The organism is Shewanella sp. W3-18-1 (assembly GCF_000015185.1).
GTDB classification, from domain to species: Bacteria; Pseudomonadota; Gammaproteobacteria; order Enterobacterales; family Shewanellaceae; genus Shewanella; species Shewanella putrefaciens.
The window spans coordinates 4550251-4607921 of sequence record NC_008750.1 but is presented as its reverse complement, the minus strand read 5'-3'; the positions used below and the strand labels follow the sequence as shown (position 1 = coordinate 4607921).

General features: G+C 43.6%; 50 protein-coding genes. 26 read left to right on the top strand and 24 right to left on the bottom strand.

All coding sequences use genetic code 11. From position 1 onward, the window contains the following. Nucleotides 1-161 precede the first annotated feature (161 nt). The gene (locus SPUTW3181_RS20835; RefSeq protein ID WP_011791238.1) at nt 162-425 is read right to left on the bottom strand and encodes a GNAT family N-acetyltransferase; all 264 of its coding nucleotides are present in this window, start codon (nt 423-425) and stop codon (nt 162-164) included. A 69-nt stretch (nt 426-494) separates the two neighbouring features. Next, a complete protein-coding gene (locus tag SPUTW3181_RS20830; RefSeq protein ID WP_014611823.1) occupies nt 495-923 on the bottom strand; it encodes an acyl-CoA thioesterase in 429 nt (142 codons plus the stop codon). Nucleotides 924-1056: 133 nt separating this feature from the next. Between SPUTW3181_RS20830 and SPUTW3181_RS20825 the strand changes: the two genes are divergently transcribed. Continuing rightward, complete coding sequence (locus tag SPUTW3181_RS20825) at nt 1057-1452, top strand: GFA family protein (protein WP_011791236.1); 396 nt, start codon at nt 1057-1059, stop codon at nt 1450-1452. 353 nt (nt 1453-1805) lie between these two features. Continuing rightward, nucleotides 1806-2912, top strand: coding sequence for a hypothetical protein (locus SPUTW3181_RS20820; RefSeq protein ID WP_041408277.1), 1107 nt, complete (start codon nt 1806-1808; stop codon nt 2910-2912). An 84-nt stretch (nt 2913-2996) separates the two neighbouring features. Here the strand turns inward: SPUTW3181_RS20820 and mtnC are convergent, their stop codons facing one another. After that, complete coding sequence (gene mtnC / locus SPUTW3181_RS20815) at nt 2997-3677, bottom strand: acireductone synthase (protein WP_011791234.1); 681 nt, start codon at nt 3675-3677, stop codon at nt 2997-2999. Between the two features lie 380 nt (nt 3678-4057). On the opposite strand from mtnC, the gene SPUTW3181_RS20810 reads away from it, so the two are divergent. After that, nucleotides 4058-4486: a hypothetical protein gene (locus SPUTW3181_RS20810; protein WP_011791233.1), complete on the top strand. Its 429-nt coding sequence runs from the start codon at nt 4058-4060 to the stop codon at nt 4484-4486. A 1-nt stretch (nt 4487) separates the two neighbouring features. Here the strand turns inward: SPUTW3181_RS20810 and SPUTW3181_RS20805 are convergent, their stop codons facing one another. Then, entirely contained in the window at nt 4488-6311 is a 1824-nt protein-coding gene (locus tag SPUTW3181_RS20805; protein ID WP_011791232.1) for a glycerophosphodiester phosphodiesterase, read from the bottom strand. Nucleotides 6312-6536: 225 nt separating this feature from the next. Here SPUTW3181_RS20805 and SPUTW3181_RS20800 point away from each other — a divergent pair, with 225 nt between their 5' ends. The 5 genes from SPUTW3181_RS20800 (at nt 6537) to SPUTW3181_RS20780 (ending at nt 9477) form a co-directional block, all read left to right on the top strand. Beyond that, nucleotides 6537-6815 carry a hypothetical protein gene (locus SPUTW3181_RS20800; RefSeq protein WP_227498127.1) on the top strand — a complete coding sequence of 93 codons (279 nt, stop codon included), beginning with the start codon at nt 6537-6539 and terminating at the stop codon, nt 6813-6815. A gap of 222 nt (nt 6816-7037) precedes the next feature. Continuing rightward, a complete protein-coding gene (locus tag SPUTW3181_RS20795; protein WP_011791230.1) occupies nt 7038-7574 on the top strand; it encodes a protein tyrosine phosphatase family protein in 537 nt (178 codons plus the stop codon). A 114-nt stretch (nt 7575-7688) separates the two neighbouring features. Continuing rightward, nucleotides 7689-8045: a hypothetical protein gene (locus tag SPUTW3181_RS20790; protein WP_011791229.1), complete on the top strand. Its 357-nt coding sequence runs from the start codon at nt 7689-7691 to the stop codon at nt 8043-8045. A gap of 166 nt (nt 8046-8211) precedes the next feature. Then, nucleotides 8212-8643 (top strand): MarR family winged helix-turn-helix transcriptional regulator, encoded by a 432-nt coding sequence (locus tag SPUTW3181_RS20785; RefSeq protein WP_011791228.1) that lies wholly within the window; start codon nt 8212-8214, stop codon nt 8641-8643. Between the two features lie 81 nt (nt 8644-8724). Further along, entirely contained in the window at nt 8725-9477 is a 753-nt protein-coding gene (locus tag SPUTW3181_RS20780; RefSeq protein WP_025007947.1) for a siderophore-interacting protein, read from the top strand. 97 nt (nt 9478-9574) lie between these two features. On the opposite strand, the gene hutI is transcribed toward SPUTW3181_RS20780, so the two are convergent. Further along, a complete protein-coding gene (gene hutI, locus SPUTW3181_RS20775) occupies nt 9575-10801 on the bottom strand; it encodes an imidazolonepropionase (protein ID WP_011791226.1) in 1227 nt (408 codons plus the stop codon). A 234-nt stretch (nt 10802-11035) separates the two neighbouring features. On the opposite strand from hutI, the gene hutC reads away from it, so the two are divergent. The 3 genes from hutC to hutH all read left to right on the top strand — a co-directional run bounded on the left by hutC (nt 11036) and on the right by hutH (nt 15149). Continuing rightward, nucleotides 11036-11743 (top strand): histidine utilization repressor, encoded by a 708-nt coding sequence (hutC, locus tag SPUTW3181_RS20770; RefSeq protein ID WP_011791225.1) that lies wholly within the window; start codon nt 11036-11038, stop codon nt 11741-11743. Between the two features lie 144 nt (nt 11744-11887). Beyond that, nucleotides 11888-13555, top strand: a complete 1668-nt coding sequence (gene hutU, locus SPUTW3181_RS20765) for a urocanate hydratase (protein ID WP_011791224.1) — start codon at nt 11888-11890, stop codon at nt 13553-13555. Nucleotides 13556-13607: 52 nt separating this feature from the next. Then, nucleotides 13608-15149, top strand: coding sequence for a histidine ammonia-lyase (gene hutH / locus SPUTW3181_RS20760; protein WP_011791223.1), 1542 nt, complete (start codon nt 13608-13610; stop codon nt 15147-15149). A 125-nt stretch (nt 15150-15274) separates the two neighbouring features. Here the strand turns inward: hutH and SPUTW3181_RS20755 are convergent, their stop codons facing one another. From SPUTW3181_RS20755 to SPUTW3181_RS22030, 4 genes are read right to left on the bottom strand one after another with little or no spacing between them, the layout of a single operon-like run. Next, entirely contained in the window at nt 15275-16522 is a 1248-nt protein-coding gene (locus SPUTW3181_RS20755) for a glutamate-5-semialdehyde dehydrogenase (RefSeq protein ID WP_011791222.1), read from the bottom strand. Between the two features lie 32 nt (nt 16523-16554). Further along, complete coding sequence (proB, locus tag SPUTW3181_RS20750; protein WP_011791221.1) at nt 16555-17655, bottom strand: glutamate 5-kinase; 1101 nt, start codon at nt 17653-17655, stop codon at nt 16555-16557. Between the two features lie 8 nt (nt 17656-17663). After that, on the bottom strand, nt 17664-19160 hold the full coding sequence (gene putP, locus SPUTW3181_RS20745; RefSeq protein WP_011791220.1) for a sodium/proline symporter PutP: 1497 nt from the start codon (nt 19158-19160) through the stop codon (nt 17664-17666). Between the two features lie 3 nt (nt 19161-19163). Then, nucleotides 19164-19340 (bottom strand): hypothetical protein, encoded by a 177-nt coding sequence (locus SPUTW3181_RS22030; protein WP_198133642.1) that lies wholly within the window; start codon nt 19338-19340, stop codon nt 19164-19166. 827 nt (nt 19341-20167) lie between these two features. Between SPUTW3181_RS22030 and SPUTW3181_RS20740 the strand changes: the two genes are divergently transcribed. The 6 genes from SPUTW3181_RS20740 (at nt 20168) to SPUTW3181_RS22025 (ending at nt 24144) form a co-directional block, all read left to right on the top strand. Continuing rightward, nucleotides 20168-21253, top strand: a complete 1086-nt coding sequence (locus tag SPUTW3181_RS20740) for a hypothetical protein (RefSeq protein WP_011791219.1) — start codon at nt 20168-20170, stop codon at nt 21251-21253. A 42-nt stretch (nt 21254-21295) separates the two neighbouring features. Then, the gene (locus SPUTW3181_RS20735; RefSeq protein WP_011791218.1) at nt 21296-21838 is read left to right on the top strand and encodes a helix-turn-helix transcriptional regulator; all 543 of its coding nucleotides are present in this window, start codon (nt 21296-21298) and stop codon (nt 21836-21838) included. 101 nt (nt 21839-21939) lie between these two features. Then, nucleotides 21940-22152: a hypothetical protein gene (locus tag SPUTW3181_RS20730; protein WP_041408274.1), complete on the top strand. Its 213-nt coding sequence runs from the start codon at nt 21940-21942 to the stop codon at nt 22150-22152. A gap of 120 nt (nt 22153-22272) precedes the next feature. Continuing rightward, entirely contained in the window at nt 22273-22539 is a 267-nt protein-coding gene (locus tag SPUTW3181_RS20725) for a multiubiquitin domain-containing protein (RefSeq protein WP_041408273.1), read from the top strand. Continuing rightward, nucleotides 22514-23710, top strand: coding sequence for a ThiF family adenylyltransferase (locus tag SPUTW3181_RS20720; RefSeq protein WP_011791217.1), 1197 nt, complete (start codon nt 22514-22516; stop codon nt 23708-23710). Before SPUTW3181_RS20725 ends, SPUTW3181_RS20720 begins: the two co-directional genes overlap by 26 nt. After that, on the top strand, nt 23710-24144 hold the full coding sequence (locus tag SPUTW3181_RS22025; protein ID WP_011791216.1) for a DUF6527 family protein: 435 nt from the start codon (nt 23710-23712) through the stop codon (nt 24142-24144). The genes SPUTW3181_RS20720 and SPUTW3181_RS22025 overlap by 1 nt, the downstream gene beginning before the upstream one ends. A 191-nt stretch (nt 24145-24335) precedes the next feature. Here SPUTW3181_RS22025 and SPUTW3181_RS20710 read toward each other — a convergent pair whose 3' ends face one another. The 11 genes from SPUTW3181_RS20710 to SPUTW3181_RS20660 form a co-directional block, all read right to left on the bottom strand. Further along, on the bottom strand, nt 24336-24596 hold the full coding sequence (locus tag SPUTW3181_RS20710; protein WP_011791215.1) for a hypothetical protein: 261 nt from the start codon (nt 24594-24596) through the stop codon (nt 24336-24338). A gap of 114 nt (nt 24597-24710) precedes the next feature. Then, nucleotides 24711-25151: a hypothetical protein gene (locus tag SPUTW3181_RS20705; protein ID WP_011791214.1), complete on the bottom strand. Its 441-nt coding sequence runs from the start codon at nt 25149-25151 to the stop codon at nt 24711-24713. Further along, nucleotides 25148-27271, bottom strand: coding sequence for a hypothetical protein (locus SPUTW3181_RS20700; protein WP_011791213.1), 2124 nt, complete (start codon nt 27269-27271; stop codon nt 25148-25150). The genes SPUTW3181_RS20705 and SPUTW3181_RS20700 overlap by 4 nt, the downstream gene beginning before the upstream one ends. Nucleotides 27272-27278: 7 nt before the next feature. After that, the gene (locus SPUTW3181_RS20695; RefSeq protein WP_011791212.1) at nt 27279-29021 is read right to left on the bottom strand and encodes a hypothetical protein; all 1743 of its coding nucleotides are present in this window, start codon (nt 29019-29021) and stop codon (nt 27279-27281) included. Beyond that, complete coding sequence (xerC, locus tag SPUTW3181_RS20690) at nt 29014-30351, bottom strand: tyrosine recombinase XerC (RefSeq protein WP_011791211.1); 1338 nt, start codon at nt 30349-30351, stop codon at nt 29014-29016. Before xerC ends, SPUTW3181_RS20695 begins: the two co-directional genes overlap by 8 nt. A 269-nt stretch (nt 30352-30620) precedes the next feature. Further along, nucleotides 30621-31544, bottom strand: coding sequence for an IS5-like element ISSpu11 family transposase (locus SPUTW3181_RS20685; RefSeq protein ID WP_011791210.1), 924 nt, complete (start codon nt 31542-31544; stop codon nt 30621-30623). A gap of 213 nt (nt 31545-31757) precedes the next feature. Beyond that, the gene (locus SPUTW3181_RS20680) at nt 31758-32567 is read right to left on the bottom strand and encodes a hypothetical protein (protein ID WP_011791209.1); all 810 of its coding nucleotides are present in this window, start codon (nt 32565-32567) and stop codon (nt 31758-31760) included. Nucleotides 32568-33130: 563 nt separating this feature from the next. Continuing rightward, on the bottom strand, nt 33131-36175 hold the full coding sequence (locus SPUTW3181_RS20675) for an ATP-binding protein (protein WP_011791208.1): 3045 nt from the start codon (nt 36173-36175) through the stop codon (nt 33131-33133). 381 nt (nt 36176-36556) lie between these two features. Beyond that, complete coding sequence (gorA, locus tag SPUTW3181_RS20670; RefSeq protein ID WP_011791207.1) at nt 36557-37915, bottom strand: glutathione-disulfide reductase; 1359 nt, start codon at nt 37913-37915, stop codon at nt 36557-36559. Between the two features lie 130 nt (nt 37916-38045). Beyond that, nucleotides 38046-38600: a hypothetical protein gene (locus SPUTW3181_RS20665; protein WP_011791206.1), complete on the bottom strand. Its 555-nt coding sequence runs from the start codon at nt 38598-38600 to the stop codon at nt 38046-38048. Nucleotides 38601-38726: 126 nt separating this feature from the next. Further along, entirely contained in the window at nt 38727-39515 is a 789-nt protein-coding gene (locus SPUTW3181_RS20660) for a hypothetical protein (protein ID WP_011791205.1), read from the bottom strand. Nucleotides 39516-39824: 309 nt separating this feature from the next. Between SPUTW3181_RS20660 and prlC the strand changes: the two genes are divergently transcribed. Together prlC and SPUTW3181_RS20650 are read left to right on the top strand one after the other, a co-directional pair. Continuing rightward, nucleotides 39825-41864, top strand: a complete 2040-nt coding sequence (gene prlC, locus SPUTW3181_RS20655) for an oligopeptidase A (protein WP_011791204.1) — start codon at nt 39825-39827, stop codon at nt 41862-41864. 175 nt (nt 41865-42039) lie between these two features. Then, on the top strand, nt 42040-42570 hold the full coding sequence (locus tag SPUTW3181_RS20650) for a thioesterase family protein (protein WP_011791203.1): 531 nt from the start codon (nt 42040-42042) through the stop codon (nt 42568-42570). A 25-nt stretch (nt 42571-42595) separates the two neighbouring features. On the opposite strand, the gene SPUTW3181_RS20645 is transcribed toward SPUTW3181_RS20650, so the two are convergent. Continuing rightward, nucleotides 42596-43243, bottom strand: coding sequence for a glutathione S-transferase family protein (locus tag SPUTW3181_RS20645; RefSeq protein WP_011791202.1), 648 nt, complete (start codon nt 43241-43243; stop codon nt 42596-42598). 770 nt (nt 43244-44013) lie between these two features. Here SPUTW3181_RS20645 and SPUTW3181_RS20640 point away from each other — a divergent pair. From SPUTW3181_RS20640 to SPUTW3181_RS20625, 4 genes are all read left to right on the top strand, one after another. Then, on the top strand, nt 44014-45159 hold the full coding sequence (locus tag SPUTW3181_RS20640; RefSeq protein ID WP_011791201.1) for an efflux RND transporter periplasmic adaptor subunit: 1146 nt from the start codon (nt 44014-44016) through the stop codon (nt 45157-45159). 9 nt (nt 45160-45168) lie between these two features. Beyond that, nucleotides 45169-48303 (top strand): efflux RND transporter permease subunit, encoded by a 3135-nt coding sequence (locus SPUTW3181_RS20635; protein WP_011791200.1) that lies wholly within the window; start codon nt 45169-45171, stop codon nt 48301-48303. A 131-nt stretch (nt 48304-48434) separates the two neighbouring features. Next, nucleotides 48435-48719 carry a hypothetical protein gene (locus SPUTW3181_RS20630; protein ID WP_167313638.1) on the top strand — a complete coding sequence of 95 codons (285 nt, stop codon included), beginning with the start codon at nt 48435-48437 and terminating at the stop codon, nt 48717-48719. A gap of 32 nt (nt 48720-48751) precedes the next feature. After that, nucleotides 48752-49072, top strand: a complete 321-nt coding sequence (locus tag SPUTW3181_RS20625) for a hypothetical protein (protein WP_011791198.1) — start codon at nt 48752-48754, stop codon at nt 49070-49072. An 80-nt stretch (nt 49073-49152) separates the two neighbouring features. On the opposite strand, the gene SPUTW3181_RS20620 is transcribed toward SPUTW3181_RS20625, so the two are convergent. Beyond that, nucleotides 49153-50709, bottom strand: coding sequence for an AbgT family transporter (locus SPUTW3181_RS20620; protein ID WP_049766863.1), 1557 nt, complete (start codon nt 50707-50709; stop codon nt 49153-49155). A 542-nt stretch (nt 50710-51251) separates the two neighbouring features. On the opposite strand from SPUTW3181_RS20620, the gene SPUTW3181_RS20615 reads away from it, so the two are divergent. Next, nucleotides 51252-51815 carry a LemA family protein gene (locus SPUTW3181_RS20615; protein WP_011791196.1) on the top strand — a complete coding sequence of 188 codons (564 nt, stop codon included), beginning with the start codon at nt 51252-51254 and terminating at the stop codon, nt 51813-51815. Between the two features lie 106 nt (nt 51816-51921). Further along, a complete protein-coding gene (locus SPUTW3181_RS20610; protein WP_011791195.1) occupies nt 51922-52671 on the top strand; it encodes a lytic transglycosylase domain-containing protein in 750 nt (249 codons plus the stop codon). A 324-nt stretch (nt 52672-52995) separates the two neighbouring features. On the opposite strand, the gene SPUTW3181_RS20605 is transcribed toward SPUTW3181_RS20610, so the two are convergent. Then, nucleotides 52996-53841 carry a 23S rRNA (adenine(2030)-N(6))-methyltransferase RlmJ gene (locus SPUTW3181_RS20605; protein ID WP_011791194.1) on the bottom strand — a complete coding sequence of 282 codons (846 nt, stop codon included), beginning with the start codon at nt 53839-53841 and terminating at the stop codon, nt 52996-52998. 136 nt (nt 53842-53977) lie between these two features. Next, complete coding sequence (locus SPUTW3181_RS20600; protein ID WP_011791193.1) at nt 53978-56242, bottom strand: bifunctional diguanylate cyclase/phosphodiesterase; 2265 nt, start codon at nt 56240-56242, stop codon at nt 53978-53980. Between the two features lie 220 nt (nt 56243-56462). Between SPUTW3181_RS20600 and SPUTW3181_RS20595 the strand changes: the two genes are divergently transcribed. Continuing rightward, nucleotides 56463-57242, top strand: coding sequence for a class I SAM-dependent methyltransferase (locus tag SPUTW3181_RS20595; RefSeq protein WP_011791192.1), 780 nt, complete (start codon nt 56463-56465; stop codon nt 57240-57242). The last annotated feature ends 429 nt before the right edge of the window (nt 57243-57671 follow it).

Below are 57671 nucleotides of genomic sequence, written 5' to 3'. Positions count from 1 at the left end.
CATTATTTTGCTTGGAAAATTTTTATCCGAATGGATATATCCATGACACCCCATACATGGCAATCATATCCGCGAAATACTCGCTAATCTGAGTGGACCAAGTGAGTCAAGTTAAGCACCATGAACCTGTGCTTGGCGTGCTTAATGTGTTGTGATGTTAGCTATTTCAAAAACTTCTGCACATACCAGCAGCTGGCTTTGATAGTAAAGTCTTGGCCTTTAGCCCACTTTAAGCCGTGGCGCACTAAGCGTTCGGCAAGGCCTTTGCCGCGCAGTTCGTTGGGGACAAAGGTGCGGCTAAAATCGATATCCTGGCCTGATAATTGGTATTCCAACACGGCTTCATAGCCGTCGACAGGGATAATAAAACGCTGTTTATCCTGTTGATGTTCAATGGCTATCTCGATATTTTCGTTATCTGACATACATGCTTCCCTCAAGGTATGGCCTAAAGTGTGCTGGCAATTTATCTATGGGCTCGGATAGCTTAAAGCTTAAGCGACTTCGTGCTGTTTGAGAATCGCCAGCAGTTCTGCCGGTAACTCGGCCTTTTTGCCCGTTTTAAAGTTAAACATTACGGCGACTGAAGTGCCTAACGTCGTTACTGCCTGCTGCTGTTTACTAAAAGCCTGATAATGCATGGTAAATCTATCGCTGTGAATATCGCTAATGCTGACACTCACCAATAAAGTATCGGGGAAAGTCACTGGGCGTTTATAGCGAGCCTGATTTTCGCTGATCACTGGACCAATGCCTGATTTATAAAGGCTATCTAGTGGGAAGAGGCGATTAAAAAAGTCGATACGCGCCGTTTCAAAATAGCGGAAATACACCACATTATTCACGTGTTGCAGGGCATCCATTTCGCCCCAAGCGACGGGGATTTCGGTGACTATAGGATGCTGTGCGAGAAACTTTTCCATTGCATTATCCATTGTAAAAACATTAGTTGAAACGCTCGTTTAAGAAGGCCAGACTAGCAGTATAAGGAGCGAGCGACAAGCCTAAAACTGTGGACATTCGAGCTATAACATTAAGCGAAACAAGGAGTCTGGTGTGATTAAACAAGTCGGAAATACCCTTATTCAGCCAAAACATAAAGCCTCCTGCCATTGTGGTGCAGTGGTATTGGAGCTTTCATTACCCAATGGCATCGAAAATCCACGGCGCTGCGATTGTTCTATCTGCCGCCGTAAAGGTGCAATTGTTGGCTCTGTGCCGCTAGCGGGGATTAAGATCCTCAAAGGTGGGGATGCGCTGAAGCTCTATGAATTCAATACCAAAACCGCTAAGCATTACTTCTGCTCCAACTGCGGTATTTACACCCATCACCAACGGCGTTCTAATCCCCATGAATATGGCTATAACATAGGTTGCCTAGAAGGAGTAAACCCATTTGAATTGGAAAATGTGCCCACTAATGATGGTGTTAACCATCCTGCGGATCGTTAGATTATGAACATAGGTCGGTTTATGCTGGCCTTTCTGCTGCACTTAATGGCATGTTTGTCGCTAAAGCCGTATTTTCCGAGCAGAAGTTAAGTGTCGTATAGTTAATCCTGAGTCAGGTTTATCGATTTGCAAAAGAGACCATAAGGCCGCTTTGATTTCCTCTCTCAAGTTCATTTTAATTGGATTTAAACTGGCGTTTGGGTGTTGCAGGGCTTTCATTCGACTCTAAACAGAACCTTCAACTTTGGCTAGAGATAGCCAAAGTTATCAATGTACCGAGATTGAGTGGTGCCGTTGCCATCACAGTGGCAAATGTTGTCCGTCTTACTATTTCAATGGAATGTAAAATAATAATGAATTTAATTGGTTACATTGGGTCTGCTCGCCAATACTTGCGAAAGCTCAGCTTACCATCACTGAGTGAAATCCGTTTAGGTTTGGGAAAGCTATGGCGTCATTTATCCCAAGGGTTGTCTAGGTTATCTTTTGCGCAAAAGTTGTATCTTATTGCTTTGATACTGGCTTTTAGTAGTGATGCAATGGGACTGGTCGCTGTGATTGCCGTAATCGCTATGGCTATCGAGTTCTGGCCAGTGTTTGAGCGAGTTTGGCACAGCCTAGCGGGTAAGGCGGTTTTGTTGCTGTTTTATGCCATTATTGCCAACTTTGCTTTGGGCTGGTCTGGCGCGATAGTCAACGAAGTGGTCGGGGTATCGGCAAGCGACTTAGATTACACCCATAACTTAGCGATTTTACTCTATATGCCCGCTTGGTTTTTGATGGTGAGCGCTATTGTGCTGTTGGCATTGCAGTTAATTATACCTATCTACCTAGTCTTAATCTTTTTGCTTAAACCTTTAGGTGTCAAATCGTTACAGCTCACCTCGCATACCTCATTCCGTAAAACGACTTTTTTGATCCGTATCGTGTTGGCGTCTGTGGTGCTGTACCACTTGAGTCTGTTAATTGATTTAGAAACCCGTATTCAAACCTCATTTGGTGATTTGGTCACGACAACCCAACAGGCTTCTGAGCATGCACCCTCCGAGCCAAAATCGGTGAGGATTCCGGATGCGACCGATGTGCTGACAGTGCCGATTGCAGAGTTGACTCAAGCGGCCCTTGATACCCAAGACGATAAACAGACCAGCGAACAGATGGCAAGTAACGCCGAAGACCTTAAAGAAGAGGAGGAACGTAAGAAAGCCTATGCGTCGGTGCGCACTCAATATCAGCATTTAGTACGGCAATGGCTAGCGACATTCGCTTTTACACTTGAAGCCAATAGTCGCTCACGTTGTGAAAAGCCTGCCGAGTCGAATGTGATCGAATTAAATGATTACGAAATTTTGCAGATCACACCCGATAAAAGCGCCGACTATGGCTATCGTTTTGAAGTGAAACGGTGTATCTCAGCGGCGTTTCCGCTGGCAGGGAAGGATATTGGTTTAGGCGAATAAAAAGCGACCACAAGGTCGCTTTCATTTTATAGGCTAAATCAGCTTTGGTTGAGTTAGTCGATTATCGTGTTATTAAAAATCGTGTTATTCAATCAGTAGTTCGTCGAAACTACTGATTTTATGGAACTCACCGGTGCGTTGTTTGCTGTCGCGAACCATTTGGCAGGTCATCATTCCCGCAGCGTCGGCAGCTTTTAATTCTTCAATCACATCAGAGACAAACAGTACTTGTTTAGGGCTTAAGCTGATGGTGTTGAGAATATTGCAGTAAGCTTGCTTATCTAGCTTATTGCCTGTACGGGTATCAAAATGACCGTTAAACATCTCGGTTAAATCACCGCCGTCACTGTGGCTAAATAACAACTTTTGGGCGTCGACAGAGCCGGATGAAAAGCTGTAAATACGCAGATTTTGTGCGCTAAAACGCTTCACCGCTTCAATAAAGTCAGGGAAGATATGGCCCTTAAATTCACCGTGGGCATAGCCTTGCTTCCAAATTAACCCTTGTAGGGTTTTAAGCGGTGTGGCTTTACGGTCTTCATTAACCCATTGTTGCAGGATTTCAGTTACACGCGCTAGGTCAGCCTCTGGCTCTAGGGCGATATCTTTAGTGTCACAAATACAGTTTTCAACCAATACATTGTGTTGGTTCTGTTCTAAAAAGTCTGGCAAGGCTTTGACAGAATAGGGGAATAGTACATCTTGGATAAAGTTTAGGTCTGTCGTGGTGCCTGCTGTGTCTACGACTATGGCTCTGATACCCATAATGTTTTGATACTCCACAATATGTTGGCTTGAAAATGCAACCCTGATCCTAAGCGTTATTGGTTAAGTTGGCTAGTCTATTTCGCCCAAATGGGTGGCTAGATTGTGGGTAGTATCACTAATTGATGTGTTGAGAATTTGATTAATCTAGTAATTTTAATTGCTTACTGGTTTACTTCGCTGAAAACACTAGCTTAATGCAGAGTTTGATCTTGTTTTTTCAAGCAAAGTTTGTTGTCAGCATAAGACTATGGTCTTAATAGCTAAGGGAAATTTAGACTGTTATTGTAGCTAGAGTCAGTTTTATCCCCATATCTTCTATGTTGTGATTTTTAGGGGATGTGAGAAGTGTATTTCCCTTGTAAGTAGAGAGATGTTAAATGAAATATTTACCCGCACTTGGCTTTGGCGCGCTATTGGCAGTATTGAGTTTTACGAGTTTTGCTTTAGTGGCCAGTGCTGGTTATATGCTCGATCTTCTTAAGGCGATACCCAATATTACTGATAATAATTTTGCCTACCTTTGGCTTGCGGCGCACGATGCTAGCTTATTGATTTTATTATCAGGTCTTGTGCTTTATTGTTATCATCGGTTTTTTCCTCGACTGCCTTACGATTGGTTTGCTGCCGTATTTATCCAAATGCCACTCGGCTTAGCTGTTTTAGTTTTGGATGGCATTTCCTTAAATCTACTTTCCTTTAAAGGGTTTGCGCTAACGCTGACCACCTTTACTGCCTCCTTTGGAGTATTGATCATTTTTTGGTTGCTTCAGCGTAGTGTTAAGCGCAAGCATACGAATAATGCTTAATTTAGAGAATATAGCGTAGGCGTAGTGCCGTTTGTTCTACAGGAGTGAGTGCTAACCACTGTTCCCGAATGTCCACCGCCTCCTTTGGATAATCGGTGATGAGTACATCCGCTCCCAACGCTAACATACGTAGCATTTGCCGTGGATTATTCACCGTCCAGACATGGATTTGCTTGCCGCCTTTATGTGCACGTGCAATAAATTTTTCATTAGCCATTGCCTGATTTACGGCTAAAAATTGTGTATTTGCCCTGCTAGGATCGCCGATTGATTGGGTGACAATAAGGCCCGTACGGATAGAGGGATCGAGCCGTTGCACTTCTTCTATTGCTCTCGCTTCGAGCGAAGTAATGACCACTTGCTGTGTCATTTGCTCTTGTTGTAACAGGCTAACCACAGCCTGAGCCAAGCTGGGATCCGCTTGGTTATATTTAAGCTCAATATTTAAACCAATTTTATTGCGTGCTTCATTAAGCATCTGCGCCAGTGTCGGAACGAATTCCCCCGCAAAGGCAACACTGTGCCAGCGACCGACATCTAACCTTTGCATCTCTGTTACCGTGAGGTTGGCTACTCGCCGAGGATCGCCCGCTATACGCATTAAATCAGCATCATGCAGTACCACTAATGTACCATCAGCCGCAGTTTGCACATCGATTTCAGCATAATCGGCCTTTTCTGCAATGGCTAAACGTAAAGCCGCGAGAGTATTTTCTGGCGCCCTAGCTGCGCCAGCACGGTGGGCCGTAATCAGGATTTCATCCCGTTGTGGCTCAGTGTTGAGAGCATATATCCCCAAGCCAAACATGATTAAAAAAGTGCCGACCAACACTCCGCTTATCGTATAAACCGACAGTTCGGACGTTCTTTTTACCGTTTGTCGCCCAAGGCGTTCTAACCCTGCGGGTTTTTCCCCTAGCTGGCGGTACAGCAGTAAAATGATAAAGGCTTCCCCAAACATGCCGAGTAAGGACCATGCCGCACTGAGCATTAGGATTAATGCGGAAACAAAGGCCAAAATGGCTAATTCAGCCGAAAGTGTTAATGAAACCTTGTCGAGTAAGATGTCGGCTCCCCATGAAATAAGCAATATTAAGGGATAAACTAAAGCGCCAATCCTTAGCCACCAACCCGCCGCATGCCACATAATTCTACGTTCATTTCCGGCACTTAATTGCCAACTACGCTTAAGTGCGTTGAGCACGCTAATCGTCTCACTCACAATAATGGTCAGCGAAAAAGCAGTTCTTGCCCATAAATACAGCGCAATAAGGGCATAAATTAATGCCAATACAAGGATACTTGTTAGCGCGAAATACCATTCTATCGGTTTGTAATAAAGGTAGTAGTTGATGTCATGCCCTTGTAAAAATAGGCTAAAAGCCAAATAACCACACCCGATAAAAGGTACACTCAGTAGCAGTAAACAAGCGGCGTAGATACTCCCGAGACGGATAAAAATAGGTAAACGCCCAGCCGCAAAAATAAGCGCCCGCACAGGGCCGATGGGAATGTCGTATAAGCCTGATGCAGCAAGTATCGTGACGCCCGCCCGTTGAGTGAAAAATACCGAAAAGCTGCTAAAGAGCGTGATGACCATAAATAACAGGCCATAGGGCGACATGGCAAAAGCCATAAGGTCGTAATTGGTGATCGTAACATTGCCTGTTTGGGCGATAAGATGGCGCAATAACCAGCTAAAAGCAGGTACGATAAGCCCCGCCGAAACCAAGGTAAATAGCAGTTCAAATTCAATCAGTTTTCTACCGCGGAGCCGAATCACCGCAAGGGTGTCACGCCAGTAATTGTGCTCGGGATAAAGCATGCAGCTTCCTTATTTGCGCCAGAGAGGAGGGTAATTTAGCAGCGTTTCAGGTTTAAGGTTAGTCATCGAATTTATTACCTTGGGTAAGATGATGATTTATGCCTGTCTGTTGCTTTCGGTGGCGTGTTTTGTAAAACAGATAATTACACTCAATAGTGTATGCCATATAGGGGGGCGAACCTTTATAATCCTGATGGATGTATGGATAACAGGTTGATAGGGACAATGAGTAAGTTTTTTGGGGTACTGATGGCATTTTCATTACTGGCAGTGTTGATTGTGCTAAATTCTACGGGAGTGATAATCCATATCCCAACATCTCGAGTTTTGAATAATATTGCACATATTGTCTCCCCTTTGCTGCTGGTGATTTCTATTGTTGTTGCCAATATTGTGGGTATCGGGATCTTTATCTATTTCAAACATTGGGTATATGTGGTTGTGAGCACGCTGATGGTAATACCTTCTATTTTGTTTTTATGGTTGATTTTTAATATGTTTTAGCTAGTTGCTTTTAAAAATGTTGATAGGTAAGTCATCGATATTTGTAACCGATTGCTAAATCTCCCAAGATGAAACTGTTAATTCGGCGCGAAAAATGAGTGCTAGCTCAAAGGTTTGTGCATTCGTGGTGGATTGGGATGATATTTGCTGAACTTCGGTGGTACAGGATTATCAGAGGATTAAGCAAGCCTCTGATTTTTTATGTTAGCCAAGGAGTTATTGATGAGAAATGCCGTACTTTCAAGCCTTGTTCTTGCCCTGTTTTTGGGGGCTCCACTGGCGAATGCCAATATAGAATCGATCGAAAATCTTCAGGGTATTCGTGCATTACAACAGCAAGCGCCGCAGTTATTAAGTTCAGGTTTACCAAATGAGCAGCAATTTTCACTGCTTAAACAAGCGGGTGTGGATGTGGTGATCAACTTGATGCCGGATAGCAGTAAAGATGCCCACCCTGATGAAGGTAAACTCGTGACTCAGGCCGGAATGGACTATGTGTATATTCCCGTGGATTGGCAAAATCCAAAGGTCGAAGATGTCGAAGCCTTCTTTGCCGCTATGGATCAGCATAAGGGGAAAGATGTGTTAGTGCATTGTCTCGCTAATTATCGAGCCTCTGCGTTTGCTTATTTATATCAGTTAAAACAAGGCCAAAATCCCAACATGGCACAGACCATGACGCCATGGAATGATGAGTTAGCGATTTACCCTAAATGGCAAGCGTTACTTACGGAAGTGAGTGCTAAATACGGGCATTGATCCTTGGCGACACGCCCTATAATGTGATGGCGCTAATTCGAGGAAGAATGGAATAGCGCCAAAACATAATTTTTTGTCATTTAACAAGCATTGACATTTAAAGGAAAAATATCAGTGGATATAACACCATTTCTTGGTAGGCCTGAATCAGTAAAGGGCTGGATAGATAAATGTATTTCTAATCGAGGTCTCGGATATTGGCTTGTTTATGAGGACACTCCACAGAATGATGATATTCAACTCACGACAACTTTATTACCGATAGTGGGTAATACCAATAACTTTTCGGATCAAGAATTTGATGAGTTTGAAAATAGCCTGTTTAAAAGTGGCTATTGTTACTTCTTGAATATGGATCAAATCGAAGATGTCATTGACAACTACACAATGCAAAAAGCGCAATGGACGGATAGCGAATTACTTGAAGCTATTCTTTTTTATTTTGAGCGAGACGCGTTTATTTGCCTCTAAAGCGTTAATGAGTGATAGGTAAGGTGACGCATGAGTATTACGGAACGGAATAAAGCTCCGATTTATAATGTTGCATCGTCATAATCGTTTAACGCTAGCCGATATAGTTGACACAGTCAACCAATCTCGGTATTGTTGACACTGTCAACTATGTCGAGAGTTCAATATGTCCTTATCACTCGGTGAAACTTTGCACAGGTTGGTGCATGCCTACAAAAAGCAATTACGGGCGGATATTAATGCACAAGAGATTAATTTACCTGTCACCCATATCCGTGCCTTAAAGGGCATTTGCCGTAATCCTGAATCGACGGCTCAATCTATTGCCCTACGTATGCAGCGGGATAAAGCACAAATTACCCGTGTTCTTAATGAGCTACAGCAGAGTGGGCTGATCACTAAAATCGATAATCCCAAGGATGGTCGTAGCCAGTTGCTTAGGCCAACGACAGAAGGGGAAAAGTTGATGACTCAAATAAATGCTGCAGAACGGCAAACTGTCGCACATATCACTCAAGCACTCAGCCCCGATGACATCAACACATTTATTCGGCTTGCCAACATCATTAGCGATAGTGTTGATAACCCTGAGTGTTGACCGTGCCTATGGTAGTACACAAAGCCAGAGCTACAGGGCTGAATAACAGGCGCTAGATTGGAAACTCAATTGGATAAAATGATGAATAAACCTGCACCACGTGAGCTAGAAGTGATCCGCTCGACTTATATCACTCCGCATATGTTACGCATCACCTTAGGCGGTGCGGGATTGGCTGGATTTCCTGCCGATCAAGAGAGTGCCTATATCAAGTTGTTATTCCCACAAGCGGGTGAGCGTCCATTAATGCGAACTTACACTATCCGTCAGCAACGCGATGATGAAATCGATGTGGATTTTGTGCTGCACGATACTGACGGTCCCGCATCGAGTTGGGCGAAAACGGCGCAGGTGGGCGAACTCATTCAAATTGGCGGACCCGGACTTAAAAAACTGATCAACTTTGAGGCGGATTGGTTTTTACTCGCAGGTGATATGACAGCCTTACCCGCCATTAGCGTGAATCTGGCAAAATTACCAAACAATGCCGTGGGTTACGCTGTGATAGAAGTGCTAAGTGAAGCAGATATTCAACCTTTAGTGCATCCTGAACACGTCGAGCTGCATTGGGTGATCAATCCTGAAGCCGATCCCGAAGGCCGTCCTTTGGTCGAGCGAATTGCCCAATTACCTTGGCTTGCTGGCGAGCCAGCCGTATGGATTGCCTGTGAATTTAATAGCATGCGCGCGTTAAGAAGGCACTTTAAGCAAGCGCATTCATTGCCTAAGAGTCATTTTTATACCTCGAGCTATTGGAAAATAGGCTGTAATGAGAGCGAGCATAAGCTAGTAAAACAAGAAGATGAACAGTTAGAAAATGGGGCCAGTGCTTAAATCTAGATAAGATCGCCAAGTTTGATTTAGCGACCTTATCTAACCTTTCGCTTATGCCGTTTTTGCTGCTGATGCACCTATTATTGATGCACTTATGCTACTGGTGAACTAGCTTGCCATTCTTCACTACATCTTTGCAGGGATTGACGCCATAGCTGTAGGCCAACTGCGCAGGCGTGGCGATATCCCACAGACAAAAATCGGCTTGTTTGCCAACGACTAAACTGCCGACGTTATCTTCAATTCCGAGTGCTTTGGCGGCATTTAAGGTGAGTCCTGTTAGGGCTTCTTCTGGCGTTAAACGGAACAAGGTGCAGCCCATATTCAGCATCAACAGGGTTGAGCAAATGGGGGATGAACCTGGGTTGAAATCGCTGGCGAGCACCATAGGTACGCCGTATTGGCGCAGTAAATCAATAGGCGGTTTTTGGGTTTCCCGCAAAAAGTAAAAGGCGCCCGGCAGCAGTACGGCGCAGGTGCCGCTTTCACTTAAGGCTTTTACGCCTGCCTCATCTAAATATTCGATATGATCCACAGACTTAGCACCAAGACGTGCGGCCAGTGCGCTGCCGCCCATATTGGTTAACTGCTCGGCATGGAGCTTAATCTCTAATCCCGCCGCTTTGGCTGCGCTGAGTACCCGTTCGGTTTGCTCAAGGTTAAAGGCGATATTCTCGCAGAACACATCCACTGCATCGGCAAGATTTTCGGCGATCACTGCGGGTAGCATCTTATTGATAATTAAGTCGACATAGCCGTCGCTATTGTCTTTATATTCTGGCGGAATTGCATGGGCGCCGAGGAATGTGGTCTTTACATCTACATGGTGATGCTTGCCGAGCTCGCGGGCGACACGGAGGATTTTCAATTCAGTTTCAGTATCTAAGCCGTAACCCGATTTGATCTCAACCGTAGTCACCCCTTCTTTGGCCAGCGCGTTTAAACGCTGACGGCCCAGTTCAAATAACTCTGCTTCATCCGCTTCGCGGCAAGCTTTAACGGTTGAAATAATGCCGCCATCTGCACGAGCAATGTCTTCGTAACTGGCGCCCTGTAGGCGTAACTCAAATTCATTGGCGCGATTACCGGCAAAGATTAAGTGAGTGTGGGCGTCAATTAATCCTGGGGTGATCCAACCGCCTTTGCCCCTGTAAACAGGAATTGACAAAACATCGAAGGCGGGCAGTTCGCTGCGGGGGCCAAGCCAAGCAATTTTGCCATCTTTTACTGCGATGGCCGCGTTGGTGATCGCACCATAAGGTGCTGATACGGAAGGGTCCATTGTGGCTAAGTTAACGTCTATCCAAACCTGATCCCAAGACATGTATTCCCCTCGTTGTGCTGGCAGATGTTAACCAAGTGATTAACGGTTTATTAAATTTATGTGAGCTGGCTTGTATTTACTTGTATATACAAGCTAGGATTGTAGCCGCAATTTTGACCGTTTGAAAGTGGCATGACAGGCCAGTGCTTAGGTTGCCTTAGCAAGAGTCACTTTAACAATAGTCGCTTTCACAATGGCCACTGTAACAAGAAGCTGAATTTAAGAGGAAATGTTTTGGCTACACCTAAGTTTGCAGAAATTAAGCAATACATTATCTCCTCTATCGAGTCGGGTGAGTGGGAAGAGCATGCTCGCGTGCCTTCTGAGAATCAGCTTGCCGATTTGTTTACCTGCAGCCGAATGACGGCGCGACGTGCGCTAACCGAGCTGACGGATAGCGGTGTGCTTGAGCGTTCTCAAGGGTTAGGCACCTTTGTCGCTGGGTGTAAATCCCAGTCGTCTATGTTGGCGATCCGCAATATTGCCGATGAGATAAAAGACCGCGGTCATGGCTATAGCGTGCAGCAATGGGTGTTAGAGCAAGTTGTGGCGAGTACGAGTATCGCTATTTCCCTTGGACTTGAGCACGGTGCGACGGTATTCCATTCGATCTTAGTGCATTGCGAGCAGGGCTTACCGTTGCAAGTCGAAGAGCGTTATGTGAATCCCGAGTTAGTGCCCGATTATTTATTGCAGGATTTTACCCAGCAGACACCCCACGAATATTTGTCCCAAGTGGCACCGCTGACCGAGGCGCATCACACGATTGAAGCGATTATCGCCAGTGAAGAATTACAGCAAAGGCTCGAAATCCCCGCCACTGAGCCCTGTTTACAGATTTTACGCCGCACTTGGTCACGCCAAGGCGTCGTGAGTTTCGCAAAATTAGTTCATCCAGGTAGCCGTTTTAAACTCGGCGGCCACTTAACCTTTAGCAAGTAACGCCAGTGGCGTTATTAACAGATGTAAATCAGTAATTTTAATAGCTGTACCCTTATAAGTTAAAAGATAAAAACGATAGTGCTAACCCATATTAGCGGCTTAGCGAATACGAGTTAGCACCACAGGTTGAAAGAGGAAAATTCAATGGATAAGCGCCACGACCCAAGCCGCCGTATTATTGCACCGCATGGCACACAATTAAGCTGTAAGAGTTGGCTCACAGAAGCGCCAATGCGCATGTTAATGAACAACTTACATCCCGATGTGGCCGAGCGCCCAGAAGACTTAGTCGTCTACGGCGGTATTGGCCGCGCCGCCCGCGATTGGGACTGTTACGACAAAATCATCGAAGTCCTACAGCGCCTCGAAGACGACGAAACCTTATTAGTGCAATCGGGCAAACCTGTGGGCGTATTTCGCACCCATGCGGATGCACCGCGCGTATTGATTGCTAACTCAAACCTAGTGCCACATTGGGCGAACTGGGAGCATTTCAACGAGTTAGATAAGCTCGGTTTGGCTATGTACGGCCAGATGACGGCCGGTTCTTGGATCTATATCGGCACTCAAGGCATAGTCCAAGGCACTTACGAGACCTTTGTGTCGGTCGCAAAACAGCACTTTGAAGGTATCTCTAAAGGCAAGTGGATCCTCACCGGCGGGTTAGGCGGCATGGGCGGCGCACAAACGCTGGCGGGGACTATGGCTGGCTTCTCGGTGTTAGCCTGTGAAGTCGACGAAACCCGCATCGATTTCCGTTTGCGTACTCGCTATGTCGACAAAAAAGCCACTTCGCTCGATGAAGCATTAGCCATGATTGAAGCAGCGAACCAAGCTGGCAAGCCAGTATCCGTTGGCTTACTGGCGAACGCCGCCGATGTGTTTGCCGAATTAGTTAAACGCGGCGTTACTCCTGATGTGGTGACCGACCAAACCTCTGCCCATGATCCATTAAACGGTTATCTGCCGCAGGGTTGGACTATGGCTGAGGCTGCGGCCATGCGTAAAACCGACGAAGCGGGCGTAGTGAAAGCGGCAAAAGCCTCGATGGCAGTGCAAGTACAAGCCATGCTCAATTTGCAAACTGCCGGCGCAGCTACCCTCGATTACGGAAACAACATTCGCCAAATGGCGTTTGAAATGGGCGTTGAAAATGCCTTCGATTTCCCAGGTTTTGTACCTGCTTATATTCGCCCACTGTTCTGTGAAGGCATTGGCCCGTTCCGCTGGGTGGCGTTATCTGGCGATCCCGAAGATATCTACAAAACCGACGCTAAAGTCAAAGAACTGATCCCAGATAATCCACACCTGCACAATTGGTTAGACATGGCGCGCGAGCGTATTGCCTTCCAAGGTCTGCCAGCGCGTATTTGCTGGATTGGCTTAAAAGATCGCGCTCGCTTGGCGTTAGCTTTCAACGAAATGGTTAAAAACGGTGAGTTGTCGGCGCCCGTGGTAATTGGCCGTGATCACTTAGATTCTGGCTCAGTGGCCAGCCCGAACCGCGAAACCGAATCTATGCTGGACGGCTCAGATGCGGTATCCGATTGGCCATTATTGAATGCACTACTCAACACCGCTAGCGGTGCAACTTGGGTGTCTTTGCACCACGGCGGCGGCGTTGGCATGGGCTTTAGCCAACATTCTGGTGTGGTGATTGTGTGTGACGGCACAGATGCGGCGGCAAAACGGGTTGGCCGCGTGTTGTGGAATGACCCTGCGACAGGCGTGATGCGTCATGCCGATGCGGGCTACGAGATTGCGAAAAACTGTGCCAAGGAGCAGGGCCTCGATTTACCTATGCAAGACTAGCCGATGCTAACGACTCAATAACAATAATAACTAAAAGCTTGGAGCTAAAAATATGAAATCTGTGAATCACTTAGTGTTAACGCCGGGCAGCTTGAGCCTAGCGCAATTGCGCGAAATCAGCCGTCATAAGTTGACACTGGAACTCGCACCAGAGGCTATTACCGATATCAACACCAGTGCGCAAATCGTGCAAAAAGTGTTGGATGAAGGTCGCACCGTTTACGGCATCAACACGGGCTTTGGCTTGTTGGCCAATACCAAGATAGCGCCCGAAGACTTGCAATTGCTGCAACGCTCAATCGTGTTGTCGCACGCCGCTGGCACGGGGCAATATATGCAAGATGCCACAGTGCGCTTGATGATGGTGTTAAAAATCAATTCATTAAGTCGTGGTTTTTCAGGCATTCGTTTAGAAGTGATTAACTTCTTAATCAATTTAGTGAACGCCGAAGTGTATCCCTGCGTGCCAGAAAAAGGTTCAGTCGGCGCCTCGGGTGACTTAGCGCCACTGGCGCACATGTGTTTGCCTATGCTGGGCGAAGGCGAGATGAGCTATCGAGGAGAGTTAATTTCCGCTGCCGAAGGTTTAGAAATCGCCGGCCTTAAGCCAATCGATTTAGCGGCCAAAGAAGGGCTAGCTTTGCTTAACGGCACTCAAGCGTCGACTGCGCTGGCGCTGGAAGGGTTATTCCACGCCGAAGACTTGTTCGCAGCGAGTTCTGTGATCGGTGCCATGAGCGTCGAAGCGGCGATGGGCAGCCGTAGCCCGTTTGATCCTCGCATCCATGCGGCGCGTGGTCAGAAAGGTCAAATCGATTCGGCCATGGTCTTCCGTCATCTACTGGGTGAAGAGTCTGAGATAAGCTTAAGTCACGCTAACTGTGAAAAGGTGCAAGATCCTTACTCACTGCGCTGTCAGCCACAGGTGCTCGGTGCTTGCTTGACGCAAATTCGCCACGCGGCCGAGGTGTTAGGCACAGAGGCCAATGGCGTAACCGATAATCCACTGGTGTTCCAAGACACTGGCGATATCATTTCGGGCGGTAACTTCCACGCCGAACCCGTGGCTATGGCGGCGGATAATTTGGCGATTGCAATTGCCGAAATGGGCTCTATCGCCGAGCGTCGTATCGCGCTATTGATCGATTCTAGCCTGTCAAAATTGCCCCCTTTCCTGGTGAAAAACGGTGGCGTTAACTCGGGCTTTATGATTGCCCAAGTGACAGCGGCAGCTTTGGCGTCTGAGAACAAAACCTACGCTCATCCGGCATCGGTAGACAGCTTGCCAACATCGGCTAACCAAGAAGACCATGTTTCTATGGCGACCTTTGCGGCCCGCCGCTTGCGCGATATGAGCGAAAATACCCGTGGTGTACTGGCAATTGAATTGTTAGCAGCGGCTCAGGGTTTAGATTTCCGCGCTCCTTTAGCTCCAAGTGCTGCCGTGGCTAAGGCTAAAGCCGAATTACGTGAAGTTGTCGCTTATTACGATAAAGACAGATACTTCGCGCCAGATATCGAAGCCGCAACGGACTTGTTATATACCGCCAGCTTTAATGGCTATTTACCGGCTGGCACCTTACCGAGTTTATAGGATCTCAGAGAACGAGAACGAAAAGGCACAGGTTTATGACCTGTGCCTTTTTGCTGAACGCTGTATATAAAAATCAACAATAACAGCGCAATCGCGGTTGTTCGCTGAGTTTCTAAACTTGCAATTTAAGCTCTTATTTGACCCGTTCCAGAAACTAAGTATTTTTCAGCAGTTAAGGACTCGAGCCCCATAGGGCCATAGGCATGTAATTTAGTGGTAGCTATGCCGATTTCTGCGCCGAGGCCAAGTTCGCTTCCATCTGAGAAGCGGGATGAGGCATTTACCATCACCACTGATGCGTCGATTGAGCGTTGAAATTTGGCAGCGGTGACCTCATTGTTGGTACAAATCACTTCCGTATGGTGGCTACCAAATCGAGCGATATGCTTGGCGGCGGCATCAAAGTCTTCAACCTGCCTAATCGCAATTTCTAAATCCAAATACTCTTGACCAAAATCTTCCTCCGCCATAGCAGTGCATGCCTCAAAATAAGCTGCAGCTTTGGAGCAAGCATTGATTTTTACTTGATGCTCAGCCAGTGCCTTGGCTACTTTGGGTAGAAATTGTGGCGCAATATCTTGATGTACCAGCAAGGCTTCGAGTGCATTGCAAACACCAGTGCGCTGGGTTTTGCCATTGAGTAGCAAATCCAACGCCATAGTTTGATCGGCATCCTTATCGATATATAAGTGACACACGCCTTTAAAGTGTTGAATAACCGGAATACTGCTGTTTTCTGTCACATAGTTAATAAGGCCTTCACCACCGCGGGGGATGATCACATCAATAAATTCGCGCTGCTGCATCAGTTCTAGCATAAGTGCGCGATCGGGATCTGGCACCATGCTAATCAAGGCCTTGGGTAAACCGTATTGGGCTAACACATTTTGCAAAATCGTTGCGATAACCTTGCTAGTGTGCAGGGCTTCCTTTCCGCCACGCAGGATCACGGCATTGCCGGATTTAAAGCAAAGGGCACCCGCATCGGCGGTGACATTAGGGCGTGCCTCGTAAATCATGCAAACTACCCCTAATGGAACGCGCATTTTGCTGATGGATAAGCCATTGGGGCGTTGGCCTATATAACGTTCATTACCGATAGGGTCAGGCAATGCGGCAATGGTTTCAATACCTTGCGCCATAGCCTCGACTCGTGCTGGGTTGAGTGTTAAACGGTCTAGCATGGCAGGGCTGATATTGTCAGTCGAGGCTCTCTGTAGATCGATTAAATTAGCGCTTTGGATTTCATAGGATTTCTCTCTAATCGAGCGTGCCATATCCAGTAATACAGTATTTTTGAGGTGTTCATCGAGCAAGGCGAGTGTAAGTGCTGCTTTGGCGGCATCTTCAGATAAGTTTTTGATTAAAGTCATATTTACTCCAATTATGTTTACTCGGCTTATGTTTATTCGAGAATAGCGATGTTTTTCTCGGAAATGATCGGTCCAGTCTTTTGCTGAAATTCATTGGCAAACTGTCGATCTTCTTGCTCTGTAATAAAATTGAGTAGGCAACTGCTGTAATTGGATTTAGCTTTAGCCAGTTTAGTGCCATCGTCTTTGCGCACTAGAATGGTGTCACCTACTGAGAAATCCCCTTTTACTTCAACCACATCATCACTAGTAAACTGTTCGCTGTGCACATCGAGTGCGACATTAAAATGGTTTTCGACTATGACTTCACCTTGGGCTTGTGAAGTGTGTTTCATCCAATGCAAATGTTCTTGCATGGGTTTTTCGTCAGGGATGAACAAGGTGCCAGGGTTTTGGCCTTTAAGCAGTTGGCTGAAGGAATCCGCAACAAAGCCATTGATAATAAAGGTCTCAATTCCATGGGAAATGGCTTTTTCTGCCGCTTGGATTTTCGTTCGCATGCCACCAGTACCCACGTTACTGCTCGCACCACCCGCCATGGCATAGATGTCGGCATTAATCTCAGTGACCTGTTTAATCAACTCGGCATTGGGATTTTCATGGGGATTTTGAGTATACAGCCCGTTTACATCTGAACAAATAATCAGCGTATCAGCATCGGCCGCTGCGGCAACCATGGCCGAAAGATTGTCATTATCACCGACTTTGAGTTTGTCCGCGGTAACTGCATCATTTTCGTTAATAATTGGCATCAGCCCATGTTCAAGCAAACAGAAAATCGTTTCTTTAATGCTGATATAGCGCTCGCGATTACGAAGGTCGCCATGGGTGAGTAAGAGTTGTGCGGTGGGGAAGTCAAACAGTTTATTCCATGTGGCCATCATATCGGCTTGACCTGCTGCAGCCATGGCTTTTTTCACTGTGACACTCGGATTCGCTTCAACATTAAAGTGATGCCATCCCGCGGCGACTGAGCCCGAAGAGACCAAGACAACTTGGATCCCTTGGGCACGACAATAGGTAATGAATTGGGCTATGCCGAGTAAGTAGTGGCTGCTACAACCTTGTTTGTGGGGCGCGATTAACGCGCTCCCCACTTTTACAACAATGCGTTTTCGAGGGGAGTTTATCATCATGCTCCTTATCCTTCTTCGGCTAAAACACGGCCCGCCTTGTGGAACATCTTAGTGGTTTTTGCACTAGGTTCAGTATCAAGAAAGCTCACTAGCCAAATGACCGCACTACTGACGATAAATCCGGGGATCATTTCATACACTATGCTAGTTAATGCTTTACCATCGGCAAGCACGGGGGCGTAAATCCAAAATAGTACTGTAAGTGCACCTGAAACGATTCCTGCAATGGCCGCTTTATGGGTTAGGTTCGCTTTATATAAACTAAATAACACGAGTGGACCAAAGGCCGCGCCGAATCCTGCCCAAGCATTACTGACCAGCGAAAGAATACTGTTAGAGCGATCAAGCGCTAAAAGTGTTGCCACAATACCCACACCAGCCACGCCGTAACGGCCCATTTTCACCATGTCTTTTTCGCTTGACTCTTTTTTCGATACCACTTGATAAATATCTTCTGTCAGCGAACTCGATGACACCAATAACTGCGATGAAATCGTGCTCATAATCGCAGCAAGAATAGCCGCCAGTAGGAAGCCACTGATCAGGGGATGGAATAATAATTCAGAGAACACAATAAAGATGGTTTCGGGATCGTTAAGTTTCATGCCAAATTTATTGGCATAAGCAATGCCGACCAGTCCCGTCGCCAGAGCACCAACAATGGTGACTGTCATCCAACTGATACCTATGCGTCTTGCCATTTTAATATCCGCCACTGAACGTATCGCCATAAAGCGCACGATAATATGTGGTTGGCCGAAATAACCTAACCCCCAGGATAGGCTTGATATAAGCCCTAGGAAGGTGACGTTTTGCATTGCATCGCTAAAATGCGGAATTGACTGATAGGCAAAGTTCATCATCCTATCGGCGCTGGTAAATTCTTGATAAGCAACTACAGGCACTAAGACTAAGGCAACAAACATAATGCAGCCTTGCACAAAGTCGGTCAGGCTTACGGCTAAAAAGCCCCCAAGCAGAGTATAAGAAACCACTACGCTGAGTGTGACGACTAGGCCAATGTTATAATTTAGGCCGAAAGCTGATTCAAATAACTTACCTCCCGCAACTAATCCTGCGGAGGTGTATAAGGTAAAAAAGATCACTATGATCACTGCGGCGATAATACGGATACTACTGTTTGCATTACCAAAGCGTTTCGCAAAAAACTCAGGAATCGTAAGGGCATTATTTGCGACTTCAGTGTAAACCCGCAATTTAGGCGCCACCACCAAATAATTGATTAGAGCACCAATCAATAATCCGAGGGCGATGTAAATGGTTTCAAAACCCACTAGAAACATTGCACCCGGAAGACCCATAAGCATCCAGCCACTCATGTCCGATGCGCCAGCCGAGAGTGCAGTGACCTGCGGACTCACTTTACGGCCACCTAAAATATAGCCTGACACATCGCTGGTGGATTTACGGTAGGCAAATAAACCAATAGCGAGCATGGCAATAAAATAAATACCTAAGGACACGTAAGAGAGGGAATTCATCGATTATTTTCCTCCTAACGCTTTGTTATTTTGAATGAAGCTCGGTTTCAAAATGACAAAGAGATAGGTGCTTAAAATGGCGAATAAACACATAAACTGCATTAATTCCTTAAGGTGAGTGCGGGCCGAACCTATGGCCTGTGAGATGGGATTTTCATCCGCTGTTTTTGTCGATGACATAATATTTCCTTGGTTTATTGGGATTAAAACAGATGGGGATAGCACTTTATTTTATTAGTACTCTAACTATATTAACGCATTTTTAGGGTTAAAACTCAACCTAAAATGATATTTTGCTGCTTGAGGTGGCCAAGTCTGGCTTGATTTTACGGTTTAAAAATAATTTGATTACTGATTATTTTGGAAGGGTGAAAGGTAAAATTAAAACGAATATTTGATTATCTATGTCTTAGTATTAAGCGTTAATAAGGCAAAAAAAACGGACTAGACAGAGTGTCTAATCCGTTGATATAAAATCGATTATGTTAAGGAACGTAAGCTTTAGGTGCTTAGATTTCATGCACTTGGGTTTGCGTTCGTTCCTAAAACGCTTTGTTACAACATGCAATGACTTTTGACTTACGCATCTAGCGCATAGTAGTTCGATACTACCACACCCAGAGTCTGGAATTTTTCTGCAAAACCACTGCTATCAACACTTTCCACTCATTTTCCTGAAAAATCAGTTTTTGAGTAGAATTTTTCTAAAATCCTAGTTCCTACACTAGAATTTCCAGAGTTTTCACATTAACCAAAAAGCATATTGCGCCCTCAACTCCCAAACATTCGCACTTGCCTTCCTAAATGGGGTGGGAATCATTGACGTCTAAAAACATTTACTAACGAGGCCTTCACCAGAATGGATCTATAATTCAAGCAACTATTTTTATAGGTTTTATCATTGTATCCACTTGAAAAAAAAAGAATCGTATCAATATATTCAATAGAGCTGTCCGGAGTTCAGTCATCCTTTTGCAGCGGTTGGGAGTCTTGCTGAGTAGCGCACCATGAAAGCAGATATAATTGATTTACTTAACAAAAAACCAGGCTTGAAAGGAAGAGAAATTGCAAAGCTCTTAGGACTGGACAAAAAAGACGTAAATTCACTTCTTTATAACGATGCAACTGACGACTTTCAGCAAATAGACCGGTTGTGGTTTATACGCCCAAAGTCTGTTGTCGTAAGTGTGGAGAAAACTGGGTGGCTTAGTGCATTAGACTTTGATGATATTCTATCAAAGTCCCCGGATCTATGGTTAGACTCTACCCCTGAGATTCGCTTTGAGTTTCATAATTGCTCAATAATGCTTGGCGCTATAGCTCGGATTTTATCGCTAGTTAACCAGCTTGCTTGCGTTGGAAAGGAAATTATCCTTGATTTTTCAGAGTGTTCTGAGTCGTTTTCTTATCTCTGTCGTGTCGGCTTGTTTGATGCGCTAAACCAAGCTGTTCAGGTTTTCCCAAAAGTGCAGGACTACTCTACGCATTATGGTAAAAACATAAAACTAATGGAATTTGTGTCGATACCTGCTGGAACTGAGGAATCAAATCTGCCAAAGCGCTTGAAAGATGCCTTTGTTGAGCTAGCTGGTGATCAGTATGCAAATACCGCATTTGGATTCATTGCAGAGTATATCAACAACATTATCGAGCATTCGCAGACCCCGATTCCAGGTGTCGCAGCACTTCAAGTTTACGGAAAGGGTGCAAAGCGTAAGAAGGTTCAAACCATTTTCTCTGATAGTGGTAGAGGGATCATAGGGACTATTAGACCTGTGCTGAAATCCAGATACCCATTGCTACATAAAAAGTATCCCCTAAAAGGGAAGGATTCAGATGTTAATTTGTTGAAAGAGGTTTTGGAGTTTGGGGGGGTCAGTGGAGCGCAGGATGCTGACTTCAAAGGACGAGGCTTAGGGTTAAAAGTTAGTGCCAGAAATGCAGCAAAGTTCGATGCTACTATTTGCGTTAGGCAAGAGACCTTTGAACTGACGTTGAAGTACCAACAAGGAGCATTGCATGATTACACATCCAAGACCAAATTACAGAAAATTCTTGGAACTCACATCTGCTTTGACTTTTACCTTGATTAATATGCTATATTCTCATTAAATAAAAAAACTGAATCAGAACCTATGCGTCTAGATTTGATTGATTACACCAAAGACACACACCCCAATGGAAATGTGCAAGGTAAGGCCGTTTACAGTGAACTTCTTAGAGCTGTCAAAGCCCACCCGTCTGTCGAAACTTTTGAGATATCCCTAAAGGGTATCGAAGCTACTGATGCATCTTTTCCTAGAGAAAGTGTTATGGCTTTGGCAAAACACTTTGCAGGGAATAAATTTTTCTATCTAACCAACATTGTAGATGAAGACCTAGTAGACAACTGGACATATGGAGCGATAGCAAAAGAACAGCCAATGACTATATGGAAGGGCATGCACGCTTCATTCATAGGTCCAGAAATGACTAAATCTGAGAAAGAGTTGATTGGATACCTGCTAAAGCACTATAGAGCAACAACCAGCGAAATTAGTAAAGCATTTGATATTTCCACACAAAATGCGAGCACTAGACTGAAGAACCTATTTAAGTTTGGTTACGTTAACCGTACTGAAGAGATTGCGGAATCAGGCGGTAAAGAGTTTGTTTATAAATTGATTGGAAAAATCTGATTAAAAAACTTGATTTAATCAGATTTAAGGTTAACATGTGTTCGAGCGCGGATTCTTAGACTCTGGTTAAAAAAAAATATTGAACCAGGAGGTTTGACACGATGAACACCAACACGTTGTTTGCCCCTTATCTTGGGAAGGTGGCCATGAAAGAAGCCTTCGACGAAGGACTCATAAAACACAAAGGAAATATGGAGATACAAGAAAAAGCCGAGGAAATATGGGCAACGTCTCAAACAGCTGGCAACTGTTATTGGAAAGTGAAAATGCAGCGAAAAAAGCCCCAATGCTTTTGCATTAAGGCTTTTCTTTAGCTTATCAAGCAACTCAAACCCTGAATCGCAAGCTCTATCTAAGCTTTACTAACTTTTGGCGAAGACAAGTATAACCTTAGCAATAGACCTTGCCAATAATCAAATTAAAGGAAGGACAATATGTCTCATTCTTCTGACCATGGCAACGGTCATAAAAATAAGCCAGTTAACATCATAGTCAATGCACGCCCTAAACAGTTCGATGGGGAACGAATCAGCTACGGGGAGGTCGTTGAATTGGCATTTCCTGGGCAAGTCGACCCTAATATCACTTACACAGTGACCTACGTCGGTCCTCAGATTCCTGACGGAACTCTGGCAGAGGGGCAATCTGTAGCAATTAGAAATGGGATGAAGTTCGATGTCATCAAAACTAACCGTTCATAACCCGTCGATCCTCCGACTGATTGAAGAAGGGTTTGAGATAGATATTGTGCGCCAACATCTGTTGGTACATTCCATCCCCTACCTGAATCAGTCTGGTGAAGTAAAATTTGCGACTCTTGCTTGCCCCTTTGTTGAAAATGGCGAGCAAGACACGCGGCCACAAGATCATACGATGTGGTTTAAAGGTGAATATCCTCATGATGGCAAAGGGCGACCCATGACGGAGGTGGTAAATAGCCCTAACCAACATGTTCTCTTCGATGAGTTTGGTGTCGACTTTTATCTTTCAAATAAACCTAACGGACAGGATTTTAGCAATTTTTATGACAAGGTGGTTCATTACCACACTCTATTTGTTAGTCAGGCTCGCTTAGTCGATTCAAATGCAGATGGTCGAACAGGTATTGTACATGGCCAGCGAGATGAGAGCTCGGTCTTTTGTTACCCCGACACGGCCTCTTCACGTGCAGGTATTACTGCAATAACACAGAAACTCGAAGGTTCACGTATAGCTATAGTTGGGGTTGGAGGAACAGGTAGTTTTATTTTGGATTTACTTGCCAAGACTCCGATTGCTGAGATTCATCTATTCGATGCTGATGACTTCGAGCCGCATAACGCGTTCAGGGCTCCTGGTGCTGCATCGCTAGAACAGTTACAGTCTGCTCCCAAAAAAGTTGATTATTTTTTTGATGTCTATAGTGCAATGCGACATGGAGTTGTTGCACATCCCTACTTCTTGGACGAGCAGAATGTTTATGAGTTGGACAGCTTCACTTTTGTTTTTGTTGCTGTTGATAACGGTCAAGCGCGCCGAGTTGTGACTCAGCATCTTGTTAATCGAGGGATTCCATTTATTGATGTCGGGATGGGAATTGAGATAGTCGAAGATGCCAGTTTACAACTGCGTGGCACGTGCCGAGTCACACTGGTTACTAATGAAAAGAATCTTCATTTGGCACAAAGGGCCAACTTACATGACGATGATGATGAGGCGTTATACAAGAGCAATATTCAGGTCGCTGACTTGAATGCGATGAATGCAGCACTGGCCGTCATGCGTTGGAAGCAGTACATGGGGTTCTATCTGGATCAGGGACAGGCTCACAATCTGAATTACACGCTTTCGCTTCAATCTCTCACCCGAGATGATGGCCCCGAGGAGGACTGATGGCAGTGCACTATATTACGCCTGTATTTGTGGAATTTATTCCAGAAAATATTGAGCAGGGAAAACTGTACATCAGTGAAACCTATAAAACTGCGATCCATAAATGTTGCTGTGGGTGTGGAGAGGAAGTAGTAACACCTCTGTCCCCCGCAGACTGGCAGCTCAAAAATGGCGTAAATACTGTGTCGCTTTACCCGTCTATTGGTAATTGGAACTACAAATGCAAATCTCACTATTTTATTAATAATAACAGGATAATCTGGGCTCCAAAGTTTAGCCCTGAACAAATACAAGCCGTACAAGTAAGAGATCGTGTGGATAAACTGAATTACATAGCTGATAAAAATAAAGCAGGTCCGATTGCTTGGTCGAATTTTATTGGTTGGCTGGTTAAATCTTGGAGATTCATACGATCACTATTTAGCCTCAGATGAATTGGTACAAAATAGCCGCTTCTCAAGAAGCGGCTTAAACAATTGCCACATACGACATCAACCCAACACCAGAACGTTTCATCTCGGCTAAAAAAGTCATGCTTAACAATATGATTTAAATGACTTTTTAAGGATTAATGATTTACTGGCTTTCGTATGAATTGTCACTTTCACATGTGAAAGTAGGAATGTCACAGCTTGAAACCGTGGCTTGAGCCATCTCGTAGGTCAATATGAAGACGGAGTTTTCCTCCGCCTGATTCAACAATTTGTTTCAACTGCTGTAGGCTATCGATAGTACAGCTATCAATTTGGAAACCTGCATCAGCACCGATACGCTTTAGTAGCTCCATCAGGCGAAGCTGAATCAACTGCTTCGACGCTATCTCTTCGGCTGTGTAAACGACCTCTTGAGGCTGCTCTGCAATGATGTCTTCAAGTTTTCTACCCATCTTCTCTGCCTTTGAGGTTAAGCAGGAAAATTTTCACATGTGAAAGTTTTCCTGGCTCTGTTTGTTTGGCTAGTTTAGCCAGCAAAGGGTAGTAAAACTAGCTCAGGTATACAATTACTTGATTCTCACAATCTGGCTCTGTTTGAGCTCAACTATCTGAAGTTCAAGATCTTCAATACGTGAAAGAGCACTCCTTAGAGCATGACTTAGTTGATGATGTTCTGCGGCCATTGAAGTTAATCTTTGGTTCAATACAGCAACTTTTTCACGATACTGAATTTTTATCTTTCTTTCTTGGTTGCGCTTTTCTCTCAAAATCTCGACATCGGCTCGAACGGCGGTATCAGGCGTAAGGCACTTTAGTTTTTGTACTTCTGATTGAACTCTGAGCTTAAAATCTGGATAGTAATAGCAACTGCCATTTCCCAATCCGGCTTCTTCCTCTACAGCTCGAACCGATAATTTACGGTGATCGGGTATTCGTTTGGTTTTTCGTTCGATGATTCGTTGCAAAGCCGCTTCAAGCTTGAGAAGTGTATTTTCTGACTTTTTCATAAATCGATAACCTGCAATGGGTGCTGATATTTTTCAAATTTCAGTCCAAAATCATTCAACACTTTCTCGGCAGCTCGAATCTGTGTAATACAGTGAGCATACTCTGCATGGCTGACATTGGATTGCTGCTTCAGATAGCTACTCAACGCTTGATGTTTCTTTTGCCACCATGACGCTTTTTTATCATCCACGACGCTACCGCCGCCACGGCAATCGACACAGAATGCAGCATTTATTACTCCATCCATGTCACATTCATAGCCATTTTTACAATAGCTATGTAGAGTGCCATGTAAAGTTAATCGTTTTTCTTTAACCAATCGATACAAGCCATCCCAGTTGCTATAGATCACAGGTTTGTCGTCACGCATGGCGACAATAGCTTTACCAAAGCTTCCCGTTAGCTTTTCATCACTACTGAACCATTTATCAAAGTGCGCCGTTGTTTGTTCAAGTTTTACTTCGTTGAGCAAGTTAATTAGCTCACTATCTACCTTTATATCCTGTAGGCGGGATTCGATTGCGCCATTCCCATACCATTCGCTCATGCGAACATGGATATGTTTGAATTGCTGCTTAATGGATATAGGGTGGCCCAGTCCATTGCGGACGGCAAAACAGGCAAAAGTGCGTCGAAATTGGTGGGTGAGAAAAGGCCAAGGTTCTCCTAAGTTAACTTTGTCCTCTATTGCTCCCCCATTTCTTGGATTAAGCTGACGACATTCAGACAATGCTTTTTCATCAACGATTGCACCAACTCTTTTTGCATAGTTTTTTAGTTTGTCGTTCCATTTTGTGCGAGATATGAGGATTGGTAAGTTTTTCCGTTGTGCTTGGCTAAGCCATAAGTTACTTGATATTTCCAATAATTTATCAACTTGCCCAGGATCGCTACTATGCGCTGCAAGTTTTACCAATTGTTCACGGGCACATGCGCTCAATGAAATTGCGAGCGATATGGCTTTTTCTACAATAGGGCTGGTGAGCCACTCTTCTTTTTTTCTACCAGCAGCAAGCTTATGCGTTGCCGCTGATACAGAGTGAAATAGTTGTCCATTGATAGTGTATGTGCGAAAACTATCCTCATGGAGTTCAAACAGTTCGCTAACTCTCATTCCGCTGAATGCGCCACAACATACAAAACAAGCGGCTTGAAGATTCGCTCGCCATGTAAATAGCCAGTTCCCATCAACACTATCATCTGGTAGTAATCCTGTTCCACCAAGATGTTCTATGATGATTTCTGATTGCGAGCGAGGTGTCGCTTTGTTGATTTCTTCAACGTATTTTTTGCTATTAAGCCTGCCTTCCACATCATAAAGCCACTTCCATCTACCAGTGGCTAGTTTATAGTCTACTGCTGTACGACCTATATCATAGTTTGCTTGTAAATCGCGTTCGAGTTGGGCTAGTTTTTCTTTATGGGGCCAAGCTCTTTCTACATCGCAGATTGCTTGCCCGTACAGTAGATTTGCTAATGCTTGCGGTATGGCTAGTGATTGCTTATGTTCTAATTTTTCTTGGTCTGCCAGCTTTCTCGCTAACTGTTTATAGTTGGTATTTGGTAGCAATAACTCAAAAGGAAGCCACGGATTCAGCCTTTCAACTGATTGAAGAGCTGTGAAAACAAGTTCAATTGTGCGTTTGCTTAATGACTCACTTTGTAAATCCATTTCAAATTTTTGCCAGACATCATAATTATTCAACTCTACAAGGTTATTAGAACCATTGTTTTTCAGGCTGACTAATGCTCTTTTTAACCCCATATTAAATCTAGAGGTTAAAGTGGACAATTTGCATTTTTGCCCAAAGCAATGCCCTTGTTCGTATAACCATCCATAAACGATAAGCTTAGCTTCAAGAAGCAAGTTAGGAGAATCCGCTAAATAAGAGAAATCAAATTCTCGTTGGTTTTTATCGCTGCCTTTATCCGAGGCATATGGGCTACAATCCCAACGATTTTGGCCAAAGTATGCTCTTAATATTTGATGTTGATCTATGCATACAGGTACTTGGTTCAATTTGTCCCAGTTACGCTCTTTGACTAATCGTTCCACATCTTGGGTGTAAAGATGGAGTGAACTAGGCGTTTCAATTGGCAAATGTAATAGTGGTTTCATTTTGTCCTCAGCTAATATTGACACTATCTATATCCATCCACAGGGGATGACGACCTTCATCTGCTAATTTTCTTCTGGCTTGCTGAACAATTTTGGGACTTAATTGTTTTAAGCGGAGGTCAATCTTTGCTAAGGCTTCACCAAAATTTTTCTGATAATGAGCATTATCTATATGCAGGTATGCCGATTCTTCAATGCATTCGCGAAAACTAAGAGCACACCATAAGTCAGTCACCGATTCGACAAGAACTTGATGTCCGCAGCTCCAACATTTGAGTAAATCGGCACATGCTAGGCTTTCATTCTCAGTTATGAGTCCATGTGCTCGTGCTCTTGATGTAAACTTCTCAGCCATAGCGCCCATAGGATCTTTGCAGTAACTGCCGTGAGCGCTACGAATGGGAGGAGATGCTCGTCGGATGTACGCTTCATAGGCAAGTACTTCCACTTTTTGTGCCTCTCTGACCTTTTGTTTTGCTGACTCCACACCTTGTCTGTCGCGAACGATCTGCTCCAAAGTTTGACTTGTATCTCGGTTCATCAGATCGTTTTCATGAGGGTTTCCACTTGAATATGCGAGGGCGATAGTCCTAGGAGTGTTATCCAGAAGAATCGCAGCTTCCAGTGTACTTTTAAGTGCCAAAGTTAGATGACTGCCTGTGGCGCGGAAGCGTCTTGGTACAGGCCATAGTATTTCTCCTCGCTCATCGGTCATTGGGAAATTCTTTGTAAACCACTTCGCCTTAAAGTCATTGAGCAGGCTTCCACTCATCATTTGTACTTTTTTGCTGCGATAGCTATAGGCTGGTAAGAGCAATCCATTTGGTGAAGGATCAACCAATTTGGATGCTATCAATAGTTGATCGAAAAACTGTGTAGCGTACTTAGGGATTTCGATTCGGCCATGATCACCTAATTCTACAGTGACGGTCTTGAATGCTCGTCGTTTAAACGCTGGCATTTGATACCAATTACTTGATATGGCATGTGTGCTGGTCTGCGGGCGTCTTAAACTATATAAGACGGTACTGTTACTCCATGTGTAATAACTAAGGAGAAAGGTTGCGGCATAAAAGATTTTAGACGCTCCTCCAGACACTGGATAATCATTTCCCTTCCAGGAAAACACCATTGTTTTTTCGTTTGGACTGGCCTGAAAATGAAGCTGTGGGTCAACAATAAATTGTTGATACAATTGCTTAAAAATGCTTCTTAGCAACGGAAGCAACAGTTTTAAATCTGCATCACTATATCCGCGAGTCGGTTCTGTTTGAGAGCATCCAGAGTGTCGTATTTTTAGTGGCTTGATATTTTTAATTGATAGGTCTTGCCACTGATATAGGGAAGACAAATCAGCACGCTTCCTGCTTTCAGTACTATCTTTGATTTCTCCTCGTCGCTGACGGATAGAGTTATATTCTAATTCTTTAACATATGCTGTTTCGGATAACGGTTGGAGTGGGGGCGTTTGTGCATCGCAAAATGCAAAGTGTCTTCTCGCGGCTAGAAATATGTTGCCTTTAGTCGCTGGTGACACATCTTCTTTGCCTGTGATAGCGATGAACATTCTCTGTGCTATATCATCACGGTCTAATAGCTGAACATTTCCCAGCTTTATTTCATGTGTTTTAGGAACCCCGCGATACCTGAATCGATTAAAGTCCAAGAGTGTGTGTGCGTTTGCTCCGTTTCGTATGGGAATACAAAGATATTCAACCCAGGGGGCTATTAATTTCAATGTCTTACTCATTAGCTTCCTCTAATGCTTGATGCATAATGCTGTCTAGTACAGATATTTTCTCTTTTAACGCTTCTTTTCTTTTGAGGTACTGTAAGTACTTCCATGTCGTGGATTCATTCTTATGTCCCATCCACCCCATCAGTAAGCTCAGTGCATTCGCAGGCTCAATACCTGCTTCAAGTAGGCTATGTAGTCGGTAGGTTGCATAACTACATCTAAGATCATGAAACTTATGCTCAAATTGTATTCCTGACTTAATTATTGAGCGGCGAACTTCTCCAAAGCGAGAGCCTATTGTGTTTGGGTCGTATGGATTACCTTGTTGGCTAATAAATAAGGGTTCATATCGCTGGGCTGTGGTCAGGGCGTCGAGTTTTTCCTTTGAGACATGAACAGAGTGGGACTTTTTTATGTCATTGATGCCTTTGTTGAACTCAATTTTGCTAAGAAGTTTGTCAAGTCGGCACATTCGCCGCTCACTAATGGCATAAGTTTTCAAATCTGATAAAAGGCGACTTGTTATCTCAATAGTTCGAGTTTTATTGTATTTCGTAGGTACACCATTACTTGGTCCTATTGTTAACTCGAAATGAGTTATAGAACCTGAGCGTTGAACCGATTGCTCTAGTGCGGTCAAAGTCAATCCCGACGCTTCTTGGATACGTAAGCCGCATTGAGCTGCGAGCAAACAGATCAGCCGAAATTCGCAAGGCGTGTTACGTAAATGCAGAGCTAAATGAGTGAGTGCAATTTGAGTTAAGGGCTTTAGCCCTCGAATATTCTTGCTGGTTGCATCCCTCGGCGTTCTGATGCGCAAATCTGTAGTTTGGACCAGAAATTTAGGCATCATATGAGCCAGCATGTCGCTTCTCTGTATTCTTACAAATTCGATTTCGAAGGGTTTGTGTTTCTCGCTGATGTCGTAATAACGTTCATGTGCTGTCCATAAATAAAACTGGACGACATGAGTCATATACGTCTTTGCAGTTGAGTATGCCAGCTCACCAGCTTTAACACTCTTGAGAAGTTTGTCATTCCTATATCGATATGTAGGCTTTAAACCCTTTGCTAAGGGGAACACGTCCCAGGTTAACTTTTCTGATTCAAGAAAATTCCAATAATGCAAAAGCGCTCTTGCGTAGGAACTTAGATTTTCAAGTCGTTTGTTCGCTTTAAGATGAATGAACCAGTGGTTTACTGGTGCAACATATCCCCAGTTTTGGTCATAAATAGTAGGCAATGACCCTAGATTTCGGCCATTCAGAAACTCTATAGGGTCCGTTTCAGTGATGATTTCACCACCTATATGTACGTCGTCTGATTTGATCAAATAAGCCACGGGATGAACTTTGTAATAACTGTTGGTTCATTCAGTATCTGCTACTGCTATCGAGATCCTAAGGCCTACAATGTACCAATTGGGGCAGTTTGAGCGCTTTCATTGAATAGTAAAAGTTGCTAGCACTTTCACATGTGAAAGTTTTTTGGGGGATTACCAAATGATGCTCCAATAAAAAAGCCGCTTTATTAAGCGACTTTTTGGTGGAGCTAAAGGCTTTGTTTCCTAAATCGATTCAGCGAACAAAGCCCCTCATAATCGTTTAAATATCAAACTACACGGTAAGTTTCAGGCATGCCTAGCCCTGTAAGCTTGTTCAAAGCCTTTATCATCGCGTAAGTTTCTCCCACCTGACCGTTATAATTTCGCAGGCTCAATCTGCCACCAAGTAATTGCTTTACCCTGTACATGGCAGTTTCTGAGATTGACCGCCGATGATAACCATACCGTTTTTTCCACTGCTTATTTGAACCATGAAGCTGTTGCCAACTGACCGCTAAGTTACGCGGATGTCCCTGTTCCCAGAGTGCAGCACCTTCCCTCGGTGGAATGAGTACTAAAGCGCGTTTTCTACGAACCGCATCGTGACAGGCTCTTGTGTCGTAAGCACCATCACCTGAAATATTTCGGATTTTTCGATGGGTTTGCTTGAGCAAATTCGGCATAACTTCAGCATCAGTGACACCGGATAAACTCAGTTCTGCTGCAATAATTTCATGGCTATGGGTATCGACGGCGATATGCAGCTTACGCCACACGCGGCGCTTGCCATCTGTGCCATGTTTCTTCACTTTCCACTCACCTTCGCCATAAACCTTCAAGCCTGTCGAGTCGATAGCCAAGTGCTCAATGGTGCCACGCGTCTTGGTTTTAAAAGCAATCTTGACGGCTTTCGCTCGTTTGCTGATGCAAGTGTAATGTGGGCACGAAAGCGGAATATCAGCCAGTTTAAACACCGAGTTGATAAAGCCTTGTAACGCTCGCAGTGGCATAGAGAAAACACGTTTAACCATCAGTGCGGTGGTAATGGCTAAGTCGCTAAATACGTGTGGGCGACCTTTCCTTGGTTGCTCGGCCTTAGCTTTCCACTGGGCGATAGCGTCCTCATCAATCCAGAAGGTAAGTGAGCCACGATTGATTAAGGCTTGATTGTATTGCTTCCAGTTGGTTGTTTTATAGCGAGGTTTTGACACGATTGATGGGTGAGTTGATAGGCTATGCCGATCAGATCACCAGCTATGGTTTTAGTTCAACTGATTTAGGAAACAAAGCCGGAGCTAAAATCTAAGCAAGTAAATAAACTTTAGTTTTCACGACGGACTCTTAGTGGTGACATCGGTTTCTCGGGGGGGGATTGCATACTCGCCGTCGGCGCAGAGATTTGTTATAAGCCGACATCTACAGTGTTAACTGATAATTTCCTTACGGTAAATGAGTAAAGTCAATACTATGAAGATTAAGAAACTAACAACATCCCTAATTCCTGTCATATTTTTCACTTCACTGTTATAGCTTTCAGCACAACGAGTATATATAGCATGAAGATCATCAAAACGAACTAGGAACTGGTTAATTTCTTGCAATGCTTCAGTATTGTTTTTTCTAACTGCTAAATATGGATCTTCCATCAGATCTCGAATAATATCTACTCGTTCGGTCATTCCATCAACGTTGTACTCGCCACTTTCATCTTTTTCCGGCTTAACACTATAAATTCGCTGATGTATACGCATAATAGCATCCGGTCTTTGGCTTAATTTTTCAATTAGTGATGGATATTCCTGGACTAATCTATTGTATATTTCTTTTGAATTATTAATGAACAAGCACTGTTCTGAATTGGTATAACCAACAGATATGCCGATATTATTAGACATTTTTTCGATCGACATCAAAAAAGGCTTGGATGAAATAATATTATACAACTCTAACATTTGGCTATGGTATTCACGCAAAATAGCCATATATTCATCATTAACGGTTTTTTCACCAGTTTCGATACTAAGCTTTGAAATTAAATTTTTTTCATGAATATATAAATTCATCTCTCTCAAGTTAGACTCTAATTCACTTTTTGGCTGATAGAATTCAATGTCCTTATCCATCATTAGCTTAGGGATATCGAATAACACTTTTTCTACCATGAGTTGTGCTATGCAAAGTGCTGCGATCCAACTAAGAAGCTTGATGCGTAGTTTCTTTTTATTTTGTTCCATAATAACCACTCTTATCTAATGATTTTTAATAATTTAACCACACAAGTACTGTGTATGAAAACAGTATCAAGTGTAAGACTTAAATGTTATTTAAACATTTTAATAAATTGCCTGTAAGCGTGCAAAAATTTATACATAATGTGCTGCTTGTTTGTTATATAACTACATCTGAGATTTTTATGTATTAAAGAAAGATAAGTACTCTCGCGTAAAGATCCTTCTTAAGTTTGCTAGCTTGATCTCATTGAAAAAATGTCCCAATAAAAAGCTACTTTTAAAGTAGCTTTTTCCATTAAATATGTCGTAAAAACCAAATGATGACATGATAGTATTGAGGAAAACAAATACTTATCTAAATCATGTGACCAGACATTGACATAAATGTGTCCATATCATGACAAAATAGAGACTAACAAAAAATAACTCAAGTGATAAAGTGTAATTTTTCTACGAATATCCATTAAACCATTACAAACTACAATTGTAAAAGTTCCGAGTTAGGAATCTAAGCGAGTAATTTACATTCCGGATTGCCAAATGTATGGCATATTTATGTGCTTATTTCAGCCTTTTTTATTATTTTTTAATTTATCATTCAAACTTTGACCCAAATTTGCTATTTCTCCTCCTAGCCCCATTGCTAGTCTAGCCAGTTTTAAATAATTTTTTCTTTCTTTTTCTTGAGTTTTATTTAGCTGATTGATGGTTTTTAAGGCCCTAGGATCTTCTAAATTAATCCTACAAACCAATCTTGAGAATAAATCTATAGATAATGAATGAATGATGCGAAAAAAAATTAAGATGAGATGAGGAGGGTCTAGAGTTAGCTTATATAGCGAATCTTCAATCTCATCAAAGTATTTCTCTACTATCTCAATGCTAGTATTTTCATCATGTTCTGCTAGAGATGCCAGCGCAAACACAGTATCATGCCATCTATTTTCTTTATCAAATAACTTTAATTGCGTTCCATCGGTAAAAAATTCAATAGCTATTTCTGGCGCTAAGCCAATGAATATTGGGTGTAGTGCTCCTTCGATATTATCTCTGTTTAGAGAAATCCAAGAACGTGCAGGCTCTTTTTTGCTTTTAACACCAAAAAAACTAATCAGATGTTGAAGTTCATCTGACTGCTTTTTCCAATCTGTGTTAATAGATTTATTAAATCTATTTTGATCAAGTTTTACGAGTAAATTTTGTATAAAACACTCATCTATTTCACTAATTACAGACAGGGAGCGAGCCAGATTTTCAAGGTCGCGTGAAACCAAATTATACATTGCTTTAGCCATCAACTCTGGTGATAACTTTGATACAATATCTTTTGCTATATTGAGCTGTTGCGTGGTTGGGTTTCTTCCCCCTCTTAAGAAATGAGGATAAAAACCTAGGCAACGCCAGAATACACCGGTAAAAGCGTTAACTGCATTTATAGGGTCAGCTTCATAACACTTAATAATGAATGGTTTTGAATCAGTCACATATCTGTAATCAATTTTTTCTTTGCCTAAGTTTGTTAGTAAAAATACACTTTCAATTAGTTTATCTACTGAACCTCGATATTCTGGAATAGTCTTATTTATTAATTTTGCAATTCTACTCCAATCAAAACTCAATAAAAAGTTCTCTACCCATGTTGGGTGGAAATAAGTTAATCTATTTATCAACTCACCAAAGCTATAAAAATCGCTGACTGATATTTCATTTGCGAGTCGGACAAGCCTATCACTATCTACTTTCTCAAATAGGCGTTTAACTTGCTCTGAAGACAGGTTTGGTTCTATCCTATTTCCTAAATTGATAAGATGGTTAGCAATTTCTTGGCTGAAAATCGCCTTTCTACCGAAACCTGAAGTAAACCACTGCAAAAGATGCTCTTCATCTGAATTAAGTTCTTCGCTTGAAATATCAAAAAAACGAATAAGATAGTAGTAACAACCTATTGCCCATTCACTTTGTTTCCATTCTTGTTTACATCTAGTCTTCAATGGATTTAGCATCGAAAGCCATAACTTTTTACTTTCGAATCTAGTAGCATCGGTTAAGTCAATAGATTGAAGTAACCAATAAACCCCTTCGAGACCCACTGTATCATCCAATAATATTTTCAACACCATATCTACTGAGGCAGGCCAAGAATTGTAGTTTTTACTATTAAAGCATTCACTAATCAACCTATCTGCATAGCTGATATGTTTTGTTCTTAGAATATCATCAGATATAGTGATCAGTCCCAGAGACTCTAATTGGGATATAGCTTTATCAAACTCTTGAGGTTTCACCCCTTCAGTTTCTGTATACTCTATCAAACGACTTATTGAAATACCGGCGTCACAACTGCTGATCTGTCTAGCGGCAATAATTGATATTATTAGATTTGCATTGGTAATCTGTTGAATTCTTTCAAATTCTTTTCTCGCAGTTTTCCAGCCACCTCTTAAAACCCAGAAAAATTCCCAAGGCGATTTTTGTGTGGAACATTGTATAAGCCTATTTTCAAGGGAAGTTCCCATATAGCTGTCACTGATATCATCATCAAAACTCTGTACTATAGGTAATACTTCACTTCTTCGCTTTATAAGTGCATTCTGAATTTCTTTATTGGCTAACGACGGAGAAATTAAGGCTGGAGAGGGGATGTTAAAGTCAATGAATGTGCTAGTAAATATTATTTTTAATGTTGAGCAAGCTCTTTCAGATAAGCGTGAAATAAAATCATTTGAGTATTGTTGTGCATCGTCAATAACCAAAATTTTATTACTATCATTAACTAATGATTTTAATAATTTAGCAGGTTCGGAGCTATAGTCTGGCCTACAAACAATAAAGCCCTCGTCGTAAAACTTTTTAGCCACTTGCCAAGCTGTTATAGATTTTCCGCAACCTTTATTACCTGTAATCCAGTATAAATGAGACCTATCTAACTCAGTTTTTATCTCATTACATATAGAAAGTTCTGGACAATGAATTACATCAGATGGGCCAAGCCTCCTTCCTGCTATTGCATTTTCTAGCCCTCTCTGATGCTCAAAACTTACTTGCTCCCACATATAGTTTGTGTCACGAGAAACAGAACTACACCAGTCTCGTAAAAGATTCACAAAATCGTATCTAGATAAACTAATTCCATGACTTGCGAAGGTCGATAACTTAGTAACTAAAGCATTAGCCATCGCTTCCCTATGCAAAAATGATTGAGCATATATACTGTTTTTTTCCAAAAAAATGGCTAGTAAATGACATGCCTCTCTCAATAACCCGTTAATATCCATATTCTTAGGGCAAGGAATTAGAACAGTGTTGTAGCTGCCCATTTTCGCCACACTTTGCGAACAAGGGCCAACTAGAATTAATATGTACTCATTAGCTTTTGATTGCTCTTTAAGCTCACTTGCCCACTTTACGGCATTAGATTTTGAGATTTGATTGATTGATGATTTGACTTGGCTGACCTTGGTGCCTTTTATCCCTTGCCAAGCAACATCTACCTTATCTGATATGTGATCGGCCTCTATTGTTACCGTAGTCCAATCGTTGTCGTTAAGGGACTCAAGTAGTGCAATTATTGACTGAATTAAATATCCCCGATTTCCGTCTTGACCGCTCAAATATCATTCCTTATCGAAATCCAAAGCCAAAGCAATAAACCATTCTCACCGGTTTAAGCCATGTAATCAATTAAACACTACATTTAAAACCTGCAATTACCACCTTCAGCGGACGGTTGAGTCACTTCATAAACTTGTAACAACTTCTTACAGTTAACATGTGAATCGCCGTGGTTACTCTAGTCCCTCTGTAGCATTAACAAAAATTGGTCAACCTAACAGCACCAAACTGTATATCTTAGGTCACAGATAAATTGAAAAGGTGTATAAACGTATTAGAAGAGACTGTGTATAGATGAGTCGATAAATGAAGGCCAGAGAACGATGCTCTGGCCTATCAGTTTTTCTACAATACGAACGTGTGTAGGTGGGTTTTCTACATTAACCCCTCATAGTAACAAATTCCTCTGCCCCAGTTGGGTGGATAGCAACAACTGCATCAAAATCGGCTTTAGTTGCACCCATTTTGAGTGCTACACCGAAGCCTTGAAGAATTTCATCCATGCCAAAACCGATACCGTGAATACCGACGACTTTTTCATCCTTACCAGCGCAAACTAACTTCATTTTGCAGGCTTGGCGGTGGCTTGTAACCGCCGTATACATTGAGGTAAAGGTCGATGTATATACTTTGACGTTATCATCGCCGTATTGCGTACGCGCTTCGGGTTCAGTCAGGCCCATAGTACCGATTGGCGGGTGGCTGAAAACCACTGTTGGGATAAGACTGTAATCCATTTTGGCATCTGTCATACCGTTAAATAAACGCTCGGATAACAAACGCCCCGCTTTTACCGCAACAGGAGTCAACTCTACGCCGCCAGCCATAATATCGCCGACACAGTAAATTCCTTTGTGGGTGGTATTTTGCTGGGCGTCAGTGATGACGTAGCCTTTGGAATCTAATTGCACGTCGGTGTTTTCTAAGCCGATATTTGCTGTGGCTGGCGAGCGGCCAATCGCCCAAATGAGGCAATCTACTGTGATGCTTTCACCGTTTTCTAAACTTAATGTCAGGCTGTCATCGGCATTTTTAACGACGGCTTTTGGCACGCTATGGGTATGCAGTGTCGGACCGTCAGTTGCCATGGCATCGACGAGAGCATCGACCAATATAGGGTCAAAATTACGCAGCGGCGCATGTTTACGCACTAATAAGTGGGTTTCACTACCCAGAGCGTGTAAAACGCCAGCGACTTCAACAGCGATATAACCCGCACCAATTACGGCAACTCGTTTAGGTTGCTCACGTAGGGCAAAGAAACCATCGGAATCGATACCATATTCCGCGCCGGGAATATTTGGAATGGTCGGTGCGCCGCCAGTGGCGATAAGAATATGATCTGCAGTGTAATATTCACCGTTCACTTCAATGGTGTTGCCATCCACAAAGCGGCCATAGCCATTTAGTAAAGTGACTTTATTGTTCGCAAACCCACGGCCATAAGCATCGTGAATGCGACCGATATAAGCTTCGCGGTTATTAACGAGCGTGTTCCAGTCAAACTTGTTCACTGTAACGTCGAACCCGTAATCTTTAGCGTAGAGGTTCATCGCTTCTGCAATGTGGGCACCATACCACATGACTTTTTTAGGAACACAACCCACGTTGACACAAGTTCCGCCAACTTGCTTCGCTTCAATAAGTAGAACCTTTGCACCGCGCATTGCAGCACGATTTGCTGAGGCGATACCGCCACTACCTGCGCCGAGGCAAATATAGTCAAAATGTTGAGCCATGAGTTTCTCCGTCTTACTTCAAGGATGAGATGCTTTACAGCAGAAGGTCATTGTAGGGTGGTTTGTGATTACAGACTAGTCTATTCACAAGGCTGAGGTATTTGCACAAAGCCCCTAAAGTGCATAAAAGTTAGCGTGTCATGGTTTCTCGGCGATATTGGCAACGTGAATAATCGTTTTGGTTAGGCCCTTCTGCTCCGCACTTGAGACACTGCCATTCCTTTTGGCGAGCGGATAGTTCATCAAGTTGATATTGTGCTGGTTTATTCTGTTTGCTACTGCTTAGTGCTTCGAGTTGTTGCATTCGCTTATCAAGCCAGCGACAGTTTGGATCATTAGCAACCTGTGCTCGGCTGGTGAGCTGTTGCTTGCGATTGAGCTTTTTACTTTTAGTTTTTTTTGACGGGGCGTGCGTTTGGCTTTTTTGCGTTTCAGCGAGCGAGACGGTTGGAGTTGAATACTCTAACGCACTTTGCCGTTGGTTGGGTATATGGATAGGTTGGCCATTATTATCGAGTAAGGTACCTAGCGGTAATTGTGGATTTTTGGGCGGTTGAGATAAAGTCTCTAAAGTTAGCTCTGGTTCACCTGTTTGGCGGGCTTGAACGGAATGGGTTACCACAAATAACATGGCTGAAGCTAAAAAAAATATTGAACGAATAATATCGAAATAATGCGCTAACATTCCCTGTTCCTCTGCTTCATCGTGATGATTGACACACGTCGCTCCGTCGACATGTTGAGTTTAGTTAGCAGATATTTTTTTGCCAAGGGATGGGCATCATATTGGGCGATATAGGTTGATAAGAGCCTAAAATGTCATTGCCACATGGATACCAGCATAGGTTTGATCCTGTGAGCCAGTATCACCATTTTCCGCCATTTCTTGCTCAATATCGTTCTGGGCTATGCTGTGACTTATATGGCCACTTAGATTGATCTCGGATGTGATTTGATAGCTTGCTTCTAGGCCAAGTTGAAGATGGTTTCTCCCATTATGTTTTTCAGTTCTATATTTAAAATCAAAACCTTGAGTGATATATGGTGTGAGAGTGAATTGGTCAGTGATATTCCAATAACTGTGTAAACTCACTTCAACAAAAGAACCTTCAGCCTCCGTGGAGTAAACATAACTTACCGAAGGTATTAACCAAGGTGTCGCGGTATAGGCGAGTTCACCGAAAAGCTCATTATCTTGGCAACGGTTGTCGCTAAACCCTTCAATTCGTTGATAACCCAAATTCGCTTCTAATTGCTCAACCACGTTGAAGGTATATTCAAAGCCAATATTCCACTCGGTATAGGTTTGGCTATCACCACGCCCCACTAAGGCGTAGGTCGTTAGATTATTATATTGGATTGAAGCATTTGCCCAATAAATGCCACCATGTTTTAAATTGTCACGCCCCTGTGAGATATATTTGCTATCCCACCCAAGGTCGAGTGTGAGCGCCAAAGGTGCAGCATCTTGATTGGGCTGTTGTTGACTTGAGATACTTTCCGTCTGGATTAGGCTTTCATTTGCCAATACCGTTTGGTTTAAGCAGAGCACCCCTAAAGTGCAAAGTATGTGAGAAAAGATCACCGTGGGTGTTGCCATATACCAGCCAGTTTAAGTTGTAGTTAGATGATAGGAGAATTTTAACGCGTTTGAATTTGAGTGTTAATGAGAATGGATTAGGTTTGCGATCAAGTCGTCAAGTTCACTTAAGTAAATTAGATGTAAATATTAATTGAGAACTAGTTCACTTTTTTTATGTGTAATTACCGCTAGCGCCTTCGTCGAAGGAGGCAATCGATATTCTCGCCTTGATAAATAGGGTATTAGCCCTTATTTATACCCAAATAACCTCAAGATCCTGAAACTGGCATCTTGAAGATACCCTATACAGATTGTTGAGGAGTCAATATGAGCAACCCTTTGCTTAGCGGCGCAAAATTACCACTTTTTTCACAGATAAAACCGGAACATATTCAAGTCGCTGTTGAGCATGCTATTGCTCAGTGCCGCGCTAAGATTGATGAAGTGCTGCAGAATCAAGGTCCTTTTACGTGGGACAACTTGGTCGCACCATTAGAACAGGTTGACGATGAACTAAGCCAAATTTGGTCGCCCGTTTCTCATATGAATTCAGTGACTAGCACAGATGAGTGGCGTGCCGCCCATGATGCTTGTTTACCACTTTTATCGGAATACGGCACTTACGTTGGCCAACACCAAGGTTTGTATCAAGCCTATAAAGCACTGCGAGCCTCCAATGAATTTGCGCAATTGAGCCAAGCGCAGCAGATGGTGATAGAGCACAGCCTACGCGACTTTGAACTATCAGGCATTGGCTTAGATGACACGCAAAAGGTGCGTTACGGCGAAATTGTAAAACGTCTTTCTGAACTCACCAGTGGCTTTTCGAATCAATTACTGGATGCGACACAAGCTTGGACTAAGTTGATCACAGATGAAGCCGAGCTTGCTGGTTTGCCTGAGTCTGCCAAAGCCGCCGCTAAAGCAATGGCGCAGGCACGTGAGCTAGAAGGTTGGTTATTCACCTTAGATTTCCCTTCTTATTTACCTGTCATGACTTACAGTGAAAATCGCAGTCTTCGGGAAGAATGCTATCGTGCGTTTGTCACTCGCGCTTCGGATCAAGGTCCCAATGCCGGCGAGTTTGATAACAGCCCGCTGATGGACGAAATTCTTGCTTTGCGCCACGAACTCGCATTGTTACTCGGTTTTGACAGTTTTGCTGACAAATCTCTGGCGACGAAAATGGCTGAAACGCCGGCGCAGGTGATGGCATTTTTAAATGAGTTAGCGCTGCGCTCAAAAGATCAAGCCAAGGCCGAATTAGCCGAGTTAAAAGCATTTGCCGAGGCCGAATATGGCGTGACTGAAATGGCCTCTTGGGACTTAAGCTTCTATGCCGAGAAGTTACAACAGCATAAGTATGAGATTTCACAGGAAATCCTGCGCCCGTATTTCCCCGAGGATAAAGTGCTCTCGGGCTTGTTTTACACTGTATCGCGTTTGTTTGGCCTTAAGATTGTCGAGCAAAAAGATTTTGACCGTTGGCATAACGACGTTCGTTTCTTCGATATTTTCGACGAAACTGACGAACATAGAGGCAGTTTCTATCTCGATTTATATGCCCGCACGGGTAAGCGCGGCGGTGCTTGGATGGATGATTGCCGTGTGCGCCGTCAAACCGCTCATGGATTGCAAAAGCCAGTGGCTTATTTGACCTGTAACTTTAATGGTCCGGTCGATGGCAAACCTGCGCTGTTTACCCATGATGAAGTGACAACCCTGTTCCACGAATTTGGCCATGGTATCCACCATATGCTGACCAAAATCGATGTTGCAGGTGTGTCGGGTATTAATGGTGTGCCTTGGGATGCGGTTGAATTACCAAGTCAATTTATGGAGAACTGGTGCTGGCAGGAAGAAGCCCTAGCCGAAATTTCTGGTCACTTCGAAACGGGCGAGCCATTACCTAAAGCCTTGTTGGATAAAATGCTCGCGGCGAAAAACTTCCAGTCTGGTATGATGATGCTGCGCCAACTCGAGTTCTCATTGTTCGATTTTAGAATGCACCACGAATACGATCCCGCTAAAGGCGCGCGTATTCAAGAAACCTTAGACGAAGTACGTCGTCAGGTGGCCGTATTAACACCACCGGACTTTAACCGTTTCCAACATGGTTTTGCCCATATTTTTGCGGGCGGTTATGCCGCAGGTTATTACAGCTATAAATGGGCAGAAGTATTATCAGCAGATGCGTTTTCCCGCTTCGAAGAGGAAGGTATTTTCAACCCTGAAACGGGTCGTCGCTTCCTGCACAATATCCTCGAAATGGGTGGTTCAGCTGAACCTATGGACTTGTTCAAACAATTTATGGGACGCGAGCCGAATATCGATGCCCTGTTAAGACATTCAGGCATTGCTGCATAAGTAATTGTGAGTTTTGATAAATCAGCCCATTTTAATGGGATGATTATCTGAGGGTATTTAGCTTAATTGATCGATAAAAAGACGCCTTAGTGCGTCTTTTTTGTGATCTGATTCACGCTTGCCCTGTGGTATGACCTCTGTTAGCCTGTGGCTCTTATTTCAAGGGCGACTCGTTATGAATTTGTATTTTCGTTTGTTTTGGTTGTTATTTTGGCGTACGCGCCATTGTCGTAAGATCGATTTTCTAGGCACAAGTCGTATCACTTATCGTGCTTTACCGAGCGATTGTGACATCAATTTCCATCTGACTAACTCCCGCTATCCCGCATTTATGGATCTGGCGCGGACCTATATGCTCGCCGAGATGGGTCTACTGAAACGCTTCTTAAAGTTGAAGTGGATGCCGATAGTCAACGCCGCCGAATTTACCTATATTCGCGATATCAAGCCGCTAAAAACCTTTGAAATTGAAACCAAAGTTGTTGGTTGGGATGAAAAGTATTTTTATATCGAACAGCGCTTTGTGAGCGAACGTGGCCTGCATTGTATCGTGCATGTACGCGGCGTGTTTGTGTGCAAAGGTAAGCAGGTGCCGCTCGATGTATTAGTGAAAGAGGCGGGTTATACCGATCCTGCACCTGAGTTGCCGCCAGAAGTGGTGAAGTGGAAAGCGTTTTTGCAGTTAAAAAAAGAACGTAATATGTGATCCGATGGAGGCATGACTTATTTCACTAAGGTATGCCTCTGACTCCTGTTGTTTCCTCCATTTCTGCCTGTAACACTTCTTCCTGTACTAACATCCAAGCGCCGCGCAGTTGTGCCTGCTGCCAGTAGCGAACCACTTCATCTAAATCCAACAAGTTTAAATGTTGGAAGCTATAGCTTAAACAAGGGATTAGGGCGCAATCGGCTAAAGTAAAACTGTCGCCACAGACCCAATGATGTTGTGTGAGTTGCGCGTCTAAGCGTTGAAACTGTGTCAGTAGTTGCTTCTCTAATTGTTTGATTTCGAATTCATTACTGTCTTCTATATGCTTTAACTTTTCTAATTGAAATAATGGGTTGTTAATATCATTGTCTATGATGCGATCGAACAAACGTACCTGTAAGTTGCGTTGTGGTTCTGGTGGCAGAAGTTGGGTACTGTTATCAAAATGCCTATCTAAGTACTCGATAATAATGCTGGATTCAGGGATGAGTTGGCCATCTTGGGTTTTAAGCAATGGTAATTTTGCGGGTGGATAAAATTGATGAAATGCTTTGCGTGATAGTGGATCGCCTAAGTCGGTAATGCGCGGGTAAAAATTAGCTTGTTTTTCATAGAGTGCAATCAACACTTTCTGTGAATAACGAGATAAAGGATGATAAAAAAGCTCCATAGGTTTTCACCCCAACTCCAGTGTTCTACTGACGTTATGATTTAACTTTAGTCGCAATCGAGACTTTTGTTCATTAATTTCCATATAGGGCTAACGAGAAGCCATATCTTAAAACTGGAGCAAATGCTCTAAATGCAAGTGTGTTAACAATTATGGGTTACATTAACGCGTGAAAGTGAGATCAAGATGGAGTTTAAGTGTTTTAAATAGCCAATATGGCCTTGATTTATCTTGAGGTGTGTAAGCAATTGGGGGTTTTATAGAAGCATTATTTGTGGGAATCTGAGTTTCATTTAATGGAGTATAAATAATGATTTCAGATTTGCCCTGAATTAGGGTAAACACTAAAATGGCAGGTCCGAAGGTTGTTGTTTTAGTGAGAGTATCTATTTCTGCTGATCAAACCTCAGATGTTTTCTAATGTCACTGTTAAGCCGCTAGCTAATCTCTGGTTTTAACAGTGCCGTAATGTAGAACAAATTTGCAACATTCTAGATATAGAGTAGGCTGATTAAGTGTTATACCTTGTATATATCTAACAATCTTATCCATAGTTAGCATACATTTTAAATGGAATAACAACTAAGTGAATTTAGTATGGCCGCCAGTGTAAATATTTGCATTAGTTTACACTTTTGTTCGGTTATCTTCCTTGTTGATCCCTATAGGTTATGCGATAAGTAACAGCTTTTATTTTGGTTATAATTACGATCGTGTCAGCACAAATAAGTGTACTGGTGTGTAGGTCGTTAATATTTGAAGGAGTTCTCATGCGGCAGACAATTAAACTTGCCTCAGTTATAAGCGTGGCGTTATGGATGGCAGCTTGCAGCCCTCAAGAAGAGACAGCTCAAACAGGGGCTGGGCCGCAGAGCATGGAAGTGGGAATTCTCAATGTTGTCGCTAAGCCTCAGGTTATCCAAGTGGAGTTACCGGGTCGCAGTAAAGCGTTCCTCGAGGCCGAAGTTCGCCCGCAGGTAAATGGTATTATCACTAAGCGTAGCTTCGTAGAGGGCGGCAATGTGAAGCAGGGCGAGTCTTTATATCAAATAGACTCAGCGACATACAAAGCGGCACTCGTCAGTGCGAATGCAGATTTAGCCAGAGCGAATGCGAGTCTAGCATCGGCGAAAGCTAAAGCGGCTCGTTATCAGCAATTAGTGAAAACGAATGCGATCAGTAAGCAAGATTTCGACGAAGCCGAAGCTGCATACAAAGAGGCATTGGCCAGTGTCACTGTGGCTGAAGCCGCAATCAATACGGCTAAGATTAACCTGCAATATACAGAAGTATTAGCACCAATTTCCGGTCGTATCGGTAAGTCGAGTGTCACAGCCGGGGCGTTGGTGACAGCGAACCAAAGCCAAACCTTAGCAACGATTCAACAGCTTGATCCAATCAATGTGGATATCGCGCAATCGAGTGCACAACTATTGCGCCTTAAAGCTAAGCTAAAACAAGGTAAGTTACAGGCTGCGGATAATGCTGATGTACAGTTGGTATTGGAAGACGGTACAACCTATGGTCATTTAGGTAAGTTGCAATTTGCTGAAGTCAGTGTGGATGAGAACACTGGCTCCGTTATTCTGCGCGCCGAGTTTCCAAACCCTGATGGTATCTTGTTACCCGGTATGTATGTTCGCGCAGTGCTAAATGCTGGTACTGATCCTCAAGCTATTCTAGTTCCACAAAAAGCCATTAGCCGTAACTCTAAAGGTGAAGCTGTGGCTATGGTTGTGAATGATCAAGGTGTTGTTGAAGCAAAAACGGTGACAACAGCAGAGGCTATTGGTCACGAGTGGCGTATTACTGAAGGGCTTTCAGTCGGTGATAAGTTGATTGTGGAAGGCTTACAAAAAATTCGCCCCGGAGCGCCAGTCACTCCCAAAGTTATTTCTGAAACGCAAGCACAATAGGGCATAGCTATGGCACGTTTTTTTATTGATCGCCCCATCTTTGCGTGGGTGATCGCCTTAATTATTATGTTGGCGGGGATCCTATCAATCCGTTCTCTGCCAGTGTCTCAATATCCGAGCATTGCACCTCCAACTGTGGTGATCAGTGCTAACTACCCCGGCGCTTCGGCTAAGATTGTTGAGGACTCAGTCACTCAGGTTATTGAGCAGCGGATGACGGGGATCGACCATCTGCGCTATATCACTTCAACCAGTGATAGTTTTGGTAACGCGTCTATTACCCTAACCTTTAACGCAGAAGCCGATGCCGACATTGCACAGGTTCAGGTTCAAAACAAGTTGCAAGGGGCGATGACGCTGCTGCCACAGGAAGTGCAATCACAGGGCGTTAATGTTAACAAATCCAGCTCTGGCTTCTTATTGGTTTTAGGCTTCGTGTCAACGGATGGTTCACTGGATAAGAGTGATATCGCTGACTATGTAGGTTCTAACGTACAAGATCCTATGAGCCGTGTTTCTGGTGTGGGTGAGATTCAGATATTCGGCGCTCAATACGCGATGCGTATATGGTTAGATCCGCTAAAACTAACCCAATACAATTTGACTAGCTTGGATGTTGTCGCGGCTATTCGCGCTCAAAACGCACAGGTTTCTGCGGGTCAACTGGGTGGTACGCCATCGGTTGCTGGTCAAGAGCTAAATGCGACAGTATCAGCCCAAAGCCGTTTACAAACACCAGAAGAATTCCGCAAGATTATTCTTAAATCAGATACTTCTGGCGCGAACGTTTTCTTGGGTGATGTTGCTCGAGTTGAGTTAGGTTCTGAAAGTTATTCCGTTGTGTCCCTATACAATGGTAAGCCTGCAACAGGTCTAGCGATTAAACTCGCGACGGGGGCAAATGCTCTCGATACTGCAGAAGCTGTCCGAGCTAAAATCGCTGAGATGAAACCTTTCTTCCCACAAGGGTTGGAAGTCGTTTATCCCTATGACACTACACCTTTTGTTGAAAAATCCATTGAAGGCGTTGTACACACATTGTTAGAAGCCGTTGTACTGGTGTTTCTCATCATGTACCTCTTCTTGCAAAATTTCCGTGCAACTTTGATCCCAACGATTGCTGTTCCTGTGGTATTGCTGGGTACCTTCGCTATCTTGTCGGCAACGGGGTTCTCGATCAATACGCTCACTATGTTTGCTATGGTGCTGGCGATCGGTTTGCTGGTAGACGACGCGATTGTGGTGGTGGAGAACGTCGAGCGGGTGATGTCGGAGGAAGGACTCAGTCCGCTTGAGGCGACTCGTAAATCGATGGATCAAATCACCGGCGCCTTGGTTGGTATCGGTTTGACGCTATCTGCGGTATTTGTCCCTATGGCATTTATGTCTGGCTCAACAGGGGTGATTTATCGTCAGTTCTCAATCACTATCGTGTCGGCGATGGCGTTGTCTGTATTGGTGGCTTTGATTTTAACGCCAGCACTTTGTGCGACCATGCTCAAGCCACTCAAGAAGGGTCACGGCCATATTGAAACGGGATTCTTCGGTTGGTTTAACCGTGGTTTTGATCGATTAACCAACCGTTATGAGTCGAGTGTGGCGGGTATCATCAAGCGTGGCTTTAGGGTCATGATGATTTACGTTGCACTGGTTGTTGCCGTCGGTTGGATCTTCATGCGTATGCCAACCGCTTTCTTGCCAGATGAAGACCAAGGTATTTTGTTTACGCAGGCCATTTTACCGACAAACTCAACTCAAGAAAGTACCTTAAAAGTCTTAGAGAAAGTGTCTGATCATTTTATGGCTGAAGAGGGTGTGAGATCAGTATTTAGCGTGGCGGGCTTTAGTTTTGCGGGTCAAGGGCAAAATATGGGTATCGCTTTCGTGGGGCTGAAGGATTGGTCTGAGCGTACGGCTCCTGGTGCTGATGTTCAATCCATTGCGGGTCGTGCTATGGGCGTATTCAGTCAAATGAAGGACGCGTTTGTCTTCGCTTTCGTACCGCCTGCGGTGATTGAGTTAGGTACGGCTAACGGTTTTGATATGTTCTTACAGGATAAGAATGGTCAAGGCCATGAAAAGTTACTGGCTGCACGAAATCAGCTATTAGGTATGGCGGCACAGAATCCTAATCTAGTGGGCGTACGTCCTAATGGTCAGGAAGATGCGCCAATTTACCAATTGCATATAGATCACGCTAAGTTAAGCGCGCTCGGCATTGAAATCGCTAATGTTAACAGTGTGCTTGCAACGGCTTGGGGTGGTTCATATGTGAACGACTTTATTGACCGTGGCCGTGTTAAAAAGGTTTATGTACAAGGTGATGCTCAGTACCGTATGCAACCGGGTGATTTAGACACTTGGTATGTACGCAATAATAAAGGTGATATGGTGCCATTCTCTGCCTTCGCTATGGGTACGTGGGAGTATGGCTCTCCACGCCTAGAACGCTTTAATGGTTTGCCAGCGATGAATATTCAAGGAGCTACAGTTCCAGGATTTAGTACTGGTGCTGCCATGGATATTATGGAAGATCTGGTCAAGCAGTTGCCTCCTGGCTTTGGCATTGAGTGGAACGGTTTATCCTACGAAGAGCGTTTGTCGGGTAACCAAGCACCTGCGTTATATGCACTGTCAATCTTAGTGGTATTCCTCGTACTTGCTGCTCTTTATGAAAGCTGGTCGGTACCCTTTGCCGTTGTGCTGGTGGTGCCGTTGGGGATTATTGGTGCATTGTTAGCGATGAATGGTCGTGGTTTACCAAACGACGTATTCTTCCAAGTAGGTCTACTTACAACGGTTGGCTTAGCGACTAAGAACGCAATCTTGATTGTGGAGTTTGCTAAAGAGTACTACGAAAAAGGCGCTGGTTTAGTGGAGGCGACGCTGCATGCGGTTCGCGTTCGTCTGCGTCCTATTTTGATGACGTCCTTAGCCTTTGGTTTGGGTGTTGTGCCATTAGCGATCAGTACTGGCGTCGGTTCTGGTAGCCAAAACGCCATCGGTACTGGTGTTCTTGGTGGTATGATGAGCTCGACCTTCTTAGGTATCTTCTTCGTGCCCTTATTCTTCGTTATTGTTGAGCGTATCTTCAGTAAGCGAGAGAGAAAAGCGAAAGACGAAAAGCCGACATCGGCGGAGTAATCTAACGTCTGAATTAATCAAAGCCCTGTATTCGCAGGGCTTTTTTTGGGAGATAAGAAAGGTTATCGTTGCAAAAATGGATAGCCGCCTTGAATTAATTTGGGCATATTGGACGAGTAAAGGAGCATGTGATGTCTGAAGTGGATAACGTAAAGCCGGATAAGTTAGCCAAATTAGAGGCGTCTCTCGCGAGGGGGAAGTGGTATTTCATCTTGGTGATTGGTGTGCTGTATTGGGGGAGTGTGACGTCACTTTTAGTGGCGGGGTTTCAATACTTCACCTCAGAGATTTCATTTTGGCAGGCACTAAAAGTTGCGCTGTATATTTATCCCGTGAGTGGTGTGCTATTTGGCTGGACGCTATGGATGCAGTTAAATCACAGAAGAGATAAACTGCGCGGCAAATCTCGTCCATAATCAATGCACATCGTTGGTTTAGGAGTCAAATCGTGTCATCGGTTAGCAGCCTTATCACTAAGCAATTTGTCGTAGCCATCATTTGTCATGGTATCGCTATTGGTATTTTGGCCTATGGAGCATATGAGTTCTATCTTGAGCAGCTTGTCGTCCCCGAACTTACCCGTAGTCTCGCCGTGGCGGTATTTTTTATCGGCATGGGGCTCGAACCCAATGTGTTTTTTACTCCGTTAAGTCAGGTCATGATCCAAGTCGACGATAAATCGCCTAAGGCGAAATTACAGGCGCTGGTGTTCAACCTTGGGGTTTTCTTGCTGATTTGTAGCTTTTTAATGGAATGGTTGTACGACTAATTCATTAAATCCGCCCATTAAAAGGGGCGTCGAGACCTGTTGCGACGCCCTAATAAACCTATCGAAAGTTAAACCCGCCTTTAAGGCGTGTAGTAAGTTGCCGCGCCAGGTCCTACAGGCAGACCAAAACCAAATACCCACAGGAAGAAAAACGCCGTCCAGCCCACGAAAAACACTAAAGTGTAAGGCAGCATAGTGGCAATTAGCGTACCTATGCCTAAGTTCTTTTGATAACGACAGGCTACCGCAAGGATTAATCCAAAGTAACTCATCATAGGCGTGACTAAGTTTGTTACCGAATCGCCAATACGATATGCCGCTTGGATCGTTTCTGGCGCATAACCGACTAGCATTAACATAGGCACAAAAATTGGGGCGGTAATAGCCCACTGCGCCGAGGCGCTGCCAAGCATCAAGTTGATAAATCCACACAGCATAATAAAGAACAGGAATAGGATTGGGCCTGTTAGTCCAATGGATTGCAGTGCATCGGCACCTAATACTGCGAGTACAGCACCTAAATTACTCCAGTTAAAGAAGGCGACAAATTGCGCCGCAAAAAAGACAAGGACGATATAGAGGCCCATAGTGCTCATGCTGTGAGACATGGCATTGATCACATCCCGATCATTGTTAATGCTACCGACGACTTTGCCGTAGACAAAACCCGGAATGGCAAAGCAGATAAAGATAAAGGCAACGATCCCCTTGAGAAAGGGTGAGCCTGAAACTAAACCCGTGTCAGGATGGCGCAGTGGCGCCCCCTCTGGCACAACTAAAAGTGCCAACATTATTGCCAATATCAGTACCGATAGTCCTGCCCATTTTAAGCCACGCTTCTCAATGGCACTCACCGATTCCATCGATTGCAGAACCGTTTCATCTGCATCACCATCTTGGTATTTTCCTAGCTTAGGCTCGACGATTTTTTCGGTGACGAAGGCGCCAAGGAAGGTAATCACAAACGTCGAAACAAACATAAAATACCAATTTACCTCGGGGCCAACGCTATAGTCTGGATCAATCATACGCGCTGCTGCCTCGGTAATTCCCGACAGTAAAGGATCAACCGTTCCGAGTAATAAATTAGCACTGTAACCCCCAGAAACCCCCGCAAAGGCAGCGGCTAAACCTGCAAGGGGATGGCGCCCCAATGAATGAAAAATCATCGCGGCCATAGGGATGAGCACCACATAGCCAAGCTCGGCTGCCGTGTTAGACATAATTCCTGCAAATACGATAGTGACAGTCACCAGTCGCTTTGATGCCCCCATGACTAAGGCGCGCATTGCCGCGGATAATAAGCCCGAGCGTTCCGCAATCCCTACGCCCAGTAATGCGACAAGTACCGTGCCGAGCGGCGTAAAACCGGTGAAGTTTGTGACTAAATTCGACACTATCATACGCAAGCCTTCTGCATTCATTAGGCTTACTACATGGATCAGACCATCAGCACTGCGGCCATGGGATCCCACAGGTCTTGGGTCGGCAACCGTGAGTTCAAAGTAACCTGCAATCCCAGAAATAAGAATCACGGCAACACAGAAAAGGGCAAACAGGGTAATAGGATGGGGCAGTAAATTACCTAATCGCTCGACAATATTGAGGAAACGCACAAACCACCCGCTATGGCTAATGTCACTATTGGGTAGAGGGTTTTTGGGAGTCTTTGGGGTGAATTTATCGTCGGCGCTCAAACTATCGTCCTTCCTTTATATGAACCTTTGCCAATCGTATTCTCGTTAGCGCAAAAACAGGCCTTAAGCGCAGATAACTGAATGACGTAGCTAAAATGAATATGATTGTGTATGAAAGCTAAGGCAAAAGTTAAAAAATGGTTGGGAAGTATGATTGTTAAGTTTTAATTGAAACTTAAATGGTGTAGCGAGGGTAACAGGGAAAACTCAGGATAAAAAAATGGACTCTCGAGGAGTCCAGTATTCACGAGCAAAATGGTTGCTCTAACGTTGTGCATTTTTACTATAGACCATTTTTGCTGTATTGGAGCTGAATCGTTAGTCTCTGGTGTTTATGGTTGATTTTGGATCTTTTGAGGAAAAGTTGAACATTGAATTTGGCGTATTACGATTTTTAAGACCTAACACTGTGCTTTAGATGAAATTCTTATTCATTTGTGATTAGCTGTACCCATTAGAATAAAAAAGACTAAGGATGGAAGATGGATAAATTTCTTTTAGGGTTATCGCTCGTTTTTATCGTGGCTTACCTTTGGTATGTTAGCCTAGTCAAAAAACGGAATACTGCACTTGAAGCTCTGTCGGGTATCGATGCACAGCTTACCAGCCGCAATGAATTTATATACAGGGTCCTTGAAATTGCGGGCCAACATAAACATGATGAGCTGTTATTTAAAGAAATTAATGAGTTACTGACAACCTCTGCTTCCGCTTATCGCATGTTTGATCCTCAAGAAGTGAAAGTACATTTTATTAATGCAGAGCAGTTGAATCATAAAATGGCTAAGTTAGTCGCCAATATTGATGATTATCCCGATCTGAAATCCGATAATACTATGCTGGAGGCGATACAAAACTATAGCGAAGCTGAGTCTGATATCGCGAATGCCAGCCGTTTTTACAACTTAGCAGTATCTGAATTGAATACAGCGGTTGAAATCTTCCCCGGTTCGATTATTGCCTCAATGGCGAGTATTAAGGTTATGCCTCTCTTTGAACTGATTGAGGTTCCCAAGGTTCCTATGGATGCTGTTGATTATCTATAAGGCTTTAAAGGGATGCTCAAATCGAAGCCATGTTTATACTAAAATTTGCAGTGTAAACCTTCAGAACCATAATGCTTTGCTATTATTGAGTAACTGATTCTTAAGAATGTATAGGCTCTTGATGCACCGTACTGATATACAGTTATCGGCATTGTTTAAATGGCCTAGTAACTTATGGTTGTTAGGAATATGCCTGTTGCTGCTTTCGAGTGCAGTGATGGCGAATAATGCACAGGATGCCCATTCAAAACCTCGAATCGTGGCACGTTATTCTGAGACGGGAATCCTCAGCCGCGAAGGGCAAGAGAAGTTTAAAGTATATCAATATCAACAAGCTAATGGTGTTACTGTATTTTCCGATAAGGCACCCAGTAATAACCAATACCAAATTTTATTGTACGAGTGTTTTGCCTGCCGCCCGGACTCGAACATTGATTGGAATGCCATTCGTTTATTTAGCGCAAATTATGATGCATTAATCGCTCAAGCCGCCCATAAACATCAGTTAGAACCTGCGTTAATTCGCGCCGTGATCCATGCTGAATCGGCTTTTAATTCCCGCGCGGTATCACGTAGTGGCGCTATGGGATTAATGCAATTAATGCCAGAAACAGCGAAAGAAATGGGCGTTATAAATGCATTTTTGCCTGAAGAAAATATTTTGGGTGGCAGTAAATATTTAGCACAAATGCTAAAGCAATTTAATGGCGATATTGCCTTAGCCTGTGCAGCCTATAATGCGGGACCAACAACTGTGACACAGTATAATGGCATTCCGCCCTATCCTGAGACTCAAGCCTATGTTGAGCGGGTACAAATTTTATTGAAGCGCTATCGTGAACAAAACCGAGCCTAGGAATATGACTGTGCATTTATACCAATCGTATTAAATATCTGTTCATTCAGCGGGAGTTCAACGCGCTTTAGACAAGCGAAGGCTTGAAGGCATAGTGGTGCTCTGTCGAAAGCCTTGAACGCAGTATAAAGCGCGTTGCAACCCGCCCTTCGGGAGCCACACAGGCATCCCACTCCCGTGTTGCATTGACTTAAAAGGGAATGACCATTTCTGCGTCAATGCGCCTTGGATTGAGATGCCTGTGAGGCTCTGAACTGATTAGATATTTAATGTGATTGGTATTATTGCTGGCAGCGGACTAACAGCCATCGCTGCCATCGATTTTTACTCGCCCACTTCCCATTTTACGGTGACATTTCCGCCAGCTTGACCGAGTGTTTTACCTAAGTAATTCATTAATTCTGTTGCAATTTCATCTAATTGCCATGGTGGATTAATGATCCACAATCCTGCGGCTGTCATGCCAAACTCATTCGAATCGGGTTTAATTGCTTGCTCTATTCTCAGTTGGCGCTTAATGCCGCTGTTGGCGAGGCGCGATAACATACCTTCGGTTTGAGCACGATTCACAACTGGATACCACAGCATAAAAACTCCCGTAGCAAAGCGTTTGTGGGCTTTGATCAGCGTTTCAGCGACATCTTGGTAGTCGGTTTTCATCTCATAACTTGGGTCGATTAATACCAGCGCACGGCGCTCTAGGGGAGGAACAGCGGCAATAAGCCCTTTTAGTCCATCACCCTTAATGACTTTGACTTGCCTATCTTCACAGAAATAATCATCCAGTAAAACATAGTCCGTACTGTGTAACTCATGCAGTACCATGCGATCTTTTGGGCCAAGTGCCATATCGATAATGGCAGGGGAGCCGGGGTAAAAGTTGAGTTCTTCCGGGTTGTCTTCATTAAAGTGGCGTACAGCCTCAACATAATCTTGTAAGGCTTTAGGCAAATCGCTTTTATCCCAGAGTTTGGCTACGCCGTCGAGATACTCTCCGGTTTTCTGTGCAAACTCATCACTTAAAGCATAACCCCCCGCGCCTGCATGGGTATCGATATACACGAGTGGCTTGTCTTTCTTGTGCATCAACTGCAAGGTTTGCAGCAAGATAGCGTGCTTTAGCACATCGGCATAATTGCCTGCATGATAACCATGGCGGTAACTTAACATGGGGGGATCCTAGTAATTTGCAAATGTAGCAAAGAGAGGCAAACGGCAGTGACCAATTATACCTGCGATGATCATAACCTCAAGATTTTGACATTCTTATCTTGGTATTACTTGGCTATAGAGAGAATTTAAGGCCTTAGTTGGCACTTTTTTTATCAGGGAACCAGTGCATGGGGGTTTGCATTTGAAAGGTTTTCAGCCAAAGATTGGCTGGGGCGGGTTTTCCAAATAAATAACCTTGAAATTGCTTACAGCCTAAAGCGGTGAGTTGCGACAGTTGGGCCTCAGTTTCAATCCCCTCGGCAATGACGTTCAATTTTAAACTCTTTGCTAATAGGATAGCCGCATTCACAATTTGGGTATGGCGCTCGCTAATCCCAAGTTGGCTGATAAAGTAGCGATCGATTTTAATCGTATCTGCGCTGATATCGATAAGTTGGCTCAATGACGCATGCCCAGTACCAAAATCATCAATTGCGATAGATACACCCATTCGTGCAAGGGTGTTAAGACGGCGTCCAGTTTCTTTATAGGTTGAAAACACTGATGTTTCGGTGATTTCAATTTCTAATAATGGGATAAGCTCAGGGTGATTCATATAGGTCTGTATCAGCACCTTAAAGAATCGATCCGACAGAATATCCTGTCCTGATAGGTTGAAAGCAATCTTCACCGGAGGCACATTTTTAGGCCAAGAACGGATCAACTGTAGTAATTGTCGGAACACTTTTATGGCAAAGATTGCCTGTAGTTGGGATGACTCAATAATGGGGATAAATGTATTGGGCATTATCATTGTGCCATCTTCGTCGAACATTCTGGCAAGAGCTTCAAAACTTATAATATGGCCATTAGCCATCACCTGAGGTTGTAGCCACATTTCGAGGCGATTGTATTTTAGGGCGTCACGGATCCTTGCTTTTTGTGATGATGCTTCGAGTAAATTATTGATAAGGCCAATGTAATACACCATCACAGGGCTTGCTTGAGTCGTTTGTTTTATAGCAATTAAGCATTGTTCTGCAGCTTGCTGTGGTGAGGCTTTTGTGCCTGAACTGCAACCAACACGGCATTCGAGATGGTATTCAACTTGTTGTTCTTGTTTAAGTTGTAAGTTGGTCGGAATACGTTCACGCAATTGTTGAGCGAGATTTTCAGGGGAAATGAGCGGCAAACTGGTAAATTCAAGCGCGAAGGAGGCTCCCCTAAAGCGGTATATTTTTGCATGTTGGCCAAAACGATGTTTTAGCTCATTTGCAAAGGTTTTGAGCAGGGCATCTCCTATTTGAATGCCGAACGCAGCATTAATTTGGCTAAGGTTATCAATTTTGACAATCGCAACAGTCATTTTTTGATGGATAACACTCGGCGCAGGGTTATACCAATGATTCTCGTTTGGCAGACTGGTGACTAAGTCATAAAAATGTGTGCTGATATGGTGTTTTTTAAGTCGGCTTAATTCAATTGCATGATTTGTCTGTTCGGTAACATCATGGCAGTGAAACAGTAAAGTATCGTGATGCTGTAATGAGGCTTTTTGTAGTAAGTATTTGGCTTTAGGGTTGTTTTTTAAATGTGTAGGGAAAGATGCTGCAAACAAATTGATGGGAGTATCTTCCGCCAGTTCAAAAATATCAGATAGTCGAGTCTGGTTTACCCTGACATCGTTGGCGATATTTTTTGCTGCATCATTTAGGTTGAGAATCAGCCCATCTTCATTACAAAAGAAAGAGGCCGTGCCATTATTTTCAAATATTTCAGTGTATTGCTCTAGTGTGTGTTGCAGTGCCTCATGGTGCTTAATCATCTGCTGCGAATGAATTTTTTGAGTTTTTAATAGCCGCATTGCCGACAAAGGAATACAGATATTAAAAAACGTAAACAGCAAGCCATTTAGGTAGGCATGGGTTGCAGGCATACTGATATCAATATCGATAATCGTCGGGAGGTTACGATTTTGCAGTAGCAGTAAAAAGGGTAATACATTGAAAAACATCATTATGATGGCAGCTTTTGCCCCAAAGAGAAAAAGTGCCATCAGTGGTAGGGTATATAAAAAAATAATGCCTGCTTGCGACAAATTAAAATCAGGAACAAACAACAAGATGCATATGCAGGCTGCGACAACCATAGCCAACAGGCTGATTGAACTGAGCATCAAATATCGGCGGGTGAACCACAAAGCAGAGATCAGCACACTCAAAAAGCTGACGGTGATAATAATGACAAAGCTAAGATTTAGCTGATAGGCCATTAAAGAACTGTGCAGCACAATGCTGGTGGTTAAGATGGCACCACTGAGCAAAATAATCCGTAGTAAGCTGGTTTTTAATAATTCTCTATCAGGATTTAAGAAATCTTGCTCCCTGATAAATAAAAAACCTTTAAGCCATTGAAACAAAAAATATCCTTATCCCATACGGAAATCACACCAGCTAGTGGGACATAACATATAACATAAATCATGGTATTGTTATACAAATAGATTTATATCTTTGTAAATTAAAGTGTTACATATTAATGCTTGTTTGAGTTTGATGTTTTAACCCCTAACTTAAATCGCACATTGTGAGGAAGTGTCCTACTCGCCCAAGTGTTCATCAATCAAATTATTAGGCATAATGACGGCCATTTTATTGGTTAGAAGACAGCCTGTGACTCCGATTTTTTTTAATCAGCAATACCCAACACTGGTGGACATATGTGCGCGCTGGCAACTGATTTATGATGCCAATGCACCCTTCGAATTGCGTTTTGAATCGGACAGCTTAACGCTACATAAGCGCGATGAGCCTAAACTCGATGGCATATTAGTCGATTTTGTCACTGGCGCCGTTGCTCATCGTCGCAAATTTGGTGGTGGCCGCGGACAATCTATCGCTAAGGCCGTTGGCTTAAAGCAAGGGGTAACACCAAGTGTGGTTGATGGTACTGCGGGTTTAGGGCGCGATGCATTCGTACTTGCCAGCTTAGGTTGTACTGTGACTATGGTCGAGCGTCATCCTGTCGTGGCTGCCTTGCTAGAGGACGGGTTACGGCGCGCCTATCAAGACGCTGAAATCGGCGATTGGATGCATGAGCGGATGCAGCTATTTCATGGTTCAAGCCTTGAAGCCTTATCAAAACTGGAACAAGAGGTGGATGTGGTTTACCTCGATCCTATGTATCCCCACCGTGATAAGTCGGCACTCGTTAAAAAGGAAATGCGGGTATTTCAATCTTTAGTGGGCGCCGATTTAGATGCCGATGGTTTGCTCGCTCCCGCTTTAGCATTAGCAACTAAACGTGTCGTCGTTAAGCGCCCTGATTATGCCGAAGATTTGGATGGGGTGAAGCCTAGTATGGTTATCGACACGAAAAAAAATCGCTTCGATGTTTATGTAAAAGCCGCAATGAAATAGATAAAAAGCTATTGCCCCAAAGTCGTGGGGCTTCACCCTCCACCCGACCAAGGAGGACTGTTTGTCCTATCAAAAACGTCCATGTTAAATAGCCAGTTCAATATCCCTATCTCGCGCTCAAAACGGCCGCAGGCCCTTCGCCCTTGGATGTTCCAAGACGCCCCTATGAAGTTGAAAGCTCCTTGTGCTCATTGACAAATTTTCTATCGCTTCCGAACTCACGCAATTTGTCTATTCGTCATTAAAAGTCTTTAAAAAGGTGCGTTCTATCCACCCATTTATCCTTCAACGTAATAGATACCAATCAAAACATAGGACTAAAATTCTGCAAATTAAGGTCAATAATCAGTAGAAAGTGAGCTTAAAAGAATGAGAAAGCTAAAACGATATCAAGTGATTACCCCTCAAACTGTATAAAAAACCGCTACC

Excerpts from the sequence above, each read along its gene's own strand:
- SPUTW3181_RS20835 (WP_011791238.1), bottom strand. The coding sequence starts at position 425 with ATGTCAGATAACGAAAATATCGAGATAGCCATTGAACATCAACAGGAT.
- SPUTW3181_RS20830 (WP_014611823.1), bottom strand. The coding sequence starts at position 923 with ATGGAAAAGTTTCTCGCACAGCATCCTATAGTCACCGAAATCCCCGTC.
- SPUTW3181_RS20820 (WP_041408277.1), top strand. The coding sequence starts at position 1,806 with ATGAATTTAATTGGTTACATTGGGTCTGCTCGCCAATACTTGCGAAAG.
- mtnC (WP_011791234.1), bottom strand. The coding sequence starts at position 3,677 with ATGGGTATCAGAGCCATAGTCGTAGACACAGCAGGCACCACGACAGAC.
- SPUTW3181_RS20810 (WP_011791233.1), top strand. The coding sequence starts at position 4,058 with ATGAAATATTTACCCGCACTTGGCTTTGGCGCGCTATTGGCAGTATTG.
- SPUTW3181_RS20805 (WP_011791232.1), bottom strand. The coding sequence starts at position 6,311 with ATGCTTTATCCCGAGCACAATTACTGGCGTGACACCCTTGCGGTGATT.
- SPUTW3181_RS20800 (WP_227498127.1), top strand. The coding sequence starts at position 6,537 with ATGAGTAAGTTTTTTGGGGTACTGATGGCATTTTCATTACTGGCAGTG.
- SPUTW3181_RS20795 (WP_011791230.1), top strand. The coding sequence starts at position 7,038 with ATGAGAAATGCCGTACTTTCAAGCCTTGTTCTTGCCCTGTTTTTGGGG.
- SPUTW3181_RS20785 (WP_011791228.1), top strand. The coding sequence starts at position 8,212 with ATGTCCTTATCACTCGGTGAAACTTTGCACAGGTTGGTGCATGCCTAC.
- SPUTW3181_RS20780 (WP_025007947.1), top strand. The coding sequence starts at position 8,725 with ATGAATAAACCTGCACCACGTGAGCTAGAAGTGATCCGCTCGACTTAT.
- hutI (WP_011791226.1), bottom strand. The coding sequence starts at position 10,801 with ATGTCTTGGGATCAGGTTTGGATAGACGTTAACTTAGCCACAATGGAC.
- hutU (WP_011791224.1), top strand. The coding sequence starts at position 11,888 with ATGGATAAGCGCCACGACCCAAGCCGCCGTATTATTGCACCGCATGGC.
- hutH (WP_011791223.1), top strand. The coding sequence starts at position 13,608 with ATGAAATCTGTGAATCACTTAGTGTTAACGCCGGGCAGCTTGAGCCTA.
- SPUTW3181_RS20755 (WP_011791222.1), bottom strand. The coding sequence starts at position 16,522 with ATGACTTTAATCAAAAACTTATCTGAAGATGCCGCCAAAGCAGCACTT.
- proB (WP_011791221.1), bottom strand. The coding sequence starts at position 17,655 with ATGATAAACTCCCCTCGAAAACGCATTGTTGTAAAAGTGGGGAGCGCG.
- putP (WP_011791220.1), bottom strand. The coding sequence starts at position 19,160 with ATGAATTCCCTCTCTTACGTGTCCTTAGGTATTTATTTTATTGCCATG.
- SPUTW3181_RS22030 (WP_198133642.1), bottom strand. The coding sequence starts at position 19,340 with ATGTCATCGACAAAAACAGCGGATGAAAATCCCATCTCACAGGCCATA.
- SPUTW3181_RS20740 (WP_011791219.1), top strand. The coding sequence starts at position 20,168 with ATGAAAGCAGATATAATTGATTTACTTAACAAAAAACCAGGCTTGAAA.
- SPUTW3181_RS20735 (WP_011791218.1), top strand. The coding sequence starts at position 21,296 with ATGCGTCTAGATTTGATTGATTACACCAAAGACACACACCCCAATGGA.
- SPUTW3181_RS20730 (WP_041408274.1), top strand. The coding sequence starts at position 21,940 with ATGAACACCAACACGTTGTTTGCCCCTTATCTTGGGAAGGTGGCCATG.
- SPUTW3181_RS20725 (WP_041408273.1), top strand. The coding sequence starts at position 22,273 with ATGTCTCATTCTTCTGACCATGGCAACGGTCATAAAAATAAGCCAGTT.
- SPUTW3181_RS20720 (WP_011791217.1), top strand. The coding sequence starts at position 22,514 with ATGTCATCAAAACTAACCGTTCATAACCCGTCGATCCTCCGACTGATT.
- SPUTW3181_RS22025 (WP_011791216.1), top strand. The coding sequence starts at position 23,710 with ATGGCAGTGCACTATATTACGCCTGTATTTGTGGAATTTATTCCAGAA.
- SPUTW3181_RS20710 (WP_011791215.1), bottom strand. The coding sequence starts at position 24,596 with ATGGGTAGAAAACTTGAAGACATCATTGCAGAGCAGCCTCAAGAGGTC.
- SPUTW3181_RS20705 (WP_011791214.1), bottom strand. The coding sequence starts at position 25,151 with ATGAAAAAGTCAGAAAATACACTTCTCAAGCTTGAAGCGGCTTTGCAA.
- SPUTW3181_RS20700 (WP_011791213.1), bottom strand. The coding sequence starts at position 27,271 with ATGAAACCACTATTACATTTGCCAATTGAAACGCCTAGTTCACTCCAT.
- SPUTW3181_RS20695 (WP_011791212.1), bottom strand. The coding sequence starts at position 29,021 with ATGAGTAAGACATTGAAATTAATAGCCCCCTGGGTTGAATATCTTTGT.
- SPUTW3181_RS20680 (WP_011791209.1), bottom strand. The coding sequence starts at position 32,567 with ATGGAACAAAATAAAAAGAAACTACGCATCAAGCTTCTTAGTTGGATC.
- gorA (WP_011791207.1), bottom strand. The coding sequence starts at position 37,915 with ATGGCTCAACATTTTGACTATATTTGCCTCGGCGCAGGTAGTGGCGGT.
- SPUTW3181_RS20665 (WP_011791206.1), bottom strand. The coding sequence starts at position 38,600 with ATGTTAGCGCATTATTTCGATATTATTCGTTCAATATTTTTTTTAGCT.
- SPUTW3181_RS20660 (WP_011791205.1), bottom strand. The coding sequence starts at position 39,515 with ATGGCAACACCCACGGTGATCTTTTCTCACATACTTTGCACTTTAGGG.
- prlC (WP_011791204.1), top strand. The coding sequence starts at position 39,825 with ATGAGCAACCCTTTGCTTAGCGGCGCAAAATTACCACTTTTTTCACAG.
- SPUTW3181_RS20650 (WP_011791203.1), top strand. The coding sequence starts at position 42,040 with ATGAATTTGTATTTTCGTTTGTTTTGGTTGTTATTTTGGCGTACGCGC.
- SPUTW3181_RS20645 (WP_011791202.1), bottom strand. The coding sequence starts at position 43,243 with ATGGAGCTTTTTTATCATCCTTTATCTCGTTATTCACAGAAAGTGTTG.
- SPUTW3181_RS20640 (WP_011791201.1), top strand. The coding sequence starts at position 44,014 with ATGCGGCAGACAATTAAACTTGCCTCAGTTATAAGCGTGGCGTTATGG.
- SPUTW3181_RS20635 (WP_011791200.1), top strand. The coding sequence starts at position 45,169 with ATGGCACGTTTTTTTATTGATCGCCCCATCTTTGCGTGGGTGATCGCC.
- SPUTW3181_RS20630 (WP_167313638.1), top strand. The coding sequence starts at position 48,435 with ATGTCTGAAGTGGATAACGTAAAGCCGGATAAGTTAGCCAAATTAGAG.
- SPUTW3181_RS20615 (WP_011791196.1), top strand. The coding sequence starts at position 51,252 with ATGGATAAATTTCTTTTAGGGTTATCGCTCGTTTTTATCGTGGCTTAC.
- SPUTW3181_RS20610 (WP_011791195.1), top strand. The coding sequence starts at position 51,922 with ATGTATAGGCTCTTGATGCACCGTACTGATATACAGTTATCGGCATTG.
- SPUTW3181_RS20605 (WP_011791194.1), bottom strand. The coding sequence starts at position 53,841 with ATGTTAAGTTACCGCCATGGTTATCATGCAGGCAATTATGCCGATGTG.
- SPUTW3181_RS20595 (WP_011791192.1), top strand. The coding sequence starts at position 56,463 with ATGACGGCCATTTTATTGGTTAGAAGACAGCCTGTGACTCCGATTTTT.